Consider the following 57671-nt stretch of genomic DNA (forward strand, 5'->3'; position numbering starts at 1 on the left):
ATGGGAAAATCATTTATTATTCGTAATCAACGTAGTCTAAGTGGACAATCTACAAATGCAGTTTTAGTAACACTGAAATCTTGGCAAAAACTTGTTGAAACTTTCGAAGAGAAATACTACAGCTATAAAGATACATACCTTGAGGATATTGTTGATCATATGACATATGAGGAGCGTATTGCCGATGTGGATGGCTTCGTAGCACAGGCTAAACCATCTTTTTCACGTCGTACACTATCTGCTATTTCGGAAACAATGGGAAGAAAGCATAAATTATATGGCCTTACAAACGCAGATTTGGAAGTCTTCTTATATCTACATAAAAAATGTTACACGAATGGAGTCATTCCAAATGTAACAATACATATGATGTGGGAAGATTACAAACTATATAAAGAAGAATTTGCTTACATACAGCATTCTCAATTCTATATTGCATTAAAGAAATTAAGTATACATAACATTATTACGATTGAAAATGAATTAGATGGTCGATCTACAATTAAATTAACTCATTTTATGAATGAAGAAACTGAAAAGGCGAATGCATATGTTTATATTAGCCCGGTGGTATTTACGAAAGCTTTCTTTGAGCTATCAGTTGCATCTAAGAAGCTATTCTTAGATATTGCTATGCAACAGCACAGTGAAACTACACTAAAACGTTCCTTAGACAAACAAGATGAAAAAGGGAATAAAACTCATTTTGGTGGGATGTACCGCTTTTTACATAAAAAATATCCACATCAAATTCGCGCAGTTATGACAGAATTAACAACTGCATTACCATGTACAGGGACTCCACTATTCAAAATTTGTAAATTACAAAAAGGGGTTAAGAATAAAAAAAGATATACGACTCTATACCTATCCTTACATACGGATTTCTTATGTGCAAAAGAAACAGGAGAAGTACAGTATCGCGATCCATTCACACCAAAGCTTACTTATGCTCGTAAAGCTCGTTTTATCGAATCCGTACTACAAGAAATGAATATTGGTGAATTTACACAAGACATGAACAAGTTTATCCATGTACTTAAATATACATGCCATCGACAAATTCGAAGCGTAATTCATAGCTTACGTGACATGATAGATCGTAATGAAGAGTATCCAAGCAAATTAGTATATACACTGAAAAAATTATTAAATCAAACATCACAATATCAAATTCTTGATACCGCAGCTAAAGAGGGTATTTATCCTCTGATTACACAACATGTTCCAAAAGAACAAAAAGAACAAGCTGTATTTGATTTCGGATTACATTTCTCTATGTACTCTCTAAGAAACATCAAAAAGTTGTTCCGCAAAACGTATGAATTACTAAATTACAAATTTGCTGTACCAGTTACAGAGGAATCTTATCACCGCAACTATCTAAAGTATCAAGAAGAAACGTTGTTTAGAAAGTACGCTTATGAACAAGGTACAAACCTAAACGCTTATATGGCTTTAGAAATAGAAATACGTGAACTCTTAAAGGTAAGAGGATATAAAGAACGCTCTATTCCTAGTGATGTTCGGGAATTGTTCATTGAGAAGATAGATAGATTACCGAAAGAAAAGCTTCGCGTTATTGAAGTACCAGATAACTTTAATTTAATTACATTTATGCGTGCCTTTGAACAGTTAATACGCGCTGGTATCCCAGTAACAACGGCTGAGCAAGTACTGACAGCAATGAAAACGAACTAATCATAATCAGCTCTCTATTTTTGAAAAAAATTCAAGATAGAGGGCTATTCGTGTTGATACGTTTATTTAAAAGAATTTTACTCATTCTTCACATTAAGTAACTTTACTCGATTCTATTCAAAATAGAGTCTTTTTTTATGCAATCATATACAAAAATAGTATAGTACCTATCTATATTTCCACACATACTTCCATAAAAACATGTTATAAGCTGTCTATATACATTCAAATATCTACAAGAAATCATAAGAAAAAAATTAAATTTCGTGGATAAGTAGATAAATAACACATAATGTGAATAATTTAGTGCCATTATCATTGATATAAATGGCTTATATGCCTTCATCTATCAAAAATCATCAATATTAATGTGAGTTATGTGCGAAATTAGGATTATGTTGATTAAATAACATATAATGTGAATCTTTTGTGGGTAACTACAATAAGATTGTGGAAATTCATTGAATTCATATGAAATTTTACGATCGAATAAATATGTTTAATAATGTATTAAATTGTTTCATTTTTTATGTAGGAATACTAAATTCGATTTATGATTATTTGTAGATTTTAAACCATAATAATACCTAATTTTCCATTGTTAAATTCTACTTTTTATGATTTTTTACGCTATGAAATGTTAAGAGGCTTTGTTAGAGTAAGGATATACGTACATTTGCCAGTCCTATATAAGTTTTATCTTTATATTTTTAATATATATATAAGATATATATTTATATTAGATTTTATTAACTACTCTTCAATTACATTGTTACTAAAATGACTGAAAAGATTAATTTACAATTTTTAATTTTATTTTCGAACCACTTAAAAAAATCATACAATAAAAAAAGAGAGCAGCATGTTACCAACATGTGCTCCTCTTTTGATAACTACTACCGTCAGGTGGTGGCTATCAATTATCATTTATTTTTACAAAAACCACTCTTTTTCTGCTTACGAGACGGCGTGAAGAAAGAGTGCTTTTCTTGTTATTAGCACAGTTTCAAAGAATTTAAGATTTTTGTCGAACGTCTTTCCAATTTTGGAATGACGTATTTTTTTAGGGACAAATTCGAAAATCCGTATCATTATCATATGTATTTAGTGTATCTAGAATTCTATATGGATGGTGAAGACATATGAGTCAATATCAAATGCTGTATAGTACACCTTATCTGTATTCTTCTCGAACATTGAATCAAATGTACAAAGCTAATAAGAATGAAGAAAACATATGCGCTATACAAGAGCATATGTTACGTCACGAAGTATACCTGGACCAACAATACCGAGGTTACTATTATTTAAGTCAAAAGATTGAAGAGGAGTTATACGGCGAAGAACATGCATTGTCATGGAATGAGCTATTGGATGATTATCAACTTTATAGAGATCGGAAGGGCAATTTATCTATCAAACCGAAAGGATGAGATAAACATGACAATCATTGGAGAGCTAGGGATTGTATATGGCGTGACCGGAGCTTCAGTTTTAGGAATAAAATTGCTGAAGAAGAAAGGTCTTTATCTTCCAGGTTGGTTGCTACGTGCGGGTCTTAAATGCTTGTTGATTGGGAGTGTTTGGTACGTTCTAATGGATATACTAGATGTGTTTCTGCGTTAGTATTACATCTGGTAGTTGAAGGTGATTATAATAGCGCATCTTAAACCACTTTTTCTAAGCTTCCATACAGGCTCAACTACCTTAAGGAGGTATGGAGGGAATGTTGTCACTTTTATTAATCCCAGCAACCTTTATAACTGTAGCTTATTTTTATCAAAGTAACGGAATGAGTGATAAGAAAAAAATTGCAACGTTTTTTGAAATTACAAAGATATGTGTTCAACATAAAGGTGAATTACAATACCCCATTTTTATAAAAGAAATTAAAGATGATATAAGTATGAATTATGTTTACAAGTTACCACTTGGTGTACCTAGTCAACTTATCCAAAAGTTAGCTGAAGTATTAGAAGAAGGCCTATATAAACCTGTTAAAATATCGTTTCACCAAAGAGAGCTTCATATTCGAGTATTTAGCCAACAAATACCTGAAATGTGGAATTGGTCTAAGGATCTATTAAAAGAGCATACATGGATCGTTATGGTGGGGAAAGCGTTAGATAAATATGTATATCATGACTTTGAGAAAACACCTCATATGTGTGTAAGTGGAATGACTCGTTTTGGAAAGACAGTATTCTTAAAAAATGTGATGACAAGTTTAATTTTACAACAATCTCAACACGTGAAATTTTTTATTGTTGATCTAAAAGAAGGGCTAGAATTTAATCCTTATAAAGATCTATCCCAAGTTGTAGAAGTAGCTGAAAACCCGGAACGGGCGTTAGAGATGTTGGGGAGAGTACGCGAAAAGATGATAAAACAGATTGAAATGATGAAGAAGTCCTATTTTACCAATATCATAGACACATCAATTAGAGAACGTTGCTTCATCATAGTAGATGAAGGAGCAAATCTTTGTCCTACACAAGGATTACCTAAAAAACAACGTGATGTATTATTTTTGTGTCAAGAGATGTTATCTGAAATCGCAAGAATCGGAGGTGGTTTAGGATTCCGGCTCATATTTTGTACGCAATATCCAACCTCTGATACATTGCCAAGACAGATCAAACAAAATGCTGATGCAAAAATAGGCTTTCGATTACCAACGGCTGTTGCTTCCCAAGTTGCTTTGGATGAATCAGGGTTAGAGGATTTGCCTTCTCTTCCAGGAAGAGCATTGTTTAAAACAGATCGTACAGAGGAAATCCAGGTACCTTATTTAAAGGATACAGATATGTGGGAGTTGCTAAAACAATATAAGGTGGTGAAGCAACATGAGGCATCAAACACTCAAACAGAAAGCGAGACAAATCGAGATTTTATCCACTTTGGGTAAGTTAGATTTTTTAACTAGGAGGCAACTACAAGCCATCCACTGTCTAGGGAGTATTAGAAATGCAAATCGTATATTAAAGGATATGCACTCGTATTTTCACATTACAAGAATGGCTCGTGAACATGTATATTATTTAAATAAAAAGGGACGGGATTTATTAGGCATTACAAAAGAAGTAAAGAAAAGTAGTCAATTACAGCACATATTAATGCGAAACGAAAGCTGGATGTGGCTTGGATTTCCAGAATGGAAAACAGAAAGACCTATCGATTTTTCAATCAATGGTCAACGGTATCAGATTATTCCTGACGCAACGTATTTTGAGGATAATGTTCCCCATTTTGTTGAAATAGATCGTATGCAACATATGAAGGCAAACGAACATAAAATACAGTTATATGGCCATATAACAGATATCTATAAAAAACAGAATGCTATTGTTCCAGTAATTATCTTTTTCACATTATCAGACTATCGGCAATCCAAATTAGAACAATATGCTGTAAAGCAAAATGTATTTATGAGAACGTTCGTGATGGACCACATATTCTAGGAGTCTTAAATATTGATGTCCCAAAAGTCATGATAATCAATGCGGTTATCAAATTTTCTTAGTGTTTTAATGATTTTAGTTGCGGATGTTAAAGTGGGAACACGATCCTTTTTATTCGCTAAATCACTTATTAATGATTTACTTAATCCAGTTTTTTGTACTAACCACTGTTGTTTAATTCCTCTACGATCTAAATAGTCACCAAATGGAGTTCTCTTTTTTCCTAGACCAAACATAAGGAATCCCTCCTAATAAAGAATATCGTACTTATAGCTTGTACAATATTCCATAAAACTAAACCTTTGTTCATAAATATGGAATTATAATTTGAAACAAAGCATAGAATAATATAAAGAAAATCAAAAAAATGTGTAATAATTTTGAAGAATGTAGCATTCATAGTAATAGCTACAAGTTGCTGATACACTATTCTAATGGCAACTTGTTGCAAAAGGTATTCCTATAAAATTAAAAGCTTAAACCCATTGGTACACAAGGGTTTAGGCTTTTTTTAATTTATGGAGTAATGAAAACGAGTTTAATAAATTAAGAGATACTATATTGTTCAGTGGTCGAATATTGAAGAAATATATGTACATAATTTCACGTACCATAATGATAATAAAAAAATATTTTCTAAATGGTTGTATAACACAAAACAATAGGTTCATAGCAAGAACGAACGTTCTCTTTTTGGAGGTGAAACAATGTTTGATTACTCAAAATATATGAATCGAATGATTTTATGCATAGATCTTTGTTCATATTTCGCTAGTTGTGCGTGTGTCATAAGAGGATTAGTTTCATTAAAAGTAAAATTAGCTGTTGTTGGAGACTTAAATCGAAATGGATTTATTGTGTTGGCTGCGACTCTTGATATGGGAAAATTAGGGGTTTACACAGCAACCAGATTATACGAAATACCAAGAGATCCAAATATAATTGTCGTAAATGCAACAATGAGAAGATATGTTGCAATCTCAGATCAGATCACAGAAAGTTACACGAAGTATGTAGCATTAGAGGATCTACACGTTTACTCAATAGATGAGTACTTTCTAGACATGCAACAAACGGCTCATCTTTTCGGGTGAGATCCAATGATAATTGCTAAAAGGATTCAAAGAGAAATATATGACACAACTGGCATAACAGCATCTATTGGAATTGGACCGGATTTGTTTCTTTAAAAAATTGCTCTAGACGTGGAAAGTAAACATTCAAACTCTAGGATTGCTATGTGGACATACGAGGATGTTTCTAAAAAGTTATGGGGAATCGGAATGGCTACTGAAGAGGTGTTGCATGGAATGGGACTATTTTCCTTGAAGGATGTTGCAAAAATACCTAAAGAACTTCTAATAAAGCGATTTGGCAAAGTAAAAGGTGAAGAATCATATCTCGTTTCTCATATGGTATTGATGAGAGCCAGATTGCTACTAAATACATTCTGAAAAGCACTTTTATTACAAAAGGGCAAATATTATTAGAAGACTGTTTTAGCCCCAACAAATTAAAAATGCTTCTTCTAGAACAAATAAAAGAAACCTGTTTTCGCTTACAATCTTTTGACATGATATATAATTATAATAGTAATTTTCGTATTTCTTCTGTACTGAGACAAGTGAATTTTGCAATATCTTCTAATGGCATTCCATTTTTATGCATACCACGAATTAATTGGATTTTCCCTTGTTCAATACCTTCTTCTAATCCTTCTTCTCGTGCATGAACTATTTTAGCTTGTTTATCTAGAAGTATTTTCTCACGAGCTTCATAACCGCTTCAAAAGGTATTTATTTTATAGAAGTACTTCAAATATGGAGTCTTTAATGTTTTGAAGCAATGTTTTTCATAGATGTCTACCTACTTCAAAAGGTATACCTTTTGGTGTATATACTATTTGGTATTTTTTATATTATTTAACATTGAATGTTTTTGAGGGGCGGATTCGCAAAGTTTTTTAATTGTAAATATTATTGTTTGTATCTAGATGATTAATAAACTGAATATTCGGTGTGTTATTTATCAAATTAATAAATAATACAAATATTGAAAAACATGGTAATATATTCTTGTATTTGTAAAATATTTCTAGGAGGTAATCGGATGATAAGTAAAAAATTTGTAACTGGTACTATTGTATCGACATTATTGGTTCTTTCTGCTTCCCCGTCTTTAGCGGCTGTTAATGAAAAACAAGTACAAAAAACAAATTCTGTTCAAGAGGTTCAAAGCGAAAAAAGTGCAGAAGTTAAATTTAACAATGAACAAGAGATGTACGATATTGCACAAAAAGCAGAGAAATATTTTGTGAAGAATGTAGATGGTACAATTGCACTTAATGCAACTGCGGAACAACTCGGAACTACTGAAGAAAATTTAAATCAGTATAGAAAAGGTGTAGAAGCTATTAATCTAGCAGTTGCAACTGGTAACGTGAAGGTCAATGTAAATGCAAATACGAATTCATTGGCATTAGAAACGGTTGCTCCTTCAAATCATTCAACTCTTCCTAGTTGGACATGGAATAGTGATTTTTATGGTTGGAACTTTTATTTAAGTAACTCCGAATCAAAGACATTTGTATACAACTGTAATAAATGGGCAGCAGGTGCAGCGGGTGTTGCTGTTATCACTGGTTATGTAGCGGCTATGGGTGTACCTCAGGCTGCGGCAGCTGCGCTAGCGGCTGGGTTAATTTCAGCAGGTCTTTGGTGGGTAGGAAATGAAGTGGATTATAGAATGACTAGTAAAGGAACAAAAATATATTTGAGTAACTGGAATCCAGTAAATATTGTACAAATTTCGGGTAGATAAAATAATATTTTAAAAGAAAACAATGTATATTCATTGTTTTCTTTTATTTAGGAGGTTACTACATTTATGATTGTATTTTTCTTAATATTATCTTTATGTGGATATGTAATTTTAAAATACTCTAATATGTCTTTACCATCTTACATTACGTATTTTTTAAGCGCATTTATCATTATATGTGTATCTATATTAATCTTAAAATTAGATGTTAAACCAGAAATCAAATATACAATTTTTGGTTTTTCTCTCTTTGTTCTTTTGCATAATCTTGTCATAGGAGCAAAAATGTTATTTAAATGAATAATTTTATATAATGAAGGCACTCATTATTTTGTTTGAGTGCCTTCATTATATAAATTATATATTATTTTTTAAATACACTTGGTTCTTCAACCCTAAAGGAAATTACTTCTCCGCAATCAAGACAAAATGTAGTTAATAGTTTAGAACGTTTCCCACCTTTGAAGATTGTACTATGAATATTTTCATAAATATACGCATGATAACCGAATCCTACTTTTCCTTCTTTAAGATTAGTAGATCCACATTTATCACATTTTGAATTTTGCATATTGTAAACCTCCTTTTCTATAATATTATCATGATTTTTATAAGGGGATCATTTTTAAAAAAATATTGTATTGAAAAATAATTTAAGATACCTCTATCCCGATAAAATACAGCAAAGACCGTGCGAGCTTCGTCGATTTATTCTAAGAGGCGTGTGTTCTTTATAAAATGATTGGATTTTACGATAGAATATTGTTTAAGGAATTGTAGTTTTATTGTATAGGAGGGGATTATTTGGGTTCTGGTGCAAAAAATACTCGATAGAAACATAGAGTGTCAATTTCTTTTAAATTGCTAGCTTATGAAGCTAGTCCAAACAATTTATGAATAAATTCTTTTTGATTTTGGACAGACTTTTCCCTTTGGAGAGTCTGTCCTTTTTTGATCATGTGCATAGCCTCTATCCCCGCAATAATTCGTTTAGCAGTTCGCAAGGACTTTAACCCAAGCATCGGGCGAATTCGTTTTTTAATGAAGCGATGATCCTGCTCTACGATATTGTTGAGATATTTCACTTGTCTTAGTTGGATGCCTTCAGGCATCTGCTTTTCTTCTTTTAACTCTTGGATAGCGATGGGATAAGCTGGGTTCTTGTCTACAGTTATTACACGAGGCCTAGAAACGTGCGAAAAAGCCAAGGCTTTCTTAAAAAAGCGCTTGGCTGCTTGTTTATCCCTTGATTCACTTAGATAAAAATCAATGGTATTCCCTTCTGAATCAACGGCACGATACAGATACAGCCATTGACCTTTGACTTTCACATAGGTTTCATCGACTCTCCAGGAATCATTGGTTGACTGAAGATGACGCCGTACTCGTTCATCTAATTCAGGTCCATATTGATGTACCCAACGCATGATGGTTGTATGAGCAATAGATAGTCCGCGTTCTTCCATCATTTCCACCAAATCACGAAAACTGAGGCTGTACCGTAGGTACCATCTCACGGTTAATAAAATAATATCAGGCTGATAATGTTTCCATTTGAATTCTACTGGTTTTTTCATACCGATACACGTCCTTTTTAGTTTAGTAGTATCAGTATGTCCAAGTTTACTAGATTTCTTGCACCAGAACCATCCGAAGCATACAGATGAAAAACCATATCAAACGATTTACACGTACGAGAATGATAGATTAGTAAACGTAACGGATCCGTTAGGAAAAGCATCGACATTATCATACAATACAGATGCAAAAGAAGTGTCTGTGGTGGATGCGAAAGGCCGTAAGGCAATTTATAGTTATAATGATGCTGGTAATCCAGTGAAAACCATTGTAGATGCTGGGCGTCTTAACTTAACAACAACGTATGAATACAGCGCAAATAATCTAGTAAAAACAACAACACCTAAAAATCAAACGGAGTCCTTTACGTACGATAACAACGGAAACGTAACATCTGCGACGGATGCAATGGGAACCGAGAAGTTTGAGTATAATCAAAACAATGGTGTTGTAAGTGCAACAGATAACGAGGATCGTAAAACAACAGTTGCCTATAAGGCAGCAAATACAGAGGTTTCTGTCACGGATCAATCGTCTCATACCGCGTCTGTCACACAGCACGATCAGTATGGGAATCCAACGGAAACAAGTAAAGACATTGGAACAGGAGAGAATCTCCTACAAAATCCAAGTTTTGAACTGGATACAATTGAAAAGTGGACACAAGTAGCTCATAATAACCAAGGTACTTTATCAAAAGATACTGTTCCAGCACCTGGCGGTCTGGGCGGAGCATCTTCGCTAAAGATTACAACCAAAGCAAGTACCAACGATTGGGGCTATATCGCCGCAATCCAAGACGTTACGTTGGAACCAAATACAACGTATACATTGAGTGGTATGCTGAAGACAGCATTATCACCAGGGATTGGAGCCTTCTTTAACGTTCAGTTATTGAAAGAAGATGGTTCAGCTGTTGATGGTGGCGGTTGGAACGATAATCGCTATAATAAATTACAAGGTGAAAAGGATTGGACAAATCGCCAAGTTACTTTTAAAACAACAGATCAAACGAGAAAAGCAAGAATTTACTTACAAGTAGAAAACGGTGGAGCTTCTACAAGTGGTACAGCTTGGTTTGATAAATTGCAGCTTGAAAAAGGAGAAACATCTTCTAGTTTTAATCCTATTACGAACAGTAGCCTAGAGAATATGATGGGAAATGATTGTATTCCAGGATGGATTAGAGGAGATGGCACAAGTTGTGATAAGAAAGACACAGCACATGAAGGATTCACAGGAGAATCATCTATTGTATTAGAGCGTAGTCAATATGGTGGCTCAAATGTTGGTTATAGTACAAGAGTAACTTTAAATCAGAAAACAGCGGCACCTTTAACATTGACGGGGATGTCTAAATCTGAAAATGTAGAAAATGATGCCCCTGATAAACTTTCAAAAGATTATTCTGTTTGGGCAGATGTGTATTATCAAGATGGTAGTGGTGAAAATTATCAAGCAAAATTCCCAAGTGGGACAAATGATTGGAACCGTAGCGCCGTACTCATTCCGGCGAAAAAACCAATTAAATTTATTCAAGTGTATCTTTTATTTAGAAACAATAATAAAGGAAAAGTATGGTTTGATGATGTACGATTATTAGAAGGTAATGTCCTTGTTAAAAATGAGTACGATAAAGATAGCAATGTAACCGCAACATACGATGAAGAGGGCAATAAAAATACTTTCACATATGACACTTCTGGAAATAAGACAAGTGAAACAGATGAAAAAGGAAATACCAAAGCATACGATTACAGCAAGGATAATCAGCTGAAAAAAGTGACACTGAAAAATGGAACTTCTGTTGGGTATAGTTACGATCATAATGGAAATACAACGGAAAAATCCGTGATGTTTGGTGGAAAAACACAAACGCACAAATATGAATATGACGTAGATAATAAAAATACACTATTCATGGATGCATTAAATCGTCGTATTGAGCATGAATACGATGCAAGTGCAAACAAGACAAAAACAAAAATGCCGAGCGGCGCAACAATTGAATGGAGCTACGATACCGCAGATCGTATGGTAAGTGAAAAACGAAACGGGAAAGACGCTTTTACGTTCGAACGTGACGCAAATGGGCAAGAAACAAAAGTGAAAGACCATGTCAATGGCATGGAACGAGGAAAAACATACGATACTGCAGATCGTATTACAAGTATGACAGATAGCCGAGGCGGAAAAGTAGACTGGGCGTATCATGATAAAACAAATAGTAAATCAGAAAAATTAAGAGAACAAACCCTTACGCATGGTGGATACAGCAATAAAGTATCATACGATTACAATACTGCGGATCAAAACATTAAAGTAACAGATGGTGCATCTACGTACCGATTTGATTATGATGAAGCAGGTCATGTGCGTACGTATACAGCTGCGAATGGAACAGGTTCGACATTTAACTATGATCATATAGGAAAATTGTCTGACCTAGTCATTGGAACACCGAATCAAATCCTGTTATCAGAGCGATATCAGTATGATAAAACGGGCAACCGTACGAAAATTACACATGAAGGTACGGGTGGAAAAGTAACAGAAACAAATTACGTATATGACCCAATTAATCAGTTACTGAAAGAATCTTTACCAAATGGAACGGTAAAAGACTATACGTATGATGGATTTGGAAACCGTACAAGTGTAAAAGTAACAGAGAATGGAAAAGAAACAAAATCGATTACCGCAACATTTAACGAAGGAAATCAGCTTGTAAAGTTCGGAAACGAATCTCTTTCTTATGACGCAAATGGAAACCGAACATCTGATGACAAATTCACATACACATGGAATGAAGCAGACCAACTTGTCGCTTTAACGAAAAAAGGTGAAAGCAATCCGTTCGCAACATATAAGTACGACGATGATAAACGCCGTATTGAAAAGAATGTCAACGGTGCAGTCACACGTTACTTCTACGATGGTGACAGCATTAATCCATTATATGAAACAGATGGAAATGGTAACGTCCTTCGTCAATATGTGTACTCCATAGACGGTGCACGTCTCGCGATGAAATCCCAAGGGCAAACCTTATTTTACCACTACAGCTCCCGTGGTGATGTAGTAGCGATGACAGATGAAAGGGGTCAAATAGTCGCAAACTATGAATATGACGCATGGGGGAACGTATTAAAGAGTGACGCAAAAGGAATTGCAGCAGACAATCCATTTGGCTATGCAGGATACATGTATGATAAAGAAATTGGCATGTATTACTTAATGGCTCGTTACTATACCTCAGACCATGGTGTATTCATCTCAGCAGATCCAGACCCGGGTGATGAGGATGATCCTGTTACACAGAATGGGTATACGTATGCAGATAATAATCCGGCGATGATGACAGATCCAGATGGCCATTTTGCTCAGTTTTTAATTCCAATAGCTATACATGGAGCGAGAATGGCTGCACCTCATGTTATGAGATATGCTGGGCGTGTAACAGCTAAGCATTTGGCTAAAAGGCATACGGTTTATGTTTTGAAAAATAGTGCAGGAAAAGTTAAATATGTTGGAAGAACCGTTAATCCGGCTGCTAGAAAATTAGCACACAAAGCAGTACATCGTGATCTGAAATTTACACGTGTAAGACGTAATTTAAATTATTTTGAGGCAAGGGGGATGGAACAGCGTTTCTATCTAAAATATGGTGGAAAGGAAGGATTGCGAAATAGAATTAGACCAATAAGTAAAAAAAATAAAAACTATAAATTCTATATGCAGCAAAGTCGTGCGAAATATAAAAAGTGGAAGTAACTGTGAAAGTTGTTTTTATTTTGTCACAGGATAGCATTAAATATCCCTCTAAATTTATTAGAGGGATATTTTGTAAAATGATTTATTTTTATTTATATTGAATTGATTTTGGATTTAAATAATATTTGAAGGAGTGAATTTAATGTTTCCGATAGGTGAACAGCCGAATATTCGTAAAGATTTAGTTGGAATAAATAATGATGTAAAAGAGTTAGCTATTAGCGGTAAAACAAAGAATATAGAACTATTAGGTGAATTGAAAATTAAGGAATTATGGGTTTTTGCAGTGAATCAAAAGCAGTTTGATAAAATTATGATGCATGTTAATCCTGAATTACTATATGTTTATGAAATGAGGGTAGAAAATTTATCGATACTACAAATGATGTCTAATTTAAGGGCATTATATTTATGTTGGAATACTAAAAATACTGATTTATGGGATTTTAGTTATAATAAAAACCTTTCTTATCTATTAATAGAAGATTTCTCGAAATTAGAAGACTTGACACCAATAAAAGATGGACAAAATTTAGAGGGTCTCTATTTAGGAGGAGGGATAGTAAAAGCACTTAATGTAAAAACTTTGAATCCGATTGGTAATTTATTGAAGTTAAGTGATTTAACCTTAATGAATATAAAGGTTAAAGATCGTTCTTTAGAGCCATTAATGAATTTGAAAAGGCTTAAGAAATTAAATTTATCTAATCAATTCCCTATGGAAGAATACGCCAAATTATCGGTGGTATTAAACAATACAGAATGTGAATTTTTTAAACCATATGTACGCATGGAGTCCACAGAAGGAAAGGATATAATGATGATTGGTAGAAAAAGACCTTTCCTTAATTCAAAGACAGACGTTGAAAAAATAAAAAAATATGAACAAGAATTCAAAAATACACAGGAAGAATTTAGAAATGAAAACAAATGAAGATATATATAGTAAGTTATTTAATAGAAAAACAACAAATTAGAAAAGAAACATGGATTTGTCGAAGAAACACAATATAAATTGGTCTGAAGGAGATTTATAATGTTAGAAACAGTTCATGAAAGACAGGAACGAGAAAAACAGGATATAGAAACGCTAACAGCTTTGAAGAAGGCAGGATCTAATTTATCAAAAGTACATTACCTAGAACATTATTTCTTAGTAGATACTATAGAAATAGCAGAGAAAATAGCAGATGTACTACATGTAAAAGGTTATGCTATTTATAAACCATCTGAACAAATTGCAGAAGATGGGTTAAGTTACTATGTATTTATAGTGGGGAAAAATTGTATACCAACAAAAGAAAATGTTTGGAAAGAAACAAAACACATGGCGGAGTTAGCAGTTTTATATAGTGGAACATGTAATAGTTATGATGGGTGGGAAACACAAATTGTAGAGTAATATATAATGAAAGACTATTCTAAATTAAATTTCAGATAGTCTTTTTTATTGTGAGAAAAGGAAAAGCTAAAGGATTTCATGGTCACCATATTAATAGTGTAAAAACAAATCCTTACTCAGCTGCAAATCCTAGAAACATTAAATTTCTCACACCGAAGCAGCACATTAATGCACATAGGGGTAGCTGGAGAAATCCTACAAAAGGTAAATTGATTAGAAGAAGGTAGTACAATATAACTGGTAACTATCAAAAATGGGAAGAGGGATTTTCTTGAATTATAATAAAAAAATTAAAGAGCTTTTAGATTGTGTAGACCAAGCTGATGATAATGAAATCGAATGGAAATCTATGTCTATAGAATTTTTTAATAGCAGTGAAATAGAAGAAGGGCAAGTAGGGTATCACGTTGATTTAGATGGACAAGATTTAACTAGTGATAAAGAAGGCGACTGGAGAGAAGAGTGGATTGTAATTGGAATGGACTCTTATGTAGGAGACCCAGTTTTTGTAGATATTAACGATATAAATCTTCCTGTTTATACAGCTGAACATGGAGAGGATTTTTGGAATCCCGTACGTATAGGGGATAGTATAGACGAGGTAATTCAACAATTTAAACAAAATAAAGCATAAGATAGGCGGACAAATAATGGATTCATGGGAAAAAGAAATGTTACAGGAGCATGGTTGGTATATGCATGCGGTATTAGCTGAAGATTATGATGAGATTCATGCCAATTATCACACTCATGGCTTAACACATAAGTATAACCATCAAGATTTGCAAATAATACTAAATATTGATCCGGAAGTAGCACATGATATTTTTTACACTGTAGTAGAAGAAATTAAATATGGAAAAAAGTTTGAGGAAGGAATTGAGTATTATAATATTATTGAAAATAATCCTGTAATTATGAAGTCCTTTAAAGAAATGAATCGAGAAGTTTTAAGAATTTTATTACCTGATGAAAGAGGGGTTTTACCAACTCATCCAGATTGTAGTGAAGATTATAAGACTCAATTAGATAACATTGAAGATTAAAACGATAAGTAAAAGAGTTCTGTTATGAATTTTTTGAACTGCAAAGAATCTAGATGATCATCTTCATATCGCTATACACCCATTAATAATTTCTGTACTTCATTGTAGAGATACGGAAACGATTATGGATATGAGGGGCCACATCTGATAATTTTTTAAAGTACAATTTATAAAAGAAGAATCCAAATTGGATTCTTCTTTTATTTTTTCCAAAAGGTACACCTTTTGAAACGATTGATGCTTGCCTCTTCTTATTCAATTTTGAAATGAATTTTTGTAATAGCCCTAGTCTATGGTTTTGTAACATGACAACTTTTATGTGAAAATTTCCTGAAAACATGACATCATCAGCCTAAGGCTATTCTGTTTTTAAATAAATCATTTTTTGTAGGTTACTGGTAATACTCTTGAATAAGGATAATATTTCCGACATTTTTGATGTGAAACAACAGATTCTATAGATGACAATGATAATATTTGATAAAATTAATATAAATATATGTAGAAAAAATATTTCCAGGATAAAAGTCCGATTCAAGTATAGAAAGAGGAGATCAAATGGGTGGTAGCTTAGAGCAACTTAAAGAAGCGTATCATGAAAATAAAATAGTTCCTTTTATCGGAGCAGGAATATCAGTACCTTTCAATATACCGACATGGGGAGATTTAATAAGGGATATCACTGATGAATATGCTAAGGGGAAAATTGAGACAATGCTCCGAAGGGTTCTGGTGCAAAAAATACTCGATAGAAACATAGAGTGTCAATTTCTTTTAAATTGCTAGCTTATGAAGCTAGTCCAAACAATTTATGAATAAATTCTTTTTGATTTTGGACAGACTTTTCCCTTTGGAGAGTCTGTCCTTTTTTGATCATGTGCATAGCCTCTATCCCCGCAATAATTCGTTTAGCAGTTCGCAAGGACTTTAACCCAAGCATCGGGCGAATTCGTTTTTTAATGAAGCGATGATCCTGCTCTACGATATTGTTGAGATATTTCACTTGTCTTAGTTGGATGCCTTCAGGCATCTGCTTTTCTTCTTTTAACTCTTGGATAGCGATGGGATAAGCTGGGTTCTTGTCTACAGTTATTACACGAGGCCTAGAAACGTGCGAAAAAGCCAAGGCTTTCTTAAAAAAGCGCTTGGCTGCTTGTTTATCCCTTGATTCACTTAGATAAAAATCAATGGTATTCCCTTCTGAATCAACGGCACGATACAGATACAGCCATTGACCTTTGACTTTCACATAGGTTTCATCGACTCTCCAGGAATCATTGGTTGACTGAAGATGACGCCGTACTCGTTCATCTAATTCAGGTCCATATTGATGTACCCAACGCATGATGGTTGTATGAGCAATAGATAGTCCGCGTTCTTCCATCATTTCCACCAAATCACGAAAACTGAGGCTGTACCGTAGGTACCATCTCACGGTTAATAAAATAATATCAGGCTGATAATGTTTCCATTTGAATTCTACTGGTTTTTTCATACCGATACACGTCCTTTTTAGTTTAGTAGTATCAGTATGTCCAAGTTTACTAGATTTCTTGCACCAGAACCTTTTTTATTTACACCAGTATAAATAGTTTTCCAATCATACTTAAGACCTTTGTTCTTAAAATCTATTAAATCCATATAATTCTCCTTTTACTTTTTTGGAACTTGATTTGGTTTCCCTGTAACAATACCATTTTCAATAAATCTTCTATGACTTACATTTCCATTTGGTTCAACAATCCACTCAAAGACACCTTAAATCTTCCGTATCTTTGGATTTCCCCATATTACACAACGACTGTATCGCATTTCTATTTGAAATTAGCAAATAAAAATGTGACTGATGACGAAACTATTGTTATCTAATCTATATAATGATTAACATCAAAAAAGAGAGGGAACTAATTATTCACTCTCTTTTTTGATGTTTTGTAGCTTTAAAATAAAGTTCAAATTTTAATATGCCACACTTGTGGCGGTACCCCACATCCATCAACTTAACGTATATTTTTATACAAAATGCGGTCTTTCCACGTAGTTTTTTATTATCTTTTATAGATGTTATAAAAGTAGGCACATCAAATAAACCCTGACGGGTTTCAAATTTTTCGCTATGCTACCTGATGGGCAGAAGTGGTATACTCATACACAACACCTAAAATATCAAAGACTGTTTTTTTCTCATATCTGTGAGATTTTCGTCCGTTTCGCTGTAGGAGGTTAAACAGACGAAGGAGAATCTTTGATAATTCTTGGGTGTTTTTATGTAGTGCTTGATGAAAAAGTAAGAAATAATCTTTAATTATGTAAATCGCTTTATATTCACTTAGTTCTTTCTGTTTCTTACGTAACAGGAGTTCTCTCATTTTAAACATAGTAGAAGAACATAATAGGATACTAATGAGTTGTCCATAAAGGTGGCATTCTAATCGCTCTTGTTTAATAGATTTACAACGATGAATTCGAAACCAAGATTTCCATATTTTAAATAACAGCTCAATTTGCCAACGCAGTGAATATAAATCATAGATTTTCTCTTTCGGTACCCATTCCGTAGGAATGTTTGTCATATATACTGTAATTCCTTGTAAAAGTTTCGTACGCTCTGTATATGTAATCCCTTTTTTCTTTTCACGAATAGCTCGATCATGTAGACGTTTCTGTTTTTGCTCCTCTGTACATCTATAAACCACAATGCGAGTGGGTAGTTTGTCTTTGCTCCCTACATATACATCATGTAATTCATACACTTGGCCAGGTTGTAATTGGTTCATGATGTCTTCCAAATGAATTTGTATATATACCGGTCTCAATTGAGCAGGTTTTGTTTTAAATACCACTGTTTCGAATTCTTTTCTATATATTTTAGTTGGTAATTTAAGACGCGATAAATAATACCCTTCCTTATCTTGGATCGATTTAAAGTCTTGTAAACGAAAATACCCTAAGTCACGAATATATAGTTCATTCTTTTGTGTCATGTCCATTCGAGTCGCCCCATATGCCTGATCACTTCGTTTTCCTGGTTCAATTTTCACATCAGAAAACTCTCCACTCAACAAGTCATACTCTAATTGAATTTTCACACCAGCTGTATGACTACAGCCTCCGGCACCAGGATAAGTAGCTGCGAATCGATCTGGAACTTGAAAGGTTGTAGAATCAAGGATGCGAATCCGCTCAAAGTAAGCAGAAAGAGAATGAGAAATTGTAGATGATCCTCCAATTTTAGCTTGTAGAAGTGTAGTAAATACATTTCGAAAGAAGGCTACAGAAGCCGAGTTAAATCGTCGATTCAGTCCCTCAGGACTTAATAAAATTCCTGTTGAAGTTTCTAATTGACTACAAAGTTGAGTAAGAGAGGTTGTAGCGATTTGTTGATTTAACCATACACACAAAGATAAAAAATGGTGCCCATGGCACTTACGTTTTCGTTTCATTCCACCTGCTTCTATAGCTAATTGATTAAGTGTAGCGGGAGACATATATCGATATAACTCTTCGGCAAATAAAGACAGCTCTTGTTTTTGATGCATATTCATAAAAAGCACGTCACCCTTTCTCATTAACATAAGAGAATAGTAACGTGCTTTTATGTTTAAGAATAGTCTAAATCCTTAAGTTGATGGATGTGTGGCGGTACCCCAAGGTGTCAATAGGATATGTAAATATGCATATTGTATTTATTGGGGTTTTTTGTATGTTAAAATTAAATATAGGGATTTATATATATAATGAACCACAAGTAGGAATATCCAATGAATTTTGAGAGGTGTTACATGTTTAAAAATAAGAAAGTAATTCGATTTTGTCTAACATTATTTGTATGTTTATCTGTAATTGATTTTACAATCGGTTATTTTCAAACATATCTTGAATCAGCAGCAGATATTAAATGGGTAATACCAGAGATTTGGAAAACTATTTTGATAGATGTTCCTGAAAGCATACTTGTTATTTTAGGTGCAATAGCTTTATATGATTTCACAAAAGAGACATCGCCAAAAGACGCATCAATCTAAATGCGTCTTTTTTCAATTTTCTTCAATTAGCAGTGACGAGTGATTCGCGCTTTTAAAAAAGTATTTTCTGAGAATTATATAGCCCTGATAACTATTCTGGCACCTGCATTCCTACTTGTTGATTATAATAACCTAAAATTTATGGACTATTTTTATATTGCGACAGTAATAATGGTTTTATTATCATTTTTATATAATGTAACAATGAATTATCGCCATGAAAAACTTAAGAAAGTACTTATGGAACGAAAAAAAGAAAGAATACTTCTCGAGGAAAGATAAAATATAAGCTCAATATTTTAATGGGGTGTATAAATTGAGTAATGAACGTGAAGCGATTATGGTCATTGATGTAAGTGACATCTATACTGCAAAAGAATTACATTTACTTTTTAAAGAGAAGCTTGAGTTTCCTGACTTTTACGGGGAAAATTGGGATGCCTTTTGGGATTGTATTACAGGATTTGTGTTCCCTTTGCCAAACAAGATGATTTTTAACGGATGGTCAAAGTTAGAAAAAAGGTTACCAAGAGATACAAAAATAATGAAAGAGTGCCTTTTTGATTGTAATGAAGCGCATAGAAAGAAGCCGGAATGGAAAAGTGAATTCTTATTTAATTAAATAACAGGAAATATATATGATGTGACTAAGAATCTTAATATAGAATAAGAAGCCCTAATAGGGGCTTTTTTATTTGCAGGAATTTCTTAACCATCATTGAATACTCTCACTAGGAGGTGTTGTGACGCTATGACGGACGAAATTGTTTATTCTGCTAGTGAAGTATATAAAAGGCTAGAAATAAGTGATAGCACCCTAAGAAAGTACATGGAAGTATTATTACGCGAGGGATTTTCTGTAAAGAAGGATAATCGTGGCAGACGCCAATACACAGACAGTGACATTATGGTTATTGAGAAATTAATCGAGCTTAGTAAGCATGACGGTATGACGTTGGAAAAGGCAGCGAAGATGATTGCGCAGCAAATAGAAAAAGTGAATCCGGATCTAATTAAAGAAGAACCTGAAGATAAGAGTTTAATCCCATTCCACATTCAAGAACAGCTCCAGCAACAGTACAGCGTTATGGCGCAAGAAATGAATCAGAGTATAGTATCAATGGAAAAGCGACTAAGTGAACAGGCAAAGCAAAGTAACGAGGAAATTAAAGCGAGCATAGAGCAACATAATGAACGAGTGGAAAAACGATTGGAAGCGCGAGACGAGACGCTTATGAAGACACTACGTGAGATGCAGGAAGCGAAGAAATTAATGCAGGAATACCGTGAAGAGGTCGCTGCTGCAAAAGAGAAGAAAAAGCCGTGGTGGAAGTTCTGGTGAGGTTCCAAAACAAACTACGCATAAGTAGAAAAGTAGACATTTCTACTTTTCTACTCTGATGAAAGATACATATATCTTTAGTTACATAATGAGGCACTGACGGCAAAACGCGGATTTTATTTGCTAAGAAATTTATAAAAATTTCAGATGAATCTTAGCATCTTAAATAATCTTTAAAATCTCCATTTTTGAGAGTTTAATAGTAAGAATAGTCTCACTATTAAACTCTTATTTATGTTAATATTATACAAAACGATACCAAAAAAAGGGAGAAGGAGGGGAGAATTATATATGGTTATTATTCAAGCAATAATAAAAATTATATTTAAGATTGTTGGTCTTTTATTAATAATTTTGGGACAAGGTTTAATATTACTTGCAGCAATTTCGGGATTTTTAGTGAATATTATTACTGGATTTTTATTTCTTTTGGCAATTATATTTACTTTTTCAGAGGCAAGTTTAGTACAAAAAGTGTTTGTTTGGGGTATGGCTATAATTGTTGGGGCAATTGCAACTAATATTTATACAATACCTGAACGGTTGGTAAATACAGGAACATATTTAATGGATTATGAATTTTAATTATCCATTTCAAAATTTAGGGATACCTAAATAGAATATTTGCGATAAACTATATATTTATTTTAGGTGTTACTCACTTTCTGCATTTTGCGGTCAGTACCCGATAATGAAAAAAGAAGTACCCCTAATTAGAAACAGGGATACTTCTTTTTATATTTCAATCAGTAATTTAAATTTCATTTTCTGCTCTGCAGTTAATTCATTTTCTACATAATGATTTATGAGTAAATCAATTATTTCGTGTTGGTAATTTTCATTAGTGCTTCAAGTTCTTCTTTTGATTGATTAGAAATTTTAATACTTCCTTGTTGGTTTTTAAACTTACCGATAACGAGAATTATGTAAATGAGCTAGTGGTGGTTCGGGTAAGGGCTTTGTACCGTATAGAAGAGAGGTAGGAGTATTTTTCCTGCTTATAATAAAAAGATACATTTATCTTAAGATACAAAGATAAAAAGATAAAAAGATACATAATAAAAAGCACCCCTAATGAAGGGATACTTCTATTATTTTATAGTTCCGTTAGCAATTTGAATTTTCTTTTCTGCTCCGAAGTTAATTCGTTTTCTACATAACTTTCTATAAGTAAATCAATTATTTCGTGAGCATATTTGGTATTTGTAAGTTTATTTAAAGCTTCAAGTTCTTCTTTGGATTGACTAGAAATTTTAATACTACCCTGTTGGTTTTTGAAATTCTTTTTCTATGGTGTTTGTAATTTCTTTTCTGTATTCGAACCCAAGTTGTCAGCAATAGGTGTAACTGTTACTACAAATGAATTAGTCTGATTCTCCACAGGTACCACTCCTATTTGGGGTACAGCCGAGATACGTGTAAAAATAGGTCATAGCGATACATTTTTTCCCAGACGTTATTTTTCAAACACAACACGTAACAAAAACGTTCGTTTTTGTTACGTGTTGTGTTTGAAAATATGAAATATCCCAATCGTTGAACTAGCTGTAACAAAATACTGTATCAAAAATAATTCGTAACATTATTAGTAAAACAGCTTTTTGTTACACCGAAATCTGATAATGGAAATAAAATATAGCCCATAACTCAAAATTACATTCATCTTGACTGAACCCTTTTTCATTTGTATTCGACATAATATTACGATATGAAATTTTTTATTTGTTATAATATTAGGGATAATTTACTTAAAGGAGTAGACAGAAGAAAGTGTTAAAAAATTCATGTATCGCAATTGGAGCAAATATTATATTTTGCATAGCTTTATATACTTATAATGTTTATATGTATGAAATTATTTATCCCGTACCTGGAAGATTTTCCACAGAAGATACTATTCGTGATCTTACATATATCTTTTTTGCATTTATCATTCCACTAACTATCGGCATTGTTTTTTCAATTAGGGCCTTACGTAAAGAAAAATACCTAAAGAAATTATTAGTTCCAAATTTAGTTTTTTCCTTAGTATTTTTAACATTTGCTGGTGGTATTTTTATTCTATTTTCTTTATGTGAATTATATTTGCTAACACTCTGACAAGCTACTGGCAACGTGGTAAGAGGACCATTTTGGCCTGATTTATATTTTTTAACAAAATATAAATCTATATAATTATAAAATTTCCTATTCCACTAATGTAGTTTATAAACCATATAAGGAGTAGAGAGATGAAAAGATTAAACAATACAACTTTTTGGATTGCCGTAGGAGCAAATTTCATATTTTGTATAGCTTTGTATATTTATTTTGCTTATCATTATGAACTTATTTATATTCACCCTGGTGAACCATATTTAGATACTGGACGTGATCTTACATATATAATTTATGCCTTAATGCTCCCATTAGTTAGCGCCATTATTTCTTCAACTAGGGCATTGAAAAAAAATAAAGATTACGCAAAATTTTTGGTTCCTAATATACACTTTTCCGTAATATTTTTGATATTCACTACCGCCTGGTTTCTTTTTATGTGTATTTATGGTTAAGCGCTACATGTCTTAACATTGCCCCTTTTTATTTTCTTTCGGCAAAATAGACGAAACGATATTTATAAGTTCAATAAATCACTCCTGGAAATAAAAGTAAGCCTATGGCCTATTTTTACACGTATCTCGGTCGAACCCCTTTTTGTTTTGGGGTATTTACTTTTCTTAGCTTGATAGCGATGTGGCGAGACCCCAGGACTAACTTAAAAAGCAGTAGCCTGAAATTAATTTCGGGTTACTGCTTTTTAACTATATTCAAAAAATAATTAACTCAACCTTTTATCTTCATGGCTTTAATATCTTTTCCAATCTTACTCGTTTAATAAAATCATCTAATGCCTCTTCTTCATTACCATAATGAGCAATTGAGGTTTCTACAATACTCGCTCTCTCATCAGTTGCACAAACAACCCACTTATTATCCTCTTTATAAATTAGAACCTCATCCGGATCCACATCTTTTTCATGAAACCAGTTATAGTATTTTAATCCTTCTTCTGATAGGATTCGTTTTGCCTCATCTCTTGTCATATTAAAATTATCCCCCTTATTTTATTTGTTTCAATCCTTCTAATTGTTCGACTGTTAAAGGAAGTTGTATTTGTGTTCCCCCTTTTATTGTCCCAAAACCTGGAGCTATCTCTCCAATTTGTGCTTTTAATTTGCTATAATCACCACAATAGTACTAGCATCTACCTATGCTTTTAGTGTAGGGGCACTACAATTATCAATATAGGTTTTTATATTCGAGAAATCACCTACAACCTCATATTGATGGTATTTGCTCACATCTTCCAAATACTACTCAAATATAAATATAGGATGTTAGGTAAGAATCCCACATTCTTCTTCATTTACCTATGCGTATACTTTAAATCAAAGAATCAAGGAAAGGCCTGGTTAAAAGAAAAAAGGTTAACACCTCACCATAAAAGTTCTACTGAAATTGAGTTAATTCCAACAGATTTACATGCTAATATACCACATATAGGTTCAGCATCAGATTTAAGAGGAGGAAAATAAAATGAACAAAATAATAAAGCAAGTATTAAATGAAATAATTGATTCGGAAATGGTAGTATCAAAAAAAGAAGATGCATATAAGTCAATCGAAACAATTGAACGAATATATGGTGTAGATTTACCATTAGACTACAAAGAGTTTTTGCTTGAATATGGAGGGTGTTTTATTAAGGATAATAGAATGTACCAGCCAATTGAAGTTACCCCTGTAACTCCCAAGGATGGTTTTGACTCGATAGGTGGCTTTTATGGTATTACTAGTGATGCCTATGAAATTGAATCAATCTTTCAAACTTATAAGGATATTTTAGGAAGTAGTGTAATGCCTATTGCAGATGCAGACGGGGGAGATTTAATATGTATAGGCTTAAAAGACAAATACAGGGGTAAAATTTATTATTGGTATCATGAAGGTGAAACAATAAACGAAGATGGAAAAGAATATTATTATCTTATAGCAAACTCTTTTGAAGAATTTATTTTAAAATTTTCAATTCATGAAAGAAAAAAAAGTGTAAATTTAGATGACATCGAACTCTTTTTAGACGAAGATTTATTAAAAGATTAAATAGTATCCCATAGATAAACGATAGCGACAAACTTTATTCAAAGTTCTTTAGGGATGTAACGCTAAAAGAATTAAAAAAGTAAAAGTGTATAAGAAAAAGCCCCCACCACCGCCAAGTAGAGAAGAGCTTTTCCAGGTAAACTACGATAAAAGAAGTCGCGAAGTATTATATTAACGCTTAGTGTCCTTACATAACCCTCTGTAAACCTATTAGATAAAATCAGATATTGATTATTTGGGAAACTAACAGTTATTTTAAGTTGAATGATCTGAATTCCCGTAAATAACTGTAAAATAATAAAATTTTTGTTTTGGGGGTATTTGCTTTTCTTAGCTTGATGGACATGTGGCGATACCCCAAATTGCAATTGTCTTGAGGTTTTTGCACCAGAACCGGTCTATCTATAATACTTGATACACCTTTCTTGAAAAGGGATTCTATCATCGAGCAGCACTTCTTCTTGCAGCAATTTTGTTATAGTCTCTATTTTTACAATGAATAGTGCGAAGAAGTCGCCCGAATTTGGATATGTAAATAGTCCATACCCCTTTGGTGACAGTATTTTGTTGGCCTCCTTAATCTTTTCAGGTAAAAATTCATAATTAAATGCTTCTAATTTCTCGAGTTCTTCTTGTGTTGCTAATTCAATTTGGTGGGCAAATTCGTAATCAAGAATAAAATTGACAATTTCTTGGTATTGCTCACCTTTATAGTCAACGTATAAAAACTGTTTCGTCGTCAATCCATATTTTAATAGGACTTCATGTAAGTCATAACTTCCTTGTTCCTTCAAAAACGTTTCCAAATCCTTGCTATCAGGAAATATAATCTGTGCTATCCCTTTATCCGGCATATTAGCTTCCTCCCTTTTATTGAAATAATTCTCCATGCTTGTTAGGAATATATTCTGGGTAGTTTTTACGATAAAATTGATCGATCATCTGAAGCACGGGATCCCACTCAGGGTATGGCTCACGTTCTCTAAATACCATTTTTGCTTCTGGAGTATTCATCAGAAAATTATCGAATTGAGTAGGTACTGGCAACCCTAGTTGTTTCCTTACATGGATCAAGAATAAGATTTCAAAAGGATAAAATCCGTATCCGAAATCGCCAAATTCACCTAGCTGTCCGATTTCAGAAGCTAATGCAGAATGATACTGTGACATTATCGAAATTAGATGTTCTATTTCTTCTAAATCACCAGTCGACCAACGTTCCAGCACTTCATCATAAATATTCAGGTCTTCAGGGATTGAGCCGCATCGCAGTTCAGCTTCCTTAAACTTATTTTTCACAGCTAGATGCAATTTTTTATTCGTTCCCATGATGGTTTTATTTCTATACTGCAAGTACAGCTCTAGCAAAAACCAAATATGTCTATCCTCTTCATTGGCATCTATTAAATGTTCACCGAAGTGATGAGTCATAAAATCATATAATATATTTTCTTCTTTCTCCCATCCATACATTGCAAAATGAACTAATGTGAGGACGACTTCTCTAAACGTATATCCCAAGATCATTCCTGGATACCTGCTTGTATAGAGATCCTGTCCCATGCACTGGTAAAATAAAACCTTCTGCATGTTCTTTAATCCTTCTGCATTGTTTCCACCGCTGATCAATACATCGTTTTTCCATAATGACAAGTGATATGAGGAAATTTTGCTTAGATTTATTAATAGTATGTGATCTTTATCTGTTTCATTTTGCTCAACGATTTTCTCAATCTTTCTTCTACTGACATTATATTTATCTTTCACATCTTCAAATTTGATTCCATCCACAAAATTTTTGCTATATCTTTTAAAAGCCATTTCTAACTTTTTTTGGTTCATCATTGTATCCTCCCATTTGTATGTTTTCTAATTTCTGTTTCTAAACATAAGTGAGACCCCAGTTTCAACCACTCTTATTTTAACTCAAATGTAAATTATAGTAACTTATTAAATTCACTTTTCTTAATTATTCAGCCTTTTACCTTAAAAAACCGAATGTAAACTAATACCCATTAGTTTACTTTCAAATTCACTTAAGGTACACATTTTCTCGTTTCAAAAACCTCATGTTTAAAAAGGTATACCTTTTTAAACGGTTGAAGAACATCTATGAAACATTGAAACATCAAGTTTATAAAGGTAAATGGAATTCTTTTATAAACGTTTATTTTTAGTGAATACCTTTATAAACGTAAGTGGTATAATTGTGGTAAAAAATGTAAGGAGAGTCTCAAACGTGGCAAATATTTATGGATATATACGTGTAAGTACAAAAGATCAAAATGAACAACGTCAATTACATAAGATGATGGAACGAGGAGTGGAAGCTCGGCGTATTTTTGTCGATAAAGCAAGTGGACGACATTTTGATCGCCCTCAGTATCAATTATTACGAAAAATATTAAGTAAAGGTGATATGGTTTATATAGATGCTTTAGATCGTATGGGACGTAATTATGATGAAGTAATTTCAGAGTGGAAATACATAACAAGAGAATTACAAGCTGATATTGTTGTTTTAGAAAATGAAACTTTATTCGATAGCCGTAAGTTTCGTGAAATGGGTGACATGGGTCGGTTGATGGAAGATCAATTTTTATCTTTGCTTTCCTATGTTGCAGATCAAGAGCGTAAAAAGATTCATCAGCGACAAGCGGAAGGGATTGCTGTAGCCAAATCACAAGGAAAACATTTAGGTCGTCCTCAATGCAACCTTTCAACATTAAATCAAAAGCAACTACTTATAATAGAAGAAACGTATCCTGAGTGGAAAAATAGAGAAATAACTGGGGTTCAATTTATGGCACTGTTAGAACTGAAGAAAAATACTTTTTATAAAATAATCAAGGAATATGAAAGTACACTGAATCCAAACCAGCTATGAGCTGGTTCTTTTTTTATTCCAGTAGATTATTAAGTGTATATAGCCCTTTCAATATAAAAAAGAATGCTCTAACGTACAGGGAATTAGTTAAAATGCTTCTAAATTGTGTCTAAACGTATAATTTTTTTTTGATAGGGTGACCTCGTACAAACATAGAAAAACCCACCTTTCTATACACATATACTTTATGTTGATGTGTGAGTGAGGCCCCTTTTTGTAGATGAAAATGCAGATAAAATGCATTTTATCTGCATTTTATCTTTACATAAAACATGTATCATATAAGCGTACCTAAAAGGTATGACAGAATTTATAGATGGTTAACCAATCAGAATTTTATCAATATACCGTATGCATTGTTATATTTATAGGAGTTTTATAACAATCACGATATTATTTTTACTTTAACCAAGTCTATTAATTGTAAACATATTAACCAAAAACAACTTGATCAAGAGAGGTTTTTTTTTATGGAAAAAAATAATTATATAACCTAACTAATATTTATATGGTTTTTATCAGTTTATTTTTTATTAAATTCAAAATCAAAATTCCAGAAAAAATTAGAATCATGGACCCAGGACAAGGAGGCAATGATCCCGGATCTATTGGATTAAATGAAACCAGAGAAAAAGAGCTATAAACACTCGAAAACACCTCGAGAGAAAAGGAATGACTGTGATTTTAACGCGTGAAGATAATACGTTAGTACCATTAAAAAATTGCTTAGCTATTTCTCAAAATAAATCAACTAATCTCTTTTTTAGTAGTCATTATGATGGTTCCATAACTAATGATGTAAAAAGAGTAATAACCTGCTATTACAAGAACAAACATTGGCAGAAACGATACACTAACATTTATTCAAACATATACAGGCAATAAATAGGGGTGTAAAATCTGGCGATTACAATTGTATTACATGAAAATCTAAAACTAAAAGTTACTAGAAAGGACATACTAAAATGTTTACAAAAGGAATAAAAATAACGGCGATTATATCCCTAGTTGCTTGTATCACACTAGGAATTTTTATGTTTCAATTCTTCACTTCACCTGCCAAAGGGGTAATGAACCAAGAAAATAGTGTTCAACTGGCAAGTGGGCAAACAAAAGGGGAAATGAAAAAAACAGCACCAGATCAATACAATGGTCACGTTCGTAAAGTAGCATACTTAACATTTGATGATGGACCAAGTCAATTTCAAAAAGAAATCTTAGATATTTTAAAGCGTAATAATATAAAAGGAACTTTCTTTATGATTGGTGGAAATATCCCAGCTCATAAAGAAAGCGTAAAACGCTTAGTAAATGAAGGTCACTATCCAGGTGTTCATAGTATGACACACTCTAATAAAAAGCTGTATACCCAAGGCGAATTTGTTGAAGAAATGCAACAAGCTCAAAATATTATGAAAGAAGTAACTGGAATTCATCCAAATCTTGTTCGTTGTCCATATGGGAGTATGCCCGGACTTACACAGGCATTAAGAGACAAAATGGTAAATGTCGGCATGAAAGAGTGGGATTGGACAATAGATTCTTCAGATTGGCGGCTCTCAGGAAATCCAGATGCTGTTGTTCAAAAAACAATTTCTCAGGTTAAGGAAAATCGCGAAGTAATTTTAATGCATGAAAAACCACAGACAGTACAGGCGTTGCAAAGAATTATTGATGATCTTCGTAGTAAAGGTTATGAGTTTGAAGTATATGATGAAGCTTCTCATTTCCCATTAAATTTTTGGAAGGATAATCGCATCTAAGTAGGAGGAATTGCAGATGATATATAGAAACCTTGCATTTATTACAGTTTTATCAGTAACTTTGCTGTCAGGCTGTTTAGGAGCAAAATCAGAAGAGAAATTATATGTAGCATTTGAAAGTGCTACAAAACAAGAAAAGACACTATCCGAAGATACAAAAAAATTAGCAACATTAGAAAAGCAAGGACTAGAGTTATACAATCAAATTACACTTGAAGGAAAAGAAAATAATCAAGTAGTGAAGGAAAAGATAGATCAGGCTGTAACAAACATACATGATCGTGAAAAGATATTAGAGAAAGAGAAAAACACCTTAGAAAGTGCACAAAATGAAGTGAAGTCTGTTAATAACTATATAAAGAAATTAGAAGATAAGGAATTACAAGAACAGGCTAAAAAAGTTCAAGATATGTATAAAAAACGTGCTGAATCTTTCAAGAAATTGCATGATGACTATAAAAAATCATTACAATCAGAACAAGAACTGTACAAAATGCTACAAGCAAAAGATGAAAAACTTAAATCAATTCATGAGAAAGTAAAAACGATCAATCAGTCTTATGAACAAATTCATTCAGATCAGGATAAATTTAATACATATACGAATGAGTATAATCAGAACAAATTAACCTTTTATAAACAAGCAAATATTAAAATTAAAGAAATTTAAAAATAAAATGATTGTAAAAAGCGAAGTGTATTTCTCGGGGGAGTTTTTTTACAGTCCGAATCTTAAAAGCCAAATTGTTCTTGATAATCAAGAACAAATTGGCTTTTTTATTCAGTAGTCATTTTAATTAGATTTAGGATATGAAGTAGTAGAAGCAATAGATGCGAAGGAAGCATTGTCCTTATTTGAAGAAAAGAAATTTCATTTAGTTATTTTTGATATCATGTACCACAAGTAGCTGATTGGTTTGTTTATCGACGAATCTAATACATAAGGTCTCAAATGTTCCTATCATTACGTTGACGGCTCGCGTTGATAAGGCTGATACGTTACTTGGATTTGTAGTAAGGAGTTAGATAATTACGCAACATAACCTTATATTCCTCCATTTTTACTAGCAAGAACGAAACAACTATTCGACAGTCGCACCTTTTTTTAAAAATTATGCAATTCATATATTATCTAGTACTTGTATTCATGTACAGTTCCTATTACCTATAGCCACACTAGAAGGAAAAGACATTAGCTTGACTCATACTGAATTACATACTTAATGCTAAGTTAAGGTGTGTTCATTACGTGAGAGCAATTAATTACAAAATTATGTAGCTATGAATTAGTTGGGGATGATTGTATAGTAAATAGTCATATTAGTAAATTGCAAAACAAATGGAGAGATAAATCTAAAAGGATTATAATCATTATTCGAACGGGTTGTAAATTGGAGGATACAGTATGAAAAGAGGAATTGTATTAAAATTATTTATGTTAACAACAGTGTTATGTATGTTGATCCTGGCAACCATTTTTGTTGGACAAACAATATTCTTTAAACAATTTTATGCGAATAAAAAAGTGGATGATATCAAAACAAACATGAGATCTTTTGAAACAGATTATTTAAATAGTAGAGGAAATTCACAAGTAATCCAAAAGTTAGAGCAAGATTTCTATCGAGAGCATAATACATGGATTACAACATTAGATAGTAATGGGAATTTAAAGACTGCAAATGATTTTTATATAGAAGTAAAATTAGATCAGTCTAAAAATAAAGAAAGTCAATTCGCTAACTCAACAATTACCATACCACTGTATAATTTCAAGGTTGAGGACAATCATACGAGGAATATTTCAAATGAAATATTCCCTTTGGGAGAAACAGTTACTTTGCATGGGATAGAAAAAAACGCTGCATTTATTCCATATCTTTTATTCTTCAAAACGAAAACTCCTAATTTGATAAATGTGTCAATAGATAAAAAACGCAATGAAATTATGGACAAACTTAAATATAAGTATAGATTTGAAAAAGAGGAATCTGAATATAGAAAAGAATATGACAAAGAATTACCTAGAAAAATTATGGAAGGAAAAATTACAAAGGTTCAACTTTTAGATGAGAAGGAACAATCGAATTTTGTTTATACAAATAACTTATTTATGGAAAGGATACAAGAGTTTCAGGCAGACTTATTGCTAAATGAAAAGAATGCTAGCTATGATTCGTTACAGGAAATCGATTATGAGCAGAATGATATTAAATATAAGCTCATAATTAAACCGATAAAGGATAAAAGTGGTGTAATCACATACATTTTTTCAATGACTTCGTTGCAGCCAGTTGATGAAGCTGTACAAATGATAAAAGAGTATTATGTCTATATTATTATGTTTGTGTTGCTTCTTATTTTTATAGCTTCTTTTTACTATTCAAAAAAGATTGCAAGGCCCTTATTACAAATAAACAAGACAACCAAGAAAATTGCAAACTTAGATTTCTCGGAAAGGGTTCCAGTCATGTCAAAAGATGAAATTGGTGATTTATCTCAAAATATTAATTTACTTTCAAATACATTACATTCACATATTGAGCAGTTACAGCGAGACATAGAGAAAGAAAAACAATTGGAACATACAAGAAAAGAATTTATTTCAGGAGTCTCGCATGAATTAAAGACACCTCTAAGTATTATGAAAAGTTGTATTTCTATTTTAAAAGATGGTGTTGCAAGTCATAAGAAAGAGTATTACTTTAAGGCAATGGAAAAAGAAGTAGATAAGATGGATATGTTGATTGTGGATATGCTTGAGTTGGCAAAATTTGAATCTGGTACGTATAAAATGCAGATGGATGTTTTTTATATTGACCAAGCCATTCAGCATATCTGTGAACAATTATCTATGGAGATAACAAAAAAGCAATTAAATATTCACACACATCTTTCTGCAATTGAAGTCATCGCAAATCATCGTCGTATGGAACAAGTAATCACAAACTTTATCACGAATGCTATTCGTTACACGCCAGAAAAAGAAAATATTATTATTTCTACAATAGATGAGCCAAGTCGCATAAAAGTTTGTATCGAAAATAAAGGTGCCCATATTGAAGAAGATCAATTAGATAAGATTTGGGATCGTTTTTACCGGGTTGATACAGCTCGTCAACGCTCACAAGGTGGAACAGGTCTTGGACTTGCCATTTCAAAAAATATTTTAGAACTTCATGGAGCTGAGTATGGGGTGCATAATACAGTTGATGGCGTGTTGTTTTATTTTTATTTACAGAAAAAATTGTAGAACGGAGGTTCTACAATTTTTTCATTTATTCTGATGGTATCTTTACCTTTTCCTTAACATAAAGAGAATAGGTTCATTTGTGTCTAAATGTACAAAATTCCCGAAATAATATGGTGAGTTCTGGTGCAAAAAACGAATCCTCTTGCAAGTAATCTCCTAAACTTGGATATACTGATACTAGTACTTTATAAAAGAACAGATTGATTTACGGTACCAGTCTGTCCAAAATCAAAAAGAATTCACCCATCAATTGTTTGGATTTGTAGCATAAGATACAAGTCCGTTAGGAATATATGCATTTTATTCTTTTTTGCACAAAAATCCTTACTACTTCCACGGTGTTTCTGTTTTATGCTCAATAACCTGTAATACTATAGGCTCAATATCCTTTAACATTTCTTCCTTTGAACGGTTGCTTTTAGGAGTTTCTCCATTTTGTTCACCTTCAATTTGTACGTCAATTTGTGTGTTTGAAATCACATCAATCACTTGTTGTTTAGAAACGTTTTTATCTGCTGCAATCTCTACAACAGTTTTACCTTTAGCTAATTCTTGTTTTAATTCTGTTGCGCTAATTTTTAATAAAGAAAATAGTTTTGCATCGTTTAAATAGAAATCAGCAGTATAATCAGGCTTCCCATTTGTAGAAAATAAACCTTCTACTTTAATATTTGGCGGTGTAGGTTCTCCTTGTAATACTGATTCAATTTCTTCAGAAGTTGGTGCTTTTATTGTTTTTTCTACCGAAACATTTTCAGTCGAGGCTTTTGTTGTTACTGAATCATTTTTTTCTTTTTGAGCTGCATAGGTACTACCAGCTCCTACTAATAATGCTGTTGAAATACCTAGTGTCGTTAATAATTTCGCATTAAATTTTGCCATATTATTTCCTCTTTTCCTTGTTTTAATATGTGTTACAAGTACAAATATAATTGGATCCTGTAAAGATGAGATGCAGATGATATAAAACTGAAATGGATTTTTCGCCACAAATCGTATATCTAGTAGGGGTAAGGCAACATGCCCATCAAACTAATATTTTGAAGTAACTCTAAAACGAAAATTTTATCTTTCTATCGTTATTTATAACAACACGGCTCATTTTTTTCGTTTTAGGGAACAATCCATTTTTTAAGTTGATAGCAATGGGTCACCATATTATTTCGGGAAAACTGTACGTTTAGACACGATTTGGACACATTTTAGCCGGTTCCCTGTATGTTAAGAAAACAACAATTCATTAACGGTGCTCGGATCAAATGCGAAAATCGTATATTATCAAGACCTAAATCCCCAAAAAAACTTAAAATAAAAGGCCCTACATATTATATATAACTAATATGTTAGGACCTTTTATTTTTGGTAATGAATTTTGAAACTGGATTTAAACAGTATTTTTCTCTATTTGGTTAGAAATAAATAAAGTCCTATAAACGGTCGTTTATGGGTTATGTGCTGAACATAACATCTTTATAATTTAACGTTATATTAATCCAATAAATAGATAAACGGCAGTTCCCCAGATAAACAGGGCGGAGCATTTGTTGAATATGTTCATTAAACCTCCATTACCATCTATCTTCTTCATGACTGTACCTGCGAGCGTTAATCCAAAGAACCAAATCCAAGATACTGTAATACATGTGATTGTAAAAATAACCTGTTCCGTTCCAACATATTTTAATGCACTTGTTCCAATAACACCAACTATATCTAAGAGGGCATGAGGGTTTAATAAAGAAACCGATAAAGCAAAGATGATTTGTTGACGGATTGGTAATGCTTTATTCGTTTCATTTGTATTTGGCTCAGACCTCCAAATAACATATCCCATGTAAAGTAAAAACAAAATTCCAGCAATCATTAGGCTAAGTCGTAGCCATTCAAATTGTAAAACGATAGTAGATAGACCAAAAACGGCTAAAAGAATTAAAAATGTATCACATAGTGCAGCTGTAACAGCCGCCGGAAGTGCTCGAATTAGTTTTGACTGTGTGGCTCCTTGTGAAAATACAAATACATTCTGTACCCCTAAAGGTAAAATGAGTCCGAATGCTAAGATTATTCCATGAACAATGGCTTCCATATAATCAACTCCCTTTCAATTACTATCGTACTATGATAAAACTAAAAGAAAACAACCAATTGGATGGTTTTTTATCCACCCAATTTAGGAGGGAATTAGATGAAATGGAAACCAAATCGTCATTCTCATTTGACCGTTCAAGAGCAAATTGTAGATTGGATAAAGTCTCATATTGAGCGAGGTGATTGGACTGTTGGCACAAAAATTCCAACACAGCGCCAACTTGCAACGCAATTTAATGTGAACCGAAGTACTGTGCAACTTGCACTTGATGAATTAAAGGCGGATGGTTTGCTCGAATCTAAAGTGGGATCAGGGATATTTGTGGCCAATAATTCGTGGAATGTGCTTTTGAACAGATCTCAACCAAATTGGCAGCAACACATTGAATCGAGTATTCACAAACCAAACTACCATACGATTCAACTAATCAACGAATATGAGCAAATGGATCATATCATCCGTCTTGGAACAGGTGAATTATCACCAGAATTACTTCCAACGAAACAAATTGAACAGTCGTTAAAAAAGATTTCACTTGAATCAAAGGCAATTGGCTATTCATCACCACAAGGAAGTGAAAAGCTTCGGGGAATTTTATGTAATTATTTAAAAAAACGTGGTATTCAAACAGCACCGGAGAACATTTTAATTGTTTCAGGTGCACTTCAAGCACTTCAATTAATTGCAGTTGGATTATTAGAAGAAGGATCCATTGTCTTCCAAGAACAACCTTCGTATTTAAATTCTGTGCATCCCTTTCAATCCACTGGAATGCGTATGATTTCAGTTTTACGAGACGCACATTTGACAGACAATTTGCGGGCACTCAAAAGAAAAAGACAATCTTTATTTTACTGTGTGCCAACATTACACAATCCGACAGGATATAATTGGTCGGTGAAAGAAAAGAAAAATCTATACAATACATGCAAAGAGCTACAAATCCCGATTATTGAAGATGATGTGTATCACGAACTGTTATTTGAATCATCTTCTCCTGCCATAAAGTCATTTGATACATCAGGGCAAGTTCTTTATATCGGTAGTGTATCCAAAACGCTAAGTCCTGGATTACGGATCGGTTGGGTTGTTGCACCTTCACCTGTAATTGGGCGATTAGCTGATATTAAAATGCAAACAGATTATGGCTCAAGTGCCTTTTCTCAAGAAATCGTCGCACACTGGATATCATCCGGTTTATACGAAAAGCATCTGATCACACTTCGTAAACAATTGAAAAGAAGGGCTACATTTGTAGAAGAAATATTGGAACAGCAATTTCAAAAAATCGCTACGTGGAAAAAGTCTGAGGGTGGTTTTTATATATGGATCAGGTTTCATGAACCTATTGTAAATAAGGTGCTATTTCTAAAGTTACTTAAACAAAATGTTTTGATCAATCCAGGTTATATATATGAACCAAGCGATTTACGTCATATTCGTCTTTCTTATTCCTATGCATCATTGGAAGAATTAAAAAAAGGATTAAATATTTTACTAGAACTAAGCCGACCTTAATTCTTATCTTAAATGCATTGAATACTCTATTTGTGTATTTCCCTAAAAAGGGTATGGAAACGATTCGAGGAATGAAGTGCCACTCTGGGGTTTTATTACAAATAATAAAAGAGTAGAAGTAAATTCTACTCTTTAAAAAATGGAGTTCACAATGGAACTTTGTACTATTGAATTAGCTTATTGGTGATGATTTCCTCTCTATTGTATTTATGTAAATATTTATCAATATTATATTATTAATATACACGCTATAACATAAGTAATTCTTTTTATTATTTATATTTTTGTTATTTCCTGTTGCAGAATCCTTATTATAAGGATTCCTTTTTTTGTATCTAAAATTTACAAATAAAAAAAGATAAGATCGGCGAATACGATCTTATCTTAAGCATAAGGGAAAAACAAGTGACACAAACCATCTTAATTTTTATGATATTATATTTTTTATTAATTTTCGATATAAAACCCATATTTAACATCTATATCAATATTGAGAAATTTATTACAAAATTAGCTATAAATGATTCAAAATCCGAAAGTAAACTTTTATCCGAAAGTAAACTTTTATCCAAAAGTTTACTTTCAAATAGATTTTTAAAATTATGCCTGTTTAAGAATAGGGGAAACAAAATATATGTAAGAGCAAGATTCTAATTTAATTAGATTTATCTTACAAAAATGTAATTTTTAAATTTATTAGAAAAATTATATAATATGTTATATGTTTGCTACTAAAGATACAGAATGTGAAAAATAAGAAACTTTTAAGTATAAATAAATTTATTGAAAATATGTAAAAGGAGATAGCAAATGAAAACACATGAATTAATTACTGAGATACAAGAGAGTTATGATAACAATCCTAGTCAAGACGCTCAAGTTTTTATTTTATTTAGCTTTTTATTATTAGTATTTAAGCTTTTAAAACCAACAAATTATTGAAATTTAGATGAAATAAAAAAGGTAGCTTATTCAGTTAAAGCTTCCTTTTTTTAGTGGTATTTGGAGGTAAACTTCTATTGAAAAGTTTACTTTCGCTTTTTTATTAGATATATATATAATTTAATATACACATTAATAAGATTAAGAATAGTATAATATTGTTAAAAGGAGATGGTTTTATGTTGAAAATAGAACAAAACAAAGTAAGATTAATTTCAGGAATTAGCTTATTAATATTGGTTTTGACTAATTCTTTTATAAAAAGTGATTTTTGGGTTATTTGTATAGATGTAATTTTAATTTTGGTTAACTTAGTTTTATTTATTATTTCTAGAGATATAACAAAAACTAAGTTACTTAGAAAAATGAATAATTTAGATGAAATAAAATAATTTTTTGTTATTTTTAAGGATAAAAGATGATAAATGTGAAATCATCTTTTATTTTTTTTAATGAAAATTGAAAGTAAACTTCTATTTAAAAGTTTACTTTCAGAAATGATAACAACAGTCTAATTATTTAAGGTAAATTTAAGATTGTTTTCATAGATATTTCTAATTTGTATATTATAATTACGATATTAAGTTGTATTTATGGAGGATGTTATAGGGTGAACTATAAAAAAGGTATTATGATAGGTCTATTATGTGTATTTGTTTTTTCATTAGGTGGTTGTGATTTTTTGGATGGATTTAAAAGTGGATTCAGTTCTAAAACTGAAAAAGTAGAAAATCAGGAAAAATAATAAAATTTTTATAGATGTTTTGAAGCCAAAAGATGACTTATTCAATGTCATCTTTTGGCTTTTTTTAGTGAAATTAAAAATAAACTTCTATTCAAAAGTTTACTTTCATTTTAAATTCTACATAAAATCTCGTGTCTATAATTCCAAAAGCAACTTTACATGGGAACGGATTTTTTTCTTTTGAAGCAGTAAGCAGACAAGAAAGCACCCAATATTCCAGTTCTAAAGGTAAGCGATATAATTGAATACTACCATTATTGTTTTTTATTGATACCATCGGTGTAATTACCCTAGTTGTAGCGAAATCGTCCGTTGTTATCATTGCTGCTGTATCATTTTTGTGAAAACCAACGCTTAAAACCTCGTAAATCATTCCATCTTTTTCATTAATAATCATAGGTATATTTAAATAGGGATAGTTATTTATATCATTATGAATAACTGTTCTAGCTGTATTCTTTCTTATCTGATTCCCTTGCATTTCATACACTCCTTTATAACAATGGATACGTGATCGCTTAAACCTATTTTATTTCACGTCTATTATATTAGAAAATTGCAGTTTCATTTTATTATAAAAAGCATCGGTACATATGACAGCACTATTCTGCTGGTCAATACCAACAACAGTCATATAACTAGAAAGTAAATAACCATCTTCATAATATGTAATTAGTATTTCTTCTTCAGATAATAAGGAACATAACAACATGTTCTCAATCAGTTCTTTCTCTTCAGCGGTTAAGATCGCCCGAGTTACTTTGTTTTTCTCCTTGATGATTTCACGAATACCAGCAAACTGTTCAGGCATTGCTGCGAATGGAGTCCATTTGACCATATTTCTCCCTTTTGGCATATTAGCGTTATTCATGATTTATGTCCTCCTATTAGCGTGTTTCTGTGTCTAGCTGTAGCGCTATGCGTGTAGGAAATCCCTCGTAAAATACTGTTCTTCCCAAACTTTGTGCGTATTTCATCCATTACTTTTGTCAACTTCATTTCTTTTTCTCGTTGCGTGACATTATCCAAAAGAGAAATTTGTTCTTCTCCTTCTTGAAGTAAGTTTGTTAAGGATATGTTTATGCTGCGAATGGGTTCGCCAGTATATTGCTGATGTAAAAAGTATGTACAGATATGATAAATATCCATTGTTAAATTTGTTGGGCGGCTTAAAGTATGTGTTTTTCTAATGCCCCCGGTATAACTCTTGCTATAACCGACAGAAAAATGAACGGTTTGAGTAAGTTTGTTTTGTCTTCTAAGCCGATAACAAACTTCTTCAATATGTTCCAGTAGAATAATCGGAAATTCTTCTATTGTGTAGTCACGCATTAGAATTTGGCTTTTTCCAACAGAAGTTGTAGCAGGAACATATTTTTCTGAAATGCGACTAAAGTCAATTCCGTGGCTATGTAAGTGTAATTCTTCTCCAATCTTGCCGAAGCTCTGTTTTAAGTATTTAAGGGGATAATTGGCTAAATCTCCAATAGAGTATATTCCCTTTCGATTTAACTTTTCTTCTGTTTTATATGATATGCTCCAAAATTTATTGAGTGGTCGTATGCTCCATAGTTTTGTAGGTACATCCTCGTACTTCCAAAAAGCAATCCCGTCTTTGTTCTTCTTAGCTTCAATGTCTAAAGCAACCTTACTCATTAATGGGTTAGGAGCAATTCCGATGGTACATTCAATTCGTGTATGATCGTATATTTCACGTTTGAATTTCATGGCGAATTCGTATGGATTTTGGGCGAATAAATGGATGCTATCTGTAATATCCATAAAAAATTCGTCTATGCTGTATTGGTGAAAATCCTCAATAGGAACGTATTGCAAAGCTAATTTTGTTATGTAATTGGAGCATTTTATATAGGTGCTCATAATTGGATTTACCACAAGAATGTCTTTTCTACGAGGAATCTCGTATAGCCTTGCCATCTTCTTTACACCCAATGCTTTTAATGGTGGAGTTGCAGCTAGAACGATTGAACCATTTCTAATTACATCTCCGACTACAGCCAATTTTGTATGCATAGGAACTAATCCCATTTTGATGCAACTAACTGAAGCATAAAAGCTTCGTAAATCAACACATAAGATGATTCTATTCGGTAGGATAGAATAGTCATACACTGTGATTCCTCCCCTTAATAAAGGAACTTATGTTCTTATTATACACGAACCTACGTTCTTTTATTAAGGGGATTTGAAATATAATGTAAAAATGAAATAAAGAATGTTGCAACTATTATATGTTCCCTTTATTAGCAACCGATTTTTAGCTATAGCGCTATGAGGATATGTTTATTTCCGACAAAACCTTGCAAAGACTGTGCGAGCTTCGTCGATGGGTTTTAAGAGGTATTAGACCTTTAATATGGAATTTTTCTTATAGGAGGTGGCGTAGCGCTATGTCAGAAGCGGAGATAATATATACCAGCAGTGAGGTCTATAGTCGTTTAGGAGTAAGTGGTAGCACACTTAGAAAGTATTCGGATGTTCTTGAACGTGAAGGATATGATGTAAGGAAGAATAGTCGAGGGAGAAGGGAATATACAGAGTTTGATGTTGTACTTATTGAACAGTTAGTAGAGTTGAGTAAGCAAGATGGTATGACTTTAGAAAAAGCTGCGAAAATGATTGCAAAGCAGTTTGGAATCGATAATAAGAAAGAGGAATCCCAGGGGACAGATCCAGTTCCTTATCAAATGCAGTATCAATTCCAGCAACAATATAGCGCTATGATAGATGAGATTAATAAGGTGCAGCAAGCTAACCTTTTAGAAATGGAAAAGAGACTAGGTGATCGTATAGAGCAAAAGAACAAATTAATCGAAGCGGATATTAAAGAAAGAAATAAATTAATAAAGGAAGACATAAAAGATCGGAAGGAACGTGAAGAAAGGATAGAAAAGAGGTTAGAGCTAAGGGATGATAATCTTATGAAGATGGTCAGGGAGATTCAAGATGCAAAACGTACTATTGTATCAGCCCAGGAAGAAATAGCGGCAGCTAGGTTGAAAAAGAATTCTTGGTGGAAGTTTTGGGGTGATTTATAATTTTATATTTTTATAAAATTATAATGGGATTCAGCCGAGATTTTTCCGTAGAATAAGGAACCCATAAAGGATTCCTTTTACATTATGCCGTTCTATAATCATTGTTTTTAAGCTTCTTTCTAGTATCCCTAAATGCCAGGATTATTATTATCATACATATTAATTTAAGCCAGCGAAACTCCTGGTGGAACATTAGTCCTGAGAAGAATTCATAAGCATATAAGGAACCAATGACAAGGAACAGCCAGAGCATAAATTTCAAATCTTTTAAATGAAACTTGTAATTATGAATCTTTTTCCACATATGTATACACTCCTAGTCTGTTGAAGTTCTATAATTCTTATTGATGATATCTCGCATGTTTGCGATAAAGAATAGAAGGAATATGATGCCTATGATGCCGCTAACCCAATAATATGTACCTCCAGTTGTGAATTTATCATAGAAGGAGTAGGCGTTCGAGATTACAAGAATTGCTGAGCATATAGTAGAAATTACTAATGAACCGAAACTTCTCATGATGGTCACTTCAATTCTAAAAGTTATGACTTTAAATATAATTATACATATATATATAAAGATTCACAAAGGAATTACGGTGTAATGTCGAAAAAATAAGAATTATGTGATTTTTTGTTGATTTATGTCGTTTTTAATGCTATACTCATAACAACAAAGAAAGAGAAAATAAAAACCCTTATCTAGTAAGTAATCAGAATTTTTAGTTTTCTCGGATCATTTTACTTCTTGTGCCGTAGAAGTTTGTGCATTTTTTCCACTCTTTCTTTGTTTTACCCTATAAAAGAAAACAACCTGTTTTTATACAGGTTGTTTTCTTTTGTAAAAATTTAATTTGTTGTTTTTATAACGGTTGGGATTACTCTTGTGAACTACCCACCACTTACCGATTATCACCGCTTGAAGTGGGGGCTTCCTGATTCTACAAGCATTGCCTATCTCTTACGAGATTCGGTCTTACACGCTCTCCACAGGCGTAGATTATACTGTTCGGACAAGACCTTGCCCTACAGTTATATAGATGTTATGTACATTTAATATGTTGGCTGATACGCAATTTGCGTTAAGCCGGCTTTTTCAATGTTAATCGCTGCATTGTGGTCACGATCCAGTACAGTACCACATTGTTTGCATACGTGCGTACGAACAGAAAGTGATTTCTTAACTGTTTCCCCGCAATTCGAACATTTTTGTGACGTGTAGTGCGGTTTTACCATTACCAAACATCCACCATTTCGTTTTGCCTTGTAGGAGAGGAATGTACGGAACATCCCCCAACCTGCATCGTGGATGGATTTTGCTAGGTGACGGTTACGTACCATATTTTTGATTTTTAGGTCTTCTATACAAATTACACCATAGCTGTTGGTTAATCGGAAGCTTAGTTTGTGCAAGAAATCCTTACGTTGATTCGCTATCTTCGTATGAATTTGTTGTAATTTGTCTACTTGCTTGCACCAGTTCTTCGAACCTTTTTTCATTTTTGAATGTTTACGTTGCGCACGTTTTAATTTACGCTCTTCTTTGCGTAAAAACGTAGGATTCTGAACTTCTTCTCCATTAGATAGAACCGCAAATTTTTTGATGCCTACATCAATACCAGTTGTTTTATTTGCATCACAAATAGAATCTTGGTTTACGTGTTTTTCAACACAAAAAGTCGCAAACCAACGGTTTCCTTGATGTTTTATGACAACTTGTTTAACGCGGCCATCTAATTTACGGTGCCATTTGATATCAATGACCCCTAATTTCGAGATAAGAAGTTTACCGCCTTTTGTGAGAGAACACATACGACGGCTTGTCCCCAAGGAACCATCCTTCTTTTTATATTTGAACATACCAAATTGAGTAAGAGTAATAGAACGATATTCTTTAAAACTTTTCATTTTTGGATAGCCAGCATCCTTTTTAAAGAACTTTTTATAGGCTTTTTCCAAGCGCGCAAACACTTCCTGAAAAGGTTGCGAAGGAACCTCTTTTAAGAAATGATATATCTTTTTATCAAGTTTTTGCTGATTTTGTAATTCATACCGTGTTAAGTCTTTTTTGTTTTGTTTATAATATCGTTGTTTATCTAGCAAAGCGGAGTTATATTGCTGACGACAAATGGAAATCCATCTCTCTAGTGTATGTTGTTGTTCTATTGTAGGATAGATTTCAAACCTGTAGTTCAATTTCATTATGTCGTCACCTCCGAATGTTTGTTCTAATAACTCTATTATAAACAAATTTTACGATGCTTTACCACTCAGAAGTACTTTTGTTAGGTCGGGCCATTCATCTCCCACCTACGCTGCGCTTAGAGGAAGGAGAATTCTGGCTGAAGTTCGTTAAAATTAAGAGGTTCTTTTTTGATGTTGATTATTTTTGTTCTAAAATACGTTCAACCTCATCTATTCCTAATTTACTGGCTTTAGCAATCGTTTCAAGTGGTACACCAAGTTCATGCATACCTTTAATCATCTGTATTTTTCCTTGCTGAACCCCTTCTTGAATTCCTTCTTTTTTCCCCTCATTACGAGCATGAGCAAATTTTGCAGCCTCATCCATTAAGGCCTTTTCTCTTGCTTCATATGCTTGACGGAAAGAAGAATCTTGACTCATACGTTCCCACTTATTCATTGCTTTTTGTAAAATCGGATCTTGGTTCATGGCAATGTCCTCCAATGTTTGTGTGAGATACTCATCTTCATTCGCTGGTAATAATAATAACCAACGAACAAACGAATCTTCCCACGGATTAACTTTCTCTTCGCGCCATTGCTGTAGTAACTTTGGAATCTCTACAATATGAACTTCTATATCGTCACTTAATAACTTTTGTTGTTGCTGATTCCAAAGGATTCCTGTTGTATGAAATGATTCATATTCTGGAAACATCACAAAGTTTAACAAGTTTATGGTAATTGTTTTGTGAAGTGAGCTATAAGGCATTCCTTTTTGCAATTGAGAGGTGTATAACCTTCCCCAATAATATAAGCTTCGTTTGATCATATCGTGATTGTTATTCAATTGTATTTCTACATTTACCTTTGTTCCTGTATTTAATGTAGCCAAAATATCTAAAATTGATAATTTATCTTCTTCATATTCTCGATGCAAATGTGGATCTTCTAATTGTAGGGCAACAATAGGTGATTCTAAAGAATCTTTTAATATGGCATTTAAAAAGGCAACTAAAATATCTTCATTCCCATTTGTGCCAAATAACTGCTTAAAGGCAAAATCGATACGTAAATTTACTAATGAATTGGACATGGTTTTCCTCTTCCTGTTTCAGACTATATCTTTACCTTTATTGTACAAAAAACTAAAGTTAATATGCAAACAATCCTCTATGACTTATATAGGGATATAAGTCTTTCTCTTAAAGGAATATATTCGGAACAGAGGGATTAAGTGGAAAGAAATAAAGGTACACTTAAAAGATTTAATTTTCTGATAATAAGTATTTACAAAAATATTTATTTGAATTAAAATACGAACTACAAAGATTCGACATTATACGACAATGCGATATTATTTTTCAGAATATTAAAACAACTATAAGTGAGGTATCTATATGAATCTATTTCGAAAAAAATCTATTTCAGCATTATTAGCACAGTCAGAACAAAAAGGAGCATCTTTAAAAAAAGAACTCGGTGCATTTGATCTTACTATGCTCGGGGTCGGCGCTATCATCGGAACTGGGATTTTCGTTCTTACCGGTGTTGCCGCAGCAGAACACGCAGGACCCGCACTTGTTTTGTCGTTTATTTTATCCGGTTTAGCCTGTGTATTTGCAGCCTTATGTTATTCTGAATTTGCATCAACTGTACCGGTATCCGGTAGTGCGTACACTTATAGCTATGCAACATTTGGAGAATTAATCGCTTGGATTTTAGGTTGGGATTTAATTTTAGAATATGGATTAGCTTCCTCAGCTGTTGCATCTGGTTGGTCAGGGTATTTACAAGGTCTATTAAGTGGATTTGGGATTACATTACCTACGGCTTTAACAAGCGCATATAATCCTGAAGCGGGAACATATATAGACTTACCAGCAATCTGTATCATCTTTCTAATGACGTTGTTATTAACAAAAGGAGCAAAAAAATCAGCGCGTTTTAACGCTATCATGGTAGCTATCAAACTTTTTGTTGTCTTACTATTTATCGGCGTTGGTGCTTTCTATGTAAAGCCTGAAAACTGGACACCCTTTATGCCGTTCGGATTCTCTGGCGTAACAACTGGGGCTGCAACTGTATTCTTTGCTTACATCGGATTTGACGCTGTATCAACAGCTGCTGAAGAAGTCAAAAATCCACAGCGTAACATGCCAATCGGTATTATTGCTTCTTTAACAATTTGTACGATTCTATATATCGTTGTTTCATTAGTTTTAACTGGGATTGTACCTTACGATCAGTTAGGTGTGAAAAATCCTGTTGCATTTGCACTACAATACATTCAACAAGATTGGGTTGCTGGTTTCATTTCTTTAGGAGCGATTACTGGAATTACAACTGTATTACTTGTTATGTTATATGGACAAACACGATTATTTTACGCAATTAGCCGCGATGGCTTACTACCAAAAGCACTTTCTCGCGTAAATAAAAAAACAAAAACACCTGTTATCAATAGTTGGATTACTGCCACTATGGTTGCTTTCTTTGCTGGTTTTGTTCCTTTAAGTAAACTAGCAGAATTAACAAATATCGGTACATTATTCGCATTCATCGTTGTATCAATTGGAGTAATTATTTTGCGTAAAAAACAACCAGAACTACCGCGCGCTTTTAAAGTGCCTTTGGTACCATGGATTCCTGCTTTAGCTGTTCTATTCTGTGGATACTTAGCATTACAACTCCCAGCAACAACATGGATCGGCTTTGCAATATGGCTTGTAATTGGACTTGTTGTCTACTTCAGTTACGGTTACAAAAATAGTACACTACAAAAGGAACAAAAAGAAGACGTAGCATAATGAAAAAGCTGTTGTCCATTAGGACAGCAGCTTTTTTCCGTTCTGGTGCAAAGTATTGTACCATCAAACATTTCAATAATCTCATTGAACAAGAACATCGTCATTTAAATTGTCTGGGTTTCAAAACCTTCGCTATGCTGCTCGCACTACTATTTTTTATTCCAATAATTCCTTATGTTTACGATACTTCTCTTCCATTAATTGGCTGAACTGGTCGGTTATTCGTTGGGAATAATTTATGAAACGTTTCAATTTGTTTTTTGGACATCTCTATTGTCTGTTTCATCACAATCCACTGGACATTTTCTGTACAAGGAGGTGTTGTCAAAGAACCCATGTAACGGAATGACGAATGATCTGAAGGAAGAATCTGTTTTATATCAATGGTATGCTGCACATCACCCTGTGAATTTTTGCTGTTCGGGAGATTTTCCCACATTTCTGCAAAACCTTCGTTTTTTTGTCCTTCTTTTATCATAATACCAACTACTGCTAACTGACCTTGATCATTTTGATGGACCAGATGTAGTTCCATATCTGCATGTTTTCCTTCAAATTGATGTTCACTTGGTGTATGGAAATGGAATTGTTTTAATGTGTAACGACTTTCTCCCAGCATGAGATAATCATCAGAACTATTTGCTGTCCCCTCAATACTATGCCCATTATTTTTAATAGAAAATGATATTGGTTGATAATTAATTTGAAAATGATTAGCATCCTCAACTGTTGATTTTATTTGTTCCGTTTTGATATCTATCGGAGATTGTTCTTGCCCATTTAAACACATTTTGTATTCTGGTTTCAATTCTCCCCAGTGTTCTGGACCAGTAGTCCCTTCATATGACCATTGCGTATTTTTTTTCGTAGATTTTTCTTGTGTGGCTGTATCCTTGTTTGACTGTTCTTGTTTTGCTGTGCTACACCCCAACAACACTGCACTCATTGTCAATATAAGGGGAGTTTTATAAAGAAACTTTAAGCCTTTCATACCGTTTCCTCCTAAGATGATAAAATATTGTATTTAAAGAATATTTCGTGTAACTAAAGGTCCTGTTACAAATTCACCAAAAATATCAAGAATCTAGAGAAGCATCGTTCTATTATTATGCAATTTAAACTTTTAAATAGAAAAATGGGATATCGGAAGCTATACAGTTAATTTGTGAGCAAAGGAGTAACTGTGCTCATTTCTCAAGTTAGAAAAGCTTTATACAAAGCCAGATTGAAGTCAAAAGTTATTAAATACTATAAGAAATGGAAGCAAGAACATATTACATTTCCTAATTTGTTATTATTCTGTGTGTCCTCATTTAGCATTAAATAGAATGACTTCTTACCAATACCCAAAATCGATTTTGTAATCTAATTTGGATTCCAATTTTATTAATCTAATCATTTTTATTTGGCATTACTTCATTCATTTCGAAACATGGGCTTGCTTTCCTACTAAATGTTTTGTCCTGTCTATACTCCCCCCATTATTTCTAATTGATATTGACTTTCAAATTATATTCATTATAATTATATATAAATTATTAAAAGAAAATCAATATAGATTTATATTTTTTGATGTGATACTATATATTTCTGGTTCCGTTGCAAAGCTTTCGAAACGAAGTTATGCTTTTGAAAAGATAAACGGAAGCGTAATAAGTTAAATATTTTAAAGTAAAACAATTCAAACAAGATATTATTTGGGTGTTTTTGATCAAATCTGCGAAATGGGGGAATTAGCTTAATTGGGGTCACTTTCCATCACCATCAAGCTAAGAAAATATCCCAAAAATAAAAAAATGCCTTCTCAAGATGAAAATGTACAAGTTTTTATTTTGAGAGCGTCATAAAATTCTTAATTCGATAGATATATATGGCAATGCGTGTTAATTAACGACCAGTATTGTTTCGTGAAAAAAATGTCGAAATTATGCGAAATTTGAATTTTTTTGTCTTGTTATACTTTATATTTGGTGCTAAACTCATAATACAAAGAAAGAGTGGCTGAAAATACCCTTATACTAAACTGAAAATATTGAAAATTCAGTTTAGTATAAGTCTGATTGATATTTACGCTTACTACTCTTTCTTTGTTTTATTTTATATATTATATCGGGTATAGATAGGGGGGGACTGAGATGTGATTAATTGGTAAAAGTAGAGTGTGAGTATTCTGTTATTCTTATGACACCTTAATTACTTAAGTGCACATTTATTACAAATATTTGTAAAGGGAATTGAGGCCCATTGTGCCGATCTAGCAATGTGAAGTTTGGATTCATGCAAATAAAGAAATAAGCGACTACAATTAATTATGAATCTAGTCATCATGCTGAGAACTTAATTGAAGGCTTGGTATAGCGAGATTTAACCATGAAGTTTATAAATCATGTAGATTGTGATTAAAATTCTAAATTCATAAGCTGATACAGATTAGTAAACGTTACTGTTCATTCTTTTAAAAAGCATAGGGCTACTTAATTATAAACCTAGGCAATGATATATAGGAGGTACATGAATAAACAAAATTGTTTGTGGTTTTTACTAAATGAATCAAAATTTAGGCAGAGGTTTAGCACAAGCACTTAAGGGTGATATTTCGGTGTCTGTAGGGGGGAGTATAAAATAAAAAGTTTATCCCAAATGAGGTATTAATTTATGTTTGTTTTTTTAATTACAAAATCAGTTACAAAAGTTACAGAAGCTATTTTTGGTATCTAAATAGTTTTATATTATGGATGAGAGCATAGGGGTAATGCCTGTAGGAGGGGGCAAAAGGTTCTGGTAAATAAAGTTGTGAATCAATAAGAAGGTGCTATCAAATTGGTACATACTGATGCTATGAATCTGAAAATAATGGAAAGTAGTATGAATAAACTGATAGCATTGAAATGAAACCATTATTAATCAGAAATTTATGCTATCCATAAGATGGTAGATATGATACAAGTTTTCAAGAGTTGATAGGGATGATGATAACTGTAACTTCACTAGTTACGATAATATCAATAACTATTAAATTTGTAAATAGTAAACTTAGTAAAATTAATGTTAGATTAAAGAATTGAAGCTTATTGGAGTAGAGAAATAGTTTATAGAAATCTATTTTCAAGTTTTTTAGTTTATAACAGTTGAAAGAAACGGAATACCATCAGCCTATTAAATCATTGTCATTGTATATTCATATTAGAATCCATCTAATTATAATTTATAGGAGAATGACATGATAAAAAGAGTGACTTCGATTTTTTCGATTATAATGATTTTTATATTTACTATAGGTCAGAATTTCACATCTATAATAGCAAATGCACAAGAATTAAATAAAACAGGACTAGTTGATAGTTTTATATTCGATAAAACGGAACTAGGTGTCAGTGAACAGACGAGAATACGCGTTAATTTTAGTGAAAAACCTGGATTGAAAATAAAAACAGGAGACACCTTAATATTAACGTTGCCCCCGGAATTAAAAGGATTCAAAGGAACGATTCCATTGAACAATGAGCAAGGGCAAAATTTTGGTACTTGTCAAATAAATACAACTAATGTGGTATGTACATTTAGTGATGTAGCTGAGAAACTTCTAAATGTTAGAGGGCATTTTTATTTTCAAGTTGAAGCGACTCAGGATGTAGCAGCGGGAGAAAAGAAAACAATCAATACGGATCTAGGTACAAATTTAGAGTCTCAAAAAGTAACGATTACTGGTCCAACTAATAATGGGGGGACTAGCCCTGGAACAATGCACTCTAAAGGGGGCGGTATTAAACCGGAAGATACCAATATAGTAAATTGGTGGTTAAATATAAATGGTGCAAAACAAAATGTAGATACAGATATTGTTTTGACAGATACTTTGGGACCGGGACAAACACTTAATCAAGATAGTTTCCGTATTGGAGGATTTGCCGCTCCAATGACACCTGAAGCATTCCAAGCCCAAGGTTATGGAACGGTTACTTTTATGGGTGATAACGCGTTTAAAGTTGTGATGAATAAGGATAAGGCAAGTGGTATTACTTTTGCTTTCACCTACACATCTACTATAACTGCAAGTGGAAAGAGTCAACCATATTTTGATAATCAATATACGGTTGATTACAAGATTACGAATGAAAATCCTGTAGCAACGTCGGGTAGTGCTAGAGTTAACAATATCGATCAGGGCGGTGGTGCGCAAGGCGATTTACCTCCTAAAGGAACGTTAAGAATTGTGAAGCACATTGCCGGAGATGAAACAAAATTTATACCGAATGTTTCATTTAACTTATATACAGAGTCAGGTCAGCAAATTGGCGGTACGTATACAACGGATGGACAAGGTATGGTGGAGGTTCCAGATTTAGACCCAGGTAATTACTATGTACAGGAGATTGCAGGTCCAAACTATTTGGATTTCGATCCGCAAGTAAAAGTGCCTTTTAAAATTGATGCAAATGCTGAAAAAGGCGTAAAGCTTACTATTCCGAATAAAGTGAAAACGACATCTGTTTCAGGAACAAAAACTTGGAATGACAACAATGCAACAGATCGCCCAAGCTCAATCCAAGTAGAGTTACTGCAAAATGGAAATTCAATCAAAACACAAGATGTATCAGCAGCGAATAACTGGAACTATACGTTTGCAGATTTACCAGCATATGATAATGATGGTAATACTTATACGTATACAGTAAAAGAAAAACCGGTAGCGGGATACAAATCGGAAGTAAATGGCTACAACATTACGAATACAAAAGATGCAACAACATCTGTTTCAGGAACGAAAACTTGGAATGACAACAATGCAACAGATCGTCCAAGCGCAATCCAAGTAGACTTATTGCAAAATGGAAACGTAATTCAAACACAAGACGTAACAGCAGCAAACAGTTGGAAATATACATTTGCAGACTTAGCACAATATGATGCGAACGGTGTTGCTTACACGTATACGGTAAAAGAAAAACCGGTAGCGGGATACAAATCGGAAGTAAAAGGTTATGACATTACAAATACAAAAGTAGCGAAAATGACAGTAGAAGGAACGAAGACGTGGAAAGACGGAAATGCAACAGACCGTCCGGCAACGATCAAAGTAGACTTACTACAAAATGGAAATGTAATCGAAACACAGGACGTTACAGCGGCAAATGGTTGGAAATATACATTTACAAATTTAGAATCATATGATGCGAGCGGTGTTGCTTATACGTATACAGTAAAAGAGCAACCGGTGGATGGATATAAATCAGAAGTAAAAGGTTATGACATTACAAATACAAAAGTAGCGCAAACAACAGTAGAAGGAACAAAAACGTGGAAGGACGGAAACGCAACAAATCGTCCGGCAACAATCAAAGTAGACTTACTACAAAATGGCCAAGTAGTTGCGACGCAAGAAGTAAGTGAAGCAGCAGGTTGGAAATATGGATTCAAAGACTTAGCGGCATATGATGCCGAAGGCAATGCGTACAAGTATGAAGTAAAAGAAAAACCGGTGGATGGATATAAATCAGAAGTAAAAGGTTATGACATTACGAATACAAAAGTAGCGCAAACAACAGTAGAAGGAACGAAAACGTGGAAAGATGGCAATGCGACAGATCGTCCGAAAATAATCAAAGTAGATTTACTACAAAATGGTCAGGTCATCAACACACAAGAAGTAAGTGAAGCAACAGGTTGGAAATATGGATTCAAAGACTTAGCGGCATATGATGCTGAAGGAAATGCGTACAAGTATGAAGTAAAAGAAAAACCGGTGGATGGATACAAATCCGAAGTAAAAGGTTATGACATCACAAATACAAAAGTAGCGCAAACAACTGTAGAAGGAACGAAGATGTGGAAAGACGGAAACGCAATAAATCGTCCGACAATGATCAAAGTAGACTTACTACAAAACGGAAACGTGATCAAAACACAAGACGTACTAGCAGTATTGGGTTGGAAATATATATTTGCAGATTTAGAAGCATACGATGCGAATGGAATAGCTTATCAGTATGAAGTGAAAGAACAACTAGTAGTGGGATATCAATCTAGTGTAAGCGGTTATGACATTACGAATACAAAAGTAGGCGAAACGAAAGTAGAAGGAACAAAGACTTGGAACGATAACAACGCAACAGATCGCCCAAGCTTAGTTAAAGTAGATTTACTACAAAACGGTAAAGTAGTAGACACAAAAGAAGTAACGGCGGCAACAAATTGGAAGTATACATTTGAAAAACTCCAGGCATACGATACAAACGGGGTAGCTTACATCTATACAGTGAAAGAACAATCGGTAGATGGATATAAATCCGAGGTAAAAGGTTATGACATTACAAATACAAAGGTAGGTCAAACAACAGTAGAAGGAACAAAAACGTGGAAGGACGGAAACGCAACAGACCGTCCGGCAACGATCAAAGTAGACTTACTACAAAATGGAAATGTAGTCAAAACACATGACGTAACAGCGGCAAATGGTTGGAAATATACATTTACAAATTTAGAATCATATGATGCGAGCGGTGTTGCTTATACGTATACAGTAAAAGAGCAACCAGTGGATGGATATAAATCTGAAGTTCATGGTTATGATATTACGAATACAAAAGTAGCGCAAACAACAGTAGAAGGAACAAAAACGTGGAAGGACGGAAATGCAACAAATCGTCCGGCAACAATCAAAGTAGACTTACTACAAAACGGTAAAGTAGTAGACACAAAAGAAGCAACAGCGGCAACAAACTGGAAGTATACATTTGAAAAACTTCAAGCATACGATGCCGAAGGCAATGCGTACAAGTATGAAGTAAAAGAACAACCAGTGGATGGATATAAATCTGAAGTTCATGGTTATGATATTACGAATACAAAAGTAGCGCAAACAACAGTAGAAGGAACAAAAACGTGGAAGGACGGAAATGCAACAAATCGTCCGGCAACAATCAAAGTAGACTTACTACAAAACGGTAAAGTAGTAGACACAAAAGAAGCAACAGCGGCAACAAACTGGAAGTATACATTTGAAAAACTTCAAGCATACGATGCCGAAGGCAATGCGTACAAGTATGAAGTAAAAGAACAACCAGTGGATGGATATAAATCTGAAGTTCATGGTTATGATATTACGAATACAAAAGTAGCGCAAACAACAGTAGAAGGAACAAAAACGTGGAAGGACGGAAACGCAACAAATCGTCCGGCAACCATCAAAGTAGACTTACTACAAAACGGTAAAGTAGTAGACACAAAAGAAGCAACAGCGGCAACAAACTGGAAGTATACATTTGAAAAACTTCAAGCATACGATGCCGAAGGCAATGCGTACAAGTATGAAGTAAAAGAACAACCAGTGGATGGATATAAATCTGAAGTTCATGGTTATGATATTACGAATACAAAAGTAGCGCAAACAACAGTAGAAGGAACAAAAACGTGGAAGGACGGAAATGCAACAAATCGTCCGGCAACAATCAAAGTAGACTTACTACAAAACGGTAAAGTAGTAGACACAAAAGAAGCAACAGCGGCAACAAACTGGAAGTATACATTTGAAAAACTTCAAGCATACGATGCCGAAGGCAATGCGTACAAGTATGAAGTAAAAGAACAACCAGTGGATGGATATAAATCTGAAGTTCATGGTTATGATATTACGAATACAAAAGTAGCGCAAACAACAGTAGAAGGAACAAAAACGTGGAAGGACGGAAATGCAACAAATCGTCCGGCAACAATCAAAGTAGACTTACTACAAAACGGTAAAGTAGTAGACACAAAAGAAGCAACAGCGGCAACAAACTGGAAGTATACATTTGAAAAACTTCAAGCATACGATGCCGAAGGCAATGCGTACAAGTATGAAGTAAAAGAACAACCAGTGGATGGATATAAATCTGAAGTTCATGGTTATGATATTACGAATACAAAAGTAGCGCAAACAACAGTAGAAGGAACAAAAACGTGGAAGGACGGAAACGCAACAAATCGTCCGGCAACCATCAAAGTAGACTTACTACAAAATGGCCAAGTAGTTGCGACGCAAGAAGCAAGTGAAGCAACAGGTTGGAAATATGGATTCAAAGACTTAGCGGCATATGATGCCGAAGGCAATGCGTACAAGTATGAAGTAAAAGAACAACCGGTGGATGGATATAAATCTGAAGTAAAAGGTTATGACATTACAAATACAAAAGTAGCACAAACAACAGTAGAAGGAACAAAAACGTGGAAGGACGGAAATGCAACAAATCGTCCGGCAACAATCAAAGTAGACTTACTACAAAACGGTAAAGTAGTAGACACAAAAGAAGCAACAGCGGCAACAAACTGGAAGTATACATTTGAAAAACTTCAAGCATACGATGCCGAAGGCAATGCGTACAAGTATGAAGTAAAAGAACAACCAGTGGATGGATATAAATCTGAAGTTCATGGTTATGATATTACGAATACAAAAGTAGCGCAAACAACAGTAGAAGGAACAAAAACGTGGAAGGACGGAAACGCAACAAATCGTCCGGCAACGATCAAAGTAGACTTACTACAAAATGGCCAAGTAGTTGCGACGCAAGAAGCAAGTGAAGCAACAGGTTGGAAATATGGATTCAAAGACTTAGCGGCATATGATGCCGAAGGCAATGCGTACAAGTATGAAGTAAAAGAACAACCGGTGGATGGATATAAATCTGAAGTAAAAGGTTATGACATTACAAATACAAAAGTAGCACAAACAACAGTAGAAGGAACAAAAACGTGGAAGGACGGAAATGCAACAAATCGTCCGGCAACAATCAAAGTAGACTTACTACAAAACGGTAAAGTAGTAGACACAAAAGAAGCAACAGCGGCAACAAACTGGAAGTATACATTTGAAAAACTTCAAGCATACGATGCCGAAGGCAATGCGTACAAGTATGAAGTAAAAGAACAACCAGTGGATGGATATAAATCTGAAGTTCATGGTTATGATATTACGAATACAAAAGTAGCGCAAACAACAGTAGAAGGAACAAAAACGTGGAAGGACGGAAACGCAACAAATCGTCCGGCAACGATCAAAGTAGACTTACTACAAAACGGTAAAGTAGTAGACACAAAAGAAGCAACAGCGGCAACAAATTGGAAGTATACATTTGAAAAACTTCAAGCATACGATGCCGAAGGAAATGCGTACAAGTATGAAGTAAAAGAACAACCGGTGGATGGATATAAGTCTGAAGTAAAAGGTTATGACATTACAAATACAAAAGTAGCGCAGACAACAGTAGAAGGAACAAAAACGTGGAAGGACGGAAACGCAACAAATCGTCCGGCAACAATCAAAGTAGACTTACTACAAAATGGCCAAGTAGTTGCGACGCAAGAAGTAAGTGAAGCAACAGGCTGGAAATATGGATTCAAAGACCTAGCGGCATATGATGCCGAAGGAAATGCGTACAAGTATGAAGTAAAAGAACAACCGGTGGATGGATATAAATCCGAAGTTCACGGTTATGATATTACGAATACAAAAGTAGCGCAAACAACAGTAGAAGGAACAAAAACGTGGAAGGACGGAAACGCAACAAATCGTCCGACAACAATCAAAGTAGACTTACTACAAAACGGTAAAGTAGTAGACACAAAAGAAGCAACAGCGGCAACAAACTGGAAGTATACATTTGAAAAACTTCAAGCATATGATACCGAAGGAAATGCGTACAAGTATGAAGTAAAAGAACAACCGGTGGATGGATATAAATCTGAAGTAAAAGGTTATGACATTACAAATACAAAAGTAGCGCAGACAACAGTAGAAGGAACGAAAACGTGGAAAGACGGAAACGCAACAAGTCGTCCGGCAACAATCAAAGTAGACTTACTACAAAATGGCCAAGTAGTTGCGACGCAAGAAGTAAGTGAAGCAACAGGCTGGAAATATGGATTCAAAGACCTAGCGGCATATGATGCCGAAGGCAATGCGTACAAGTATGAAGTAAAAGAACAACCGGTGGATGGATATAAATCCGAAGTTCACGGTTATGATATTACGAATACAAAAGTAGCGCAAACAACAGTAGAAGGAACAAAAACGTGGAAGGACGGAAACGCAACAAATCGTCCGACAACAATCAAAGTAGACTTACTACAAAACGGTAAAGTAGTAGACACAAAAGAAGCAACAGCGGCAACAAATTGGAAGTATACATTTGAAAAACTTCAAGCATACGATGCCGAAGGAAATGCGTACAAGTATGAAGTAAAAGAACAACCGGTGGATGGATATAAATCTGAAGTAAAAGGTTATGACATTACAAATACAAAGGTTGGCCAAACAACAGTAGAAGGAAAGAAGACATGGAAGGACGGCAATGCGAAAGATCGTCCGGCAATGATCAAGGTCGACCTACTACAAAATGGCCAAGTAGTTGCGACGCAAGAAGTAAGTGAAGCAACAGGTTGGAAATATGGATTTAAAGACTTAGCGGCATATGATGCCGAAGGTAAGGTATATAAGTATGAAGTAAAAGAACAACCAGTGGATGGATATAAATCGGAAGTAAAAGGTTATGACATTACGAATACAAAAGTAGGTCAAACAACGGTAGAAGGAACGAAGATATGGAAGGACGACAATGCGAAAGATCGTCCGGCAATGATCAAGATCGACCTACTACAAAATGGCCAAGTAGTTGCGACGCAAGAAGTAAGTGAAGCAACAGGTTGGAAATATGGATTCAAAGACTTAGCGGCATATGATGCCGAAGGTAAGGTATATAAGTATGAAGTAAAAGAACAACCAGTGGATGGATATAAATCTGAAGTAAAAGGTTATGATATTACGAATACAAAAATCAAGGAAAATCCAAAAGATCCGAACGTAGATCCAAAAGATCCGAGCGTAGATCCGAAAGATCCGAGCGTAGATCCAAAAAATCCAAGCACAGATCCAAAAGACCCGAGCACAGATTCAAAAATTCCACCAACTAAAGAAAATACTAAGACATCAGTATGGCTTCCTAACACAGGTGGAACATCAATGGAGATGATTTCATATATTGTAGGAATGTTGTTGGTGGCTTTAGGTGGATTCGTATTTGTTCGTCAACGAATGAGATAAAAAGACTGGTTATGTTGGTTTGAATTATAGCTTGATCAAAGTATTGCTACAA

At 33.5% G+C, this 57671-nt stretch carries 49 protein-coding genes and 8 pseudogenes; 37 read left to right on the forward strand and 20 right to left on the reverse strand.

The annotated features are described in order from the left end of the window. The 5 genes from EXW56_RS26725 to EXW56_RS26745 form a co-directional block, all read left to right on the forward strand. A partial coding sequence (locus tag EXW56_RS26725; protein ID WP_215558685.1) for a hypothetical protein occupies nucleotides 1-1701 on the forward strand: 1701 nt, incomplete at its 5' end. A 1142-nt stretch (nucleotides 1702-2843) separates the two neighbouring features. Then, nucleotides 2844-3134 (forward strand): phage protein, encoded by a 291-nt coding sequence (locus EXW56_RS26730; protein ID WP_033717025.1) that lies wholly within the window; start codon nucleotides 2844-2846, stop codon nucleotides 3132-3134. Nucleotides 3135-3141: 7 nt separating this feature from the next. Beyond that, nucleotides 3142-3327, forward strand: a complete 186-nt coding sequence (locus EXW56_RS26735; protein WP_002107213.1) for a hypothetical protein — start codon at nucleotides 3142-3144, stop codon at nucleotides 3325-3327. Nucleotides 3328-3427: 100 nt separating this feature from the next. Next, nucleotides 3428-4609 carry an FtsK/SpoIIIE domain-containing protein gene (locus EXW56_RS26740; RefSeq protein WP_215558686.1) on the forward strand — a complete coding sequence of 394 codons (1182 nt, stop codon included), beginning with the start codon at nucleotides 3428-3430 and terminating at the stop codon, nucleotides 4607-4609. Next, nucleotides 4548-5162 carry a replication-relaxation family protein gene (locus EXW56_RS26745; RefSeq protein ID WP_215558687.1) on the forward strand — a complete coding sequence of 205 codons (615 nt, stop codon included), beginning with the start codon at nucleotides 4548-4550 and terminating at the stop codon, nucleotides 5160-5162. The genes EXW56_RS26740 and EXW56_RS26745 overlap by 62 nt, the downstream gene beginning before the upstream one ends. 5 nt (nucleotides 5163-5167) lie before the next feature. Here EXW56_RS26745 and EXW56_RS26750 read toward each other — a convergent pair whose 3' ends face one another. Beyond that, the gene (locus EXW56_RS26750; protein WP_000467332.1) at nucleotides 5168-5398 is read right to left on the reverse strand and encodes a helix-turn-helix domain-containing protein; all 231 of its coding nucleotides are present in this window, start codon (nucleotides 5396-5398) and stop codon (nucleotides 5168-5170) included. 501 nt (nucleotides 5399-5899) lie between these two features. Between EXW56_RS26750 and EXW56_RS28155 the strand changes: the two are divergent. Both EXW56_RS28155 and EXW56_RS28160 read left to right on the forward strand, forming a co-directional pair. Further along, a pseudogene (locus EXW56_RS28155) lies at nucleotides 5900-6352 on the forward strand (damage repair protein). A 93-nt stretch (nucleotides 6353-6445) separates the two neighbouring features. Further along, a complete protein-coding gene (locus EXW56_RS28160) occupies nucleotides 6446-6616 on the forward strand; it encodes a hypothetical protein (RefSeq protein ID WP_252188366.1) in 171 nt (56 codons plus the stop codon). Between the two features lie 130 nt (nucleotides 6617-6746). Here the strand turns inward: EXW56_RS28160 and EXW56_RS27795 are convergent. Further along, nucleotides 6747-6947 (reverse strand): annotated as a pseudogene (locus tag EXW56_RS27795) (Rpn family recombination-promoting nuclease/putative transposase); the annotation flags it as partial. A gap of 324 nt (nucleotides 6948-7271) precedes the next feature. On the opposite strand from EXW56_RS27795, the gene EXW56_RS26760 reads away from it, so the two are divergent. Further along, nucleotides 7272-7982 carry a hypothetical protein gene (locus EXW56_RS26760; RefSeq protein ID WP_215558688.1) on the forward strand — a complete coding sequence of 237 codons (711 nt, stop codon included), beginning with the start codon at nucleotides 7272-7274 and terminating at the stop codon, nucleotides 7980-7982. A gap of 364 nt (nucleotides 7983-8346) precedes the next feature. Here EXW56_RS26760 and EXW56_RS26765 read toward each other — a convergent pair whose 3' ends face one another. Both EXW56_RS26765 and EXW56_RS26770 read right to left on the reverse strand, forming a co-directional pair. Further along, entirely contained in the window at nucleotides 8347-8553 is a 207-nt protein-coding gene (locus EXW56_RS26765; protein ID WP_215558689.1) for a hypothetical protein, read from the reverse strand. 298 nt (nucleotides 8554-8851) lie between these two features. Further along, nucleotides 8852-9559, reverse strand: coding sequence for an IS6 family transposase (locus EXW56_RS26770; protein ID WP_215558690.1), 708 nt, complete (start codon nucleotides 9557-9559; stop codon nucleotides 8852-8854). A gap of 61 nt (nucleotides 9560-9620) precedes the next feature. Here EXW56_RS26770 and EXW56_RS26775 point away from each other — a divergent pair. The 6 genes and pseudogenes from EXW56_RS26775 to EXW56_RS26800 all read left to right on the forward strand — a co-directional run. Then, nucleotides 9621-13334 (forward strand): annotated as a pseudogene (locus EXW56_RS26775) (RHS repeat domain-containing protein); the annotation flags it as partial. 142 nt (nucleotides 13335-13476) lie between these two features. Then, entirely contained in the window at nucleotides 13477-14268 is a 792-nt protein-coding gene (locus tag EXW56_RS26780) for a leucine-rich repeat domain-containing protein (protein WP_215558693.1), read from the forward strand. 102 nt (nucleotides 14269-14370) lie between these two features. Then, the gene (locus EXW56_RS26785) at nucleotides 14371-14736 is read left to right on the forward strand and encodes a ribonuclease E inhibitor RraB (RefSeq protein ID WP_215558694.1); all 366 of its coding nucleotides are present in this window, start codon (nucleotides 14371-14373) and stop codon (nucleotides 14734-14736) included. Between the two features lie 253 nt (nucleotides 14737-14989). After that, nucleotides 14990-15370, forward strand: a complete 381-nt coding sequence (locus EXW56_RS26790; RefSeq protein WP_215558695.1) for a hypothetical protein — start codon at nucleotides 14990-14992, stop codon at nucleotides 15368-15370. Nucleotides 15371-15386: 16 nt separating this feature from the next. Further along, nucleotides 15387-15782 carry a DUF4262 domain-containing protein gene (locus tag EXW56_RS26795; RefSeq protein ID WP_215558696.1) on the forward strand — a complete coding sequence of 132 codons (396 nt, stop codon included), beginning with the start codon at nucleotides 15387-15389 and terminating at the stop codon, nucleotides 15780-15782. Nucleotides 15783-16340: 558 nt separating this feature from the next. Further along, entirely contained in the window at nucleotides 16341-16568 is a 228-nt protein-coding gene (locus EXW56_RS26800) for a hypothetical protein (RefSeq protein ID WP_215558697.1), read from the forward strand. A gap of 1 nt (nucleotide 16569) precedes the next feature. Here the strand turns inward: EXW56_RS26800 and EXW56_RS26805 are convergent, their stop codons facing one another. Further along, nucleotides 16570-17277: an IS6 family transposase gene (locus EXW56_RS26805; protein ID WP_215558690.1), complete on the reverse strand. Its 708-nt coding sequence runs from the start codon at nucleotides 17275-17277 to the stop codon at nucleotides 16570-16572. Nucleotides 17278-17537: 260 nt separating this feature from the next. Here EXW56_RS26805 and EXW56_RS28165 point away from each other — a divergent pair. Then, nucleotides 17538-17651, forward strand: a pseudogene (locus EXW56_RS28165) (DUF975 family protein); the annotation flags it as partial. A gap of 245 nt (nucleotides 17652-17896) precedes the next feature. Here EXW56_RS28165 and EXW56_RS26810 read toward each other — a convergent pair. Next, nucleotides 17897-19327, reverse strand: a complete 1431-nt coding sequence (locus tag EXW56_RS26810) for an IS4-like element ISBce2 family transposase (protein WP_215558698.1) — start codon at nucleotides 19325-19327, stop codon at nucleotides 17897-17899. Between the two features lie 216 nt (nucleotides 19328-19543). Between EXW56_RS26810 and EXW56_RS26815 the strand changes: the two genes are divergently transcribed. The 4 genes from EXW56_RS26815 (at nucleotide 19544) to EXW56_RS26830 (ending at nucleotide 21734) form a co-directional block, all read left to right on the forward strand. Beyond that, complete coding sequence (locus EXW56_RS26815) at nucleotides 19544-19807, forward strand: DUF3937 family protein (RefSeq protein WP_215558699.1); 264 nt, start codon at nucleotides 19544-19546, stop codon at nucleotides 19805-19807. 316 nt (nucleotides 19808-20123) lie between these two features. After that, on the forward strand, nucleotides 20124-20429 hold the full coding sequence (locus tag EXW56_RS26820) for a barstar family protein (RefSeq protein ID WP_215558700.1): 306 nt from the start codon (nucleotides 20124-20126) through the stop codon (nucleotides 20427-20429). Between the two features lie 129 nt (nucleotides 20430-20558). Further along, nucleotides 20559-21149 carry a DUF3967 domain-containing protein gene (locus EXW56_RS26825; protein ID WP_215558701.1) on the forward strand — a complete coding sequence of 197 codons (591 nt, stop codon included), beginning with the start codon at nucleotides 20559-20561 and terminating at the stop codon, nucleotides 21147-21149. Nucleotides 21150-21440: 291 nt separating this feature from the next. Beyond that, entirely contained in the window at nucleotides 21441-21734 is a 294-nt protein-coding gene (locus EXW56_RS26830; protein ID WP_215558702.1) for a hypothetical protein, read from the forward strand. A 511-nt stretch (nucleotides 21735-22245) separates the two neighbouring features. Here EXW56_RS26830 and EXW56_RS26835 read toward each other — a convergent pair. After that, a pseudogene (locus EXW56_RS26835) lies at nucleotides 22246-22488 on the reverse strand (hypothetical protein). Between the two features lie 431 nt (nucleotides 22489-22919). Here EXW56_RS26835 and EXW56_RS26840 point away from each other — a divergent pair. Continuing rightward, complete coding sequence (locus EXW56_RS26840; protein WP_215558703.1) at nucleotides 22920-23249, forward strand: hypothetical protein; 330 nt, start codon at nucleotides 22920-22922, stop codon at nucleotides 23247-23249. A gap of 131 nt (nucleotides 23250-23380) precedes the next feature. After that, nucleotides 23381-23701, forward strand: coding sequence for a hypothetical protein (locus tag EXW56_RS26845; RefSeq protein ID WP_215558704.1), 321 nt, complete (start codon nucleotides 23381-23383; stop codon nucleotides 23699-23701). A gap of 285 nt (nucleotides 23702-23986) precedes the next feature. Here EXW56_RS26845 and EXW56_RS26850 read toward each other — a convergent pair whose 3' ends face one another. After that, a complete protein-coding gene (locus EXW56_RS26850) occupies nucleotides 23987-24232 on the reverse strand; it encodes an Imm59 family immunity protein (RefSeq protein WP_002203318.1) in 246 nt (81 codons plus the stop codon). Between the two features lie 291 nt (nucleotides 24233-24523). Between EXW56_RS26850 and EXW56_RS28030 the strand changes: the two genes are divergently transcribed. Both EXW56_RS28030 and EXW56_RS26855 read left to right on the forward strand, forming a co-directional pair. Further along, a complete protein-coding gene (locus EXW56_RS28030) occupies nucleotides 24524-24724 on the forward strand; it encodes an HNH endonuclease family protein (protein WP_353737118.1) in 201 nt (66 codons plus the stop codon). A gap of 1 nt (nucleotide 24725) precedes the next feature. Continuing rightward, the gene (locus tag EXW56_RS26855) at nucleotides 24726-25292 is read left to right on the forward strand and encodes an SMI1/KNR4 family protein (protein ID WP_215558705.1); all 567 of its coding nucleotides are present in this window, start codon (nucleotides 24726-24728) and stop codon (nucleotides 25290-25292) included. Between the two features lie 398 nt (nucleotides 25293-25690). Here the strand turns inward: EXW56_RS26855 and EXW56_RS26860 are convergent, their stop codons facing one another. Both EXW56_RS26860 and EXW56_RS26865 read right to left on the reverse strand, forming a co-directional pair. Then, a complete protein-coding gene (locus EXW56_RS26860; RefSeq protein WP_215558706.1) occupies nucleotides 25691-26146 on the reverse strand; it encodes a DUF6630 family protein in 456 nt (151 codons plus the stop codon). Between the two features lie 16 nt (nucleotides 26147-26162). Then, nucleotides 26163-27137 carry a hypothetical protein gene (locus EXW56_RS26865; protein WP_215558707.1) on the reverse strand — a complete coding sequence of 325 codons (975 nt, stop codon included), beginning with the start codon at nucleotides 27135-27137 and terminating at the stop codon, nucleotides 26163-26165. 394 nt (nucleotides 27138-27531) lie between these two features. Here EXW56_RS26865 and EXW56_RS26870 point away from each other — a divergent pair, with 394 nt between their 5' ends. The 6 genes and pseudogenes from EXW56_RS26870 to EXW56_RS26895 form a co-directional block, all read left to right on the forward strand. Beyond that, complete coding sequence (locus tag EXW56_RS26870) at nucleotides 27532-28179, forward strand: recombinase family protein (protein ID WP_215558708.1); 648 nt, start codon at nucleotides 27532-27534, stop codon at nucleotides 28177-28179. A gap of 672 nt (nucleotides 28180-28851) precedes the next feature. Further along, nucleotides 28852-29064, forward strand: coding sequence for an N-acetylmuramoyl-L-alanine amidase (locus EXW56_RS27800; RefSeq protein WP_252188367.1), 213 nt, complete (start codon nucleotides 28852-28854; stop codon nucleotides 29062-29064). Between the two features lie 80 nt (nucleotides 29065-29144). Further along, the gene (locus EXW56_RS26880; protein WP_215558709.1) at nucleotides 29145-29942 is read left to right on the forward strand and encodes a peptidoglycan-N-acetylglucosamine deacetylase; all 798 of its coding nucleotides are present in this window, start codon (nucleotides 29145-29147) and stop codon (nucleotides 29940-29942) included. Nucleotides 29943-29958: 16 nt separating this feature from the next. Beyond that, on the forward strand, nucleotides 29959-30612 hold the full coding sequence (locus EXW56_RS26885) for a YkyA family protein (RefSeq protein WP_215558710.1): 654 nt from the start codon (nucleotides 29959-29961) through the stop codon (nucleotides 30610-30612). Between the two features lie 735 nt (nucleotides 30613-31347). Continuing rightward, nucleotides 31348-33195, forward strand: coding sequence for a sensor histidine kinase (locus tag EXW56_RS26890; RefSeq protein WP_215558711.1), 1848 nt, complete (start codon nucleotides 31348-31350; stop codon nucleotides 33193-33195). A 190-nt stretch (nucleotides 33196-33385) separates the two neighbouring features. Continuing rightward, nucleotides 33386-33466: pseudogene (locus EXW56_RS26895) on the forward strand (IS6 family transposase); the annotation flags it as partial. A 56-nt stretch (nucleotides 33467-33522) separates the two neighbouring features. Here EXW56_RS26895 and EXW56_RS26900 read toward each other — a convergent pair. Together EXW56_RS26900 and EXW56_RS26905 are read right to left on the reverse strand one after the other, a co-directional pair. Beyond that, nucleotides 33523-33897: pseudogene (locus tag EXW56_RS26900) on the reverse strand (hypothetical protein); the annotation flags it as partial. 781 nt (nucleotides 33898-34678) lie between these two features. Then, complete coding sequence (locus EXW56_RS26905; RefSeq protein WP_215558712.1) at nucleotides 34679-35281, reverse strand: LysE/ArgO family amino acid transporter; 603 nt, start codon at nucleotides 35279-35281, stop codon at nucleotides 34679-34681. A gap of 99 nt (nucleotides 35282-35380) precedes the next feature. On the opposite strand from EXW56_RS26905, the gene EXW56_RS26910 reads away from it, so the two are divergent. The 4 genes from EXW56_RS26910 to EXW56_RS27900 all read left to right on the forward strand — a co-directional run bounded on the left by EXW56_RS26910 (nucleotide 35381) and on the right by EXW56_RS27900 (nucleotide 38489). Continuing rightward, the gene (locus tag EXW56_RS26910; RefSeq protein WP_215558713.1) at nucleotides 35381-36802 is read left to right on the forward strand and encodes an aminotransferase-like domain-containing protein; all 1422 of its coding nucleotides are present in this window, start codon (nucleotides 35381-35383) and stop codon (nucleotides 36800-36802) included. A gap of 810 nt (nucleotides 36803-37612) precedes the next feature. Beyond that, nucleotides 37613-37744 carry a hypothetical protein gene (locus EXW56_RS27895; protein ID WP_286675248.1) on the forward strand — a complete coding sequence of 44 codons (132 nt, stop codon included), beginning with the start codon at nucleotides 37613-37615 and terminating at the stop codon, nucleotides 37742-37744. 179 nt (nucleotides 37745-37923) lie between these two features. Next, the gene (locus tag EXW56_RS26915; RefSeq protein WP_215558714.1) at nucleotides 37924-38136 is read left to right on the forward strand and encodes a hypothetical protein; all 213 of its coding nucleotides are present in this window, start codon (nucleotides 37924-37926) and stop codon (nucleotides 38134-38136) included. A gap of 218 nt (nucleotides 38137-38354) precedes the next feature. After that, on the forward strand, nucleotides 38355-38489 hold the full coding sequence (locus EXW56_RS27900; protein ID WP_001106974.1) for a hypothetical protein: 135 nt from the start codon (nucleotides 38355-38357) through the stop codon (nucleotides 38487-38489). 91 nt (nucleotides 38490-38580) lie between these two features. Here EXW56_RS27900 and EXW56_RS26920 read toward each other — a convergent pair whose 3' ends face one another. From EXW56_RS26920 to EXW56_RS26930, 3 genes are read right to left on the reverse strand one after another with little or no spacing between them, the layout of a single operon-like run. Further along, on the reverse strand, nucleotides 38581-38970 hold the full coding sequence (locus EXW56_RS26920; protein WP_215558715.1) for a hypothetical protein: 390 nt from the start codon (nucleotides 38968-38970) through the stop codon (nucleotides 38581-38583). A gap of 48 nt (nucleotides 38971-39018) precedes the next feature. Then, nucleotides 39019-39360, reverse strand: a complete 342-nt coding sequence (locus EXW56_RS26925; RefSeq protein WP_215558716.1) for a YolD-like family protein — start codon at nucleotides 39358-39360, stop codon at nucleotides 39019-39021. Beyond that, the gene (locus tag EXW56_RS26930; protein ID WP_215558717.1) at nucleotides 39357-40622 is read right to left on the reverse strand and encodes a Y-family DNA polymerase; all 1266 of its coding nucleotides are present in this window, start codon (nucleotides 40620-40622) and stop codon (nucleotides 39357-39359) included. Before EXW56_RS26930 ends, EXW56_RS26925 begins: the two co-directional genes overlap by 4 nt. Before the next feature lie 278 nt (nucleotides 40623-40900). Between EXW56_RS26930 and EXW56_RS26935 the strand changes: the two genes are divergently transcribed. Further along, nucleotides 40901-41548 carry a DUF3967 domain-containing protein gene (locus EXW56_RS26935; RefSeq protein ID WP_215558718.1) on the forward strand — a complete coding sequence of 216 codons (648 nt, stop codon included), beginning with the start codon at nucleotides 40901-40903 and terminating at the stop codon, nucleotides 41546-41548. 82 nt (nucleotides 41549-41630) lie between these two features. Here EXW56_RS26935 and EXW56_RS27810 read toward each other — a convergent pair whose 3' ends face one another. The 4 genes from EXW56_RS27810 to EXW56_RS26945 all read right to left on the reverse strand — a co-directional run bounded on the left by EXW56_RS27810 (nucleotide 41631) and on the right by EXW56_RS26945 (nucleotide 44828). Further along, nucleotides 41631-41852 carry a hypothetical protein gene (locus EXW56_RS27810; protein WP_071744237.1) on the reverse strand — a complete coding sequence of 74 codons (222 nt, stop codon included), beginning with the start codon at nucleotides 41850-41852 and terminating at the stop codon, nucleotides 41631-41633. 12 nt (nucleotides 41853-41864) lie between these two features. After that, nucleotides 41865-42068, reverse strand: coding sequence for a hypothetical protein (locus EXW56_RS27815; RefSeq protein ID WP_252188368.1), 204 nt, complete (start codon nucleotides 42066-42068; stop codon nucleotides 41865-41867). A 533-nt stretch (nucleotides 42069-42601) separates the two neighbouring features. Next, the gene (locus tag EXW56_RS26940; protein ID WP_002130461.1) at nucleotides 42602-43750 is read right to left on the reverse strand and encodes an RNA-guided endonuclease InsQ/TnpB family protein; all 1149 of its coding nucleotides are present in this window, start codon (nucleotides 43748-43750) and stop codon (nucleotides 42602-42604) included. A 181-nt stretch (nucleotides 43751-43931) separates the two neighbouring features. Further along, nucleotides 43932-44828: an Rpn family recombination-promoting nuclease/putative transposase gene (locus tag EXW56_RS26945; protein WP_215558719.1), complete on the reverse strand. Its 897-nt coding sequence runs from the start codon at nucleotides 44826-44828 to the stop codon at nucleotides 43932-43934. Nucleotides 44829-45132: 304 nt separating this feature from the next. Here EXW56_RS26945 and EXW56_RS26950 point away from each other — a divergent pair, with 304 nt between their 5' ends. Next, nucleotides 45133-46542 (forward strand): branched-chain amino acid transporter BcaP, encoded by a 1410-nt coding sequence (locus EXW56_RS26950; RefSeq protein WP_215597681.1) that lies wholly within the window; start codon nucleotides 45133-45135, stop codon nucleotides 46540-46542. A gap of 50 nt (nucleotides 46543-46592) precedes the next feature. Further along, nucleotides 46593-46690: pseudogene (locus EXW56_RS28170) on the forward strand (IS6 family transposase); the annotation flags it as partial. 30 nt (nucleotides 46691-46720) lie between these two features. Here EXW56_RS28170 and EXW56_RS26955 read toward each other — a convergent pair. Then, entirely contained in the window at nucleotides 46721-47533 is an 813-nt protein-coding gene (locus tag EXW56_RS26955) for a carbonic anhydrase (protein WP_215558721.1), read from the reverse strand. A 2229-nt stretch (nucleotides 47534-49762) separates the two neighbouring features. Between EXW56_RS26955 and EXW56_RS26960 the strand changes: the two genes are divergently transcribed. After that, a complete protein-coding gene (locus EXW56_RS26960; RefSeq protein ID WP_215597682.1) occupies nucleotides 49763-57619 on the forward strand; it encodes a Cna B-type domain-containing protein in 7857 nt (2618 codons plus the stop codon). Nucleotides 57620-57671: the final 52 nt, after the last annotated feature.

Origin of the sequence: Bacillus mycoides (assembly GCF_018742245.1) — a bacterium.
Lineage (GTDB): Bacteria > Bacillota > Bacilli > Bacillales > Bacillaceae_G > Bacillus_A > Bacillus_A cereus_U.

Coding starts and splice junctions, on each gene's coding strand:
- EXW56_RS26730 (WP_033717025.1), top strand. CDS start 2,844: ATGAGTCAATATCAAATGCTGTATAGTACACCTTATCTGTATTCTTCT.
- EXW56_RS26735 (WP_002107213.1), top strand. CDS start 3,142: ATGACAATCATTGGAGAGCTAGGGATTGTATATGGCGTGACCGGAGCT.
- EXW56_RS26740 (WP_215558686.1), top strand. CDS start 3,428: ATGTTGTCACTTTTATTAATCCCAGCAACCTTTATAACTGTAGCTTAT.
- EXW56_RS26745 (WP_215558687.1), top strand. CDS start 4,548: ATGAGGCATCAAACACTCAAACAGAAAGCGAGACAAATCGAGATTTTA.
- EXW56_RS26750 (WP_000467332.1), bottom strand. CDS start 5,398: ATGTTTGGTCTAGGAAAAAAGAGAACTCCATTTGGTGACTATTTAGAT.
- EXW56_RS28160 (WP_252188366.1), top strand. CDS start 6,446: ATGGCTACTGAAGAGGTGTTGCATGGAATGGGACTATTTTCCTTGAAG.
- EXW56_RS26760 (WP_215558688.1), top strand. CDS start 7,272: ATGATAAGTAAAAAATTTGTAACTGGTACTATTGTATCGACATTATTG.
- EXW56_RS26765 (WP_215558689.1), bottom strand. CDS start 8,553: ATGCAAAATTCAAAATGTGATAAATGTGGATCTACTAATCTTAAAGAA.
- EXW56_RS26770 (WP_215558690.1), bottom strand. CDS start 9,559: ATGAAAAAACCAGTAGAATTCAAATGGAAACATTATCAGCCTGATATT.
- EXW56_RS26780 (WP_215558693.1), top strand. CDS start 13,477: ATGTTTCCGATAGGTGAACAGCCGAATATTCGTAAAGATTTAGTTGGA.
- EXW56_RS26785 (WP_215558694.1), top strand. CDS start 14,371: ATGTTAGAAACAGTTCATGAAAGACAGGAACGAGAAAAACAGGATATA.
- EXW56_RS26790 (WP_215558695.1), top strand. CDS start 14,990: ATGGGAAGAGGGATTTTCTTGAATTATAATAAAAAAATTAAAGAGCTT.
- EXW56_RS26795 (WP_215558696.1), top strand. CDS start 15,387: ATGGATTCATGGGAAAAAGAAATGTTACAGGAGCATGGTTGGTATATG.
- EXW56_RS26800 (WP_215558697.1), top strand. CDS start 16,341: ATGGGTGGTAGCTTAGAGCAACTTAAAGAAGCGTATCATGAAAATAAA.
- EXW56_RS26805 (WP_215558690.1), bottom strand. CDS start 17,277: ATGAAAAAACCAGTAGAATTCAAATGGAAACATTATCAGCCTGATATT.
- EXW56_RS26810 (WP_215558698.1), bottom strand. CDS start 19,327: ATGAATATGCATCAAAAACAAGAGCTGTCTTTATTTGCCGAAGAGTTA.
- EXW56_RS26815 (WP_215558699.1), top strand. CDS start 19,544: ATGAATTTTGAGAGGTGTTACATGTTTAAAAATAAGAAAGTAATTCGA.
- EXW56_RS26825 (WP_215558701.1), top strand. CDS start 20,559: ATGACGGACGAAATTGTTTATTCTGCTAGTGAAGTATATAAAAGGCTA.
- EXW56_RS26830 (WP_215558702.1), top strand. CDS start 21,441: ATGGTTATTATTCAAGCAATAATAAAAATTATATTTAAGATTGTTGGT.
- EXW56_RS26845 (WP_215558704.1), top strand. CDS start 23,381: ATGAAAAGATTAAACAATACAACTTTTTGGATTGCCGTAGGAGCAAAT.
- EXW56_RS26850 (WP_002203318.1), bottom strand. CDS start 24,232: ATGACAAGAGATGAGGCAAAACGAATCCTATCAGAAGAAGGATTAAAA.
- EXW56_RS28030 (WP_353737118.1), top strand. CDS start 24,524: ATGTTAGGTAAGAATCCCACATTCTTCTTCATTTACCTATGCGTATAC.
- EXW56_RS26855 (WP_215558705.1), top strand. CDS start 24,726: ATGAACAAAATAATAAAGCAAGTATTAAATGAAATAATTGATTCGGAA.
- EXW56_RS26860 (WP_215558706.1), bottom strand. CDS start 26,146: ATGCCGGATAAAGGGATAGCACAGATTATATTTCCTGATAGCAAGGAT.
- EXW56_RS26865 (WP_215558707.1), bottom strand. CDS start 27,137: ATGATGAACCAAAAAAAGTTAGAAATGGCTTTTAAAAGATATAGCAAA.
- EXW56_RS27800 (WP_252188367.1), top strand. CDS start 28,852: ATGACTGTGATTTTAACGCGTGAAGATAATACGTTAGTACCATTAAAA.
- EXW56_RS26880 (WP_215558709.1), top strand. CDS start 29,145: ATGTTTACAAAAGGAATAAAAATAACGGCGATTATATCCCTAGTTGCT.
- EXW56_RS26885 (WP_215558710.1), top strand. CDS start 29,959: ATGATATATAGAAACCTTGCATTTATTACAGTTTTATCAGTAACTTTG.
- EXW56_RS26890 (WP_215558711.1), top strand. CDS start 31,348: ATGAAAAGAGGAATTGTATTAAAATTATTTATGTTAACAACAGTGTTA.
- EXW56_RS26905 (WP_215558712.1), bottom strand. CDS start 35,281: ATGGAAGCCATTGTTCATGGAATAATCTTAGCATTCGGACTCATTTTA.
- EXW56_RS26910 (WP_215558713.1), top strand. CDS start 35,381: ATGAAATGGAAACCAAATCGTCATTCTCATTTGACCGTTCAAGAGCAA.
- EXW56_RS27895 (WP_286675248.1), top strand. CDS start 37,613: ATGAAAACACATGAATTAATTACTGAGATACAAGAGAGTTATGATAAC.
- EXW56_RS26915 (WP_215558714.1), top strand. CDS start 37,924: ATGTTGAAAATAGAACAAAACAAAGTAAGATTAATTTCAGGAATTAGC.
- EXW56_RS26920 (WP_215558715.1), bottom strand. CDS start 38,970: ATGCAAGGGAATCAGATAAGAAAGAATACAGCTAGAACAGTTATTCAT.
- EXW56_RS26925 (WP_215558716.1), bottom strand. CDS start 39,360: ATGAATAACGCTAATATGCCAAAAGGGAGAAATATGGTCAAATGGACT.
- EXW56_RS26935 (WP_215558718.1), top strand. CDS start 40,901: ATGTCAGAAGCGGAGATAATATATACCAGCAGTGAGGTCTATAGTCGT.
- EXW56_RS27810 (WP_071744237.1), bottom strand. CDS start 41,852: ATGTGGAAAAAGATTCATAATTACAAGTTTCATTTAAAAGATTTGAAA.
- EXW56_RS27815 (WP_252188368.1), bottom strand. CDS start 42,068: ATGAGAAGTTTCGGTTCATTAGTAATTTCTACTATATGCTCAGCAATT.
- EXW56_RS26940 (WP_002130461.1), bottom strand. CDS start 43,750: ATGAAATTGAACTACAGGTTTGAAATCTATCCTACAATAGAACAACAA.
- EXW56_RS26945 (WP_215558719.1), bottom strand. CDS start 44,828: ATGTCCAATTCATTAGTAAATTTACGTATCGATTTTGCCTTTAAGCAG.
- EXW56_RS26950 (WP_215597681.1), top strand. CDS start 45,133: ATGAATCTATTTCGAAAAAAATCTATTTCAGCATTATTAGCACAGTCA.
- EXW56_RS26955 (WP_215558721.1), bottom strand. CDS start 47,533: ATGAAAGGCTTAAAGTTTCTTTATAAAACTCCCCTTATATTGACAATG.
- EXW56_RS26960 (WP_215597682.1), top strand. CDS start 49,763: ATGATAAAAAGAGTGACTTCGATTTTTTCGATTATAATGATTTTTATA.